The sequence below is a fragment of the Burkholderia diffusa genome (assembly GCF_902499115.1).
In the GTDB taxonomy this organism is placed as follows: domain Bacteria; phylum Pseudomonadota; class Gammaproteobacteria; order Burkholderiales; family Burkholderiaceae; genus Burkholderia; species Burkholderia diffusa.
Genome location: NZ_CABVPN010000018.1, coordinates 115,344 through 169,360, shown reverse-complemented (window position 1 = coordinate 169,360; position 54,017 = coordinate 115,344). Strand labels below are relative to the sequence as shown.

General features: G+C 65.6%; 49 protein-coding genes, 3 tRNA genes and 1 pseudogene (1 of these 53 only partly in view). 17 read left to right on the top strand and 36 right to left on the bottom strand.

What is annotated here, in order from left to right; genetic code table 11:
* The 3 genes from BTE28158_RS19715 to gltX form a co-directional block, all read right to left on the bottom strand.
* Positions 1 to 76, bottom strand: a tRNA-Glu gene (locus tag BTE28158_RS19715).
* A gap of 143 nt (positions 77 to 219) precedes the next feature.
* Positions 220 to 295 (bottom strand) — tRNA-Ala (locus BTE28158_RS19710).
* A 127-nt stretch (positions 296 to 422) separates the two neighbouring features.
* The gene (gene gltX, locus BTE28158_RS19705) at positions 423 to 1,832 is read right to left on the bottom strand and encodes a glutamate--tRNA ligase (RefSeq protein WP_151050173.1); all 1,410 of its coding nucleotides are present in this window, start codon (positions 1,830 to 1,832) and stop codon (positions 423 to 425) included.
* A 280-nt stretch (positions 1,833 to 2,112) separates the two neighbouring features.
* Here gltX and BTE28158_RS19700 point away from each other — a divergent pair, with 280 nt between their 5' ends.
* Positions 2,113 to 3,039 (top strand): patatin-like phospholipase family protein, encoded by a 927-nt coding sequence (locus BTE28158_RS19700; RefSeq protein WP_124903427.1) that lies wholly within the window; start codon positions 2,113 to 2,115, stop codon positions 3,037 to 3,039.
* Positions 3,040 to 3,182: 143 nt separating this feature from the next.
* On the opposite strand, the gene BTE28158_RS19695 is transcribed toward BTE28158_RS19700, so the two are convergent.
* From BTE28158_RS19695 to BTE28158_RS19670, 6 genes are all read right to left on the bottom strand, one after another.
* Positions 3,183 to 3,857 carry a C40 family peptidase gene (locus BTE28158_RS19695; protein ID WP_124622394.1) on the bottom strand — a complete coding sequence of 225 codons (675 nt, stop codon included), beginning with the start codon at positions 3,855 to 3,857 and terminating at the stop codon, positions 3,183 to 3,185.
* Positions 3,858 to 3,985: 128 nt separating this feature from the next.
* Complete coding sequence (locus tag BTE28158_RS19690) at positions 3,986 to 5,608, bottom strand: ABC transporter ATP-binding protein (RefSeq protein WP_151050171.1); 1,623 nt, start codon at positions 5,606 to 5,608, stop codon at positions 3,986 to 3,988.
* The gene (locus BTE28158_RS19685) at positions 5,605 to 6,702 is read right to left on the bottom strand and encodes an ABC transporter permease (protein WP_059599480.1); all 1,098 of its coding nucleotides are present in this window, start codon (positions 6,700 to 6,702) and stop codon (positions 5,605 to 5,607) included. Before BTE28158_RS19685 ends, BTE28158_RS19690 begins: the two co-directional genes overlap by 4 nt.
* A 75-nt stretch (positions 6,703 to 6,777) precedes the next feature.
* Positions 6,778 to 7,821, bottom strand: coding sequence for a microcin C ABC transporter permease YejB (locus tag BTE28158_RS19680; protein WP_124622392.1), 1,044 nt, complete (start codon positions 7,819 to 7,821; stop codon positions 6,778 to 6,780).
* A gap of 52 nt (positions 7,822 to 7,873) precedes the next feature.
* The gene (locus tag BTE28158_RS19675; RefSeq protein ID WP_151050170.1) at positions 7,874 to 9,757 is read right to left on the bottom strand and encodes an extracellular solute-binding protein; all 1,884 of its coding nucleotides are present in this window, start codon (positions 9,755 to 9,757) and stop codon (positions 7,874 to 7,876) included.
* A gap of 181 nt (positions 9,758 to 9,938) precedes the next feature.
* Complete coding sequence (locus tag BTE28158_RS19670) at positions 9,939 to 10,301, bottom strand: hypothetical protein (RefSeq protein WP_059599493.1); 363 nt, start codon at positions 10,299 to 10,301, stop codon at positions 9,939 to 9,941.
* 250 nt (positions 10,302 to 10,551) lie between these two features.
* On the opposite strand from BTE28158_RS19670, the gene BTE28158_RS19665 reads away from it, so the two are divergent.
* Positions 10,552 to 10,755 carry a hypothetical protein gene (locus tag BTE28158_RS19665; RefSeq protein WP_151050168.1) on the top strand — a complete coding sequence of 68 codons (204 nt, stop codon included), beginning with the start codon at positions 10,552 to 10,554 and terminating at the stop codon, positions 10,753 to 10,755.
* Positions 10,756 to 10,859: 104 nt separating this feature from the next.
* Here the strand turns inward: BTE28158_RS19665 and cyoD are convergent, their stop codons facing one another.
* The 8 genes from cyoD to BTE28158_RS19625 form a co-directional block, all read right to left on the bottom strand.
* Entirely contained in the window at positions 10,860 to 11,192 is a 333-nt protein-coding gene (gene cyoD / locus BTE28158_RS19660; protein ID WP_151050166.1) for a cytochrome o ubiquinol oxidase subunit IV, read from the bottom strand.
* Positions 11,193 to 11,801 (bottom strand): cytochrome o ubiquinol oxidase subunit III, encoded by a 609-nt coding sequence (gene cyoC / locus BTE28158_RS19655; protein WP_059599484.1) that lies wholly within the window; start codon positions 11,799 to 11,801, stop codon positions 11,193 to 11,195.
* Positions 11,801 to 13,807, bottom strand: coding sequence for a cytochrome o ubiquinol oxidase subunit I (gene cyoB, locus BTE28158_RS19650; protein WP_151050164.1), 2,007 nt, complete (start codon positions 13,805 to 13,807; stop codon positions 11,801 to 11,803). The genes cyoC and cyoB overlap by 1 nt, the downstream gene beginning before the upstream one ends.
* A gap of 3 nt (positions 13,808 to 13,810) precedes the next feature.
* The gene (gene cyoA / locus BTE28158_RS19645) at positions 13,811 to 14,698 is read right to left on the bottom strand and encodes a ubiquinol oxidase subunit II (protein WP_059450408.1); all 888 of its coding nucleotides are present in this window, start codon (positions 14,696 to 14,698) and stop codon (positions 13,811 to 13,813) included.
* Positions 14,699 to 14,948: 250 nt separating this feature from the next.
* Positions 14,949 to 16,475, bottom strand: a complete 1,527-nt coding sequence (locus BTE28158_RS19640; RefSeq protein WP_151050160.1) for an NADH-quinone oxidoreductase subunit M — start codon at positions 16,473 to 16,475, stop codon at positions 14,949 to 14,951.
* Positions 16,476 to 16,924: 449 nt separating this feature from the next.
* Positions 16,925 to 18,298 carry a hypothetical protein gene (locus BTE28158_RS19635; RefSeq protein WP_151050157.1) on the bottom strand — a complete coding sequence of 458 codons (1,374 nt, stop codon included), beginning with the start codon at positions 18,296 to 18,298 and terminating at the stop codon, positions 16,925 to 16,927.
* A 185-nt stretch (positions 18,299 to 18,483) separates the two neighbouring features.
* Positions 18,484 to 18,577: transfer RNA gene (locus tag BTE28158_RS19630), tRNA-Ser, on the bottom strand.
* 110 nt (positions 18,578 to 18,687) lie between these two features.
* Positions 18,688 to 19,941: an aspartate kinase gene (locus BTE28158_RS19625; protein ID WP_040144529.1), complete on the bottom strand. Its 1,254-nt coding sequence runs from the start codon at positions 19,939 to 19,941 to the stop codon at positions 18,688 to 18,690.
* Between BTE28158_RS19625 and BTE28158_RS33105 the strand changes: the two are divergent.
* Positions 19,924 to 20,161, top strand: a pseudogene (locus tag BTE28158_RS33105) (hypothetical protein); the annotation flags it as partial. The gene BTE28158_RS19625 and the pseudogene BTE28158_RS33105 overlap by 18 nt on opposite strands.
* A 122-nt stretch (positions 20,162 to 20,283) precedes the next feature.
* Here the strand turns inward: BTE28158_RS33105 and tilS are convergent.
* The 4 genes from tilS to cysS all read right to left on the bottom strand — a co-directional run bounded on the left by tilS (position 20,284) and on the right by cysS (position 25,115).
* Positions 20,284 to 21,690, bottom strand: a complete 1,407-nt coding sequence (tilS, locus tag BTE28158_RS19620; RefSeq protein WP_174920036.1) for a tRNA lysidine(34) synthetase TilS — start codon at positions 21,688 to 21,690, stop codon at positions 20,284 to 20,286.
* A 43-nt stretch (positions 21,691 to 21,733) separates the two neighbouring features.
* Positions 21,734 to 22,705: an acetyl-CoA carboxylase carboxyltransferase subunit alpha gene (locus BTE28158_RS19615; protein ID WP_059607910.1), complete on the bottom strand. Its 972-nt coding sequence runs from the start codon at positions 22,703 to 22,705 to the stop codon at positions 21,734 to 21,736.
* Positions 22,706 to 22,804: 99 nt separating this feature from the next.
* Positions 22,805 to 23,674, bottom strand: a complete 870-nt coding sequence (locus tag BTE28158_RS19610) for a DNA-3-methyladenine glycosylase family protein (protein ID WP_174920034.1) — start codon at positions 23,672 to 23,674, stop codon at positions 22,805 to 22,807.
* A gap of 43 nt (positions 23,675 to 23,717) precedes the next feature.
* Positions 23,718 to 25,115 (bottom strand): cysteine--tRNA ligase, encoded by a 1,398-nt coding sequence (gene cysS / locus BTE28158_RS19605; protein WP_151050918.1) that lies wholly within the window; start codon positions 25,113 to 25,115, stop codon positions 23,718 to 23,720.
* 234 nt (positions 25,116 to 25,349) lie between these two features.
* Between cysS and BTE28158_RS19600 the strand changes: the two genes are divergently transcribed.
* From BTE28158_RS19600 to BTE28158_RS19585, 4 genes are all read left to right on the top strand, one after another.
* Positions 25,350 to 26,072 (top strand): tetratricopeptide repeat protein, encoded by a 723-nt coding sequence (locus tag BTE28158_RS19600; protein WP_170296462.1) that lies wholly within the window; start codon positions 25,350 to 25,352, stop codon positions 26,070 to 26,072.
* Positions 26,073 to 26,111: 39 nt separating this feature from the next.
* Entirely contained in the window at positions 26,112 to 26,687 is a 576-nt protein-coding gene (locus BTE28158_RS19595; protein ID WP_012364186.1) for a peptidylprolyl isomerase, read from the top strand.
* Between the two features lie 89 nt (positions 26,688 to 26,776).
* Entirely contained in the window at positions 26,777 to 27,268 is a 492-nt protein-coding gene (locus tag BTE28158_RS19590; RefSeq protein ID WP_006483987.1) for a peptidylprolyl isomerase, read from the top strand.
* Positions 27,269 to 27,295: 27 nt separating this feature from the next.
* Positions 27,296 to 28,096, top strand: coding sequence for a UDP-2,3-diacylglucosamine diphosphatase (locus tag BTE28158_RS19585; protein ID WP_059607914.1), 801 nt, complete (start codon positions 27,296 to 27,298; stop codon positions 28,094 to 28,096).
* A 39-nt stretch (positions 28,097 to 28,135) separates the two neighbouring features.
* On the opposite strand, the gene cysE is transcribed toward BTE28158_RS19585, so the two are convergent.
* Together cysE and BTE28158_RS19575 are read right to left on the bottom strand one after the other, a co-directional pair.
* Positions 28,136 to 28,909 (bottom strand): serine O-acetyltransferase, encoded by a 774-nt coding sequence (cysE, locus tag BTE28158_RS19580; protein ID WP_151050920.1) that lies wholly within the window; start codon positions 28,907 to 28,909, stop codon positions 28,136 to 28,138.
* A gap of 311 nt (positions 28,910 to 29,220) precedes the next feature.
* On the bottom strand, positions 29,221 to 30,045 hold the full coding sequence (locus BTE28158_RS19575; protein WP_151050922.1) for an RNA methyltransferase: 825 nt from the start codon (positions 30,043 to 30,045) through the stop codon (positions 29,221 to 29,223).
* Between the two features lie 279 nt (positions 30,046 to 30,324).
* Between BTE28158_RS19575 and BTE28158_RS19570 the strand changes: the two genes are divergently transcribed.
* The 3 genes from BTE28158_RS19570 to BTE28158_RS19560 all read left to right on the top strand — a co-directional run bounded on the left by BTE28158_RS19570 (position 30,325) and on the right by BTE28158_RS19560 (position 34,004).
* Positions 30,325 to 31,128 carry an inositol monophosphatase family protein gene (locus tag BTE28158_RS19570; RefSeq protein WP_059607917.1) on the top strand — a complete coding sequence of 268 codons (804 nt, stop codon included), beginning with the start codon at positions 30,325 to 30,327 and terminating at the stop codon, positions 31,126 to 31,128.
* Between the two features lie 110 nt (positions 31,129 to 31,238).
* Complete coding sequence (locus BTE28158_RS19565) at positions 31,239 to 32,861, top strand: NAD(P)/FAD-dependent oxidoreductase (RefSeq protein WP_151050924.1); 1,623 nt, start codon at positions 31,239 to 31,241, stop codon at positions 32,859 to 32,861.
* 237 nt (positions 32,862 to 33,098) lie between these two features.
* Positions 33,099 to 34,004: a helix-turn-helix transcriptional regulator gene (locus tag BTE28158_RS19560; protein ID WP_151050926.1), complete on the top strand. Its 906-nt coding sequence runs from the start codon at positions 33,099 to 33,101 to the stop codon at positions 34,002 to 34,004.
* 116 nt (positions 34,005 to 34,120) lie between these two features.
* Here the strand turns inward: BTE28158_RS19560 and BTE28158_RS19555 are convergent, their stop codons facing one another.
* Positions 34,121 to 35,011 carry an amino acid ABC transporter substrate-binding protein gene (locus BTE28158_RS19555; protein ID WP_151050928.1) on the bottom strand — a complete coding sequence of 297 codons (891 nt, stop codon included), beginning with the start codon at positions 35,009 to 35,011 and terminating at the stop codon, positions 34,121 to 34,123.
* 613 nt (positions 35,012 to 35,624) lie between these two features.
* Positions 35,625 to 36,389 (bottom strand): SDR family NAD(P)-dependent oxidoreductase, encoded by a 765-nt coding sequence (locus BTE28158_RS19550; protein WP_124622357.1) that lies wholly within the window; start codon positions 36,387 to 36,389, stop codon positions 35,625 to 35,627.
* Between the two features lie 141 nt (positions 36,390 to 36,530).
* On the opposite strand from BTE28158_RS19550, the gene BTE28158_RS19545 reads away from it, so the two are divergent.
* The 3 genes from BTE28158_RS19545 (at position 36,531) to BTE28158_RS19535 (ending at position 41,594) form a co-directional block, all read left to right on the top strand.
* Positions 36,531 to 37,448, top strand: a complete 918-nt coding sequence (locus BTE28158_RS19545; protein WP_151050930.1) for a LysR family transcriptional regulator — start codon at positions 36,531 to 36,533, stop codon at positions 37,446 to 37,448.
* Between the two features lie 236 nt (positions 37,449 to 37,684).
* Entirely contained in the window at positions 37,685 to 40,342 is a 2,658-nt protein-coding gene (gene mutS, locus BTE28158_RS19540; RefSeq protein ID WP_151050932.1) for a DNA mismatch repair protein MutS, read from the top strand.
* Positions 40,323 to 41,594 carry a hypothetical protein gene (locus tag BTE28158_RS19535; RefSeq protein WP_174920032.1) on the top strand — a complete coding sequence of 424 codons (1,272 nt, stop codon included), beginning with the start codon at positions 40,323 to 40,325 and terminating at the stop codon, positions 41,592 to 41,594. The genes mutS and BTE28158_RS19535 overlap by 20 nt, the downstream gene beginning before the upstream one ends.
* Here BTE28158_RS19535 and BTE28158_RS19530 read toward each other — a convergent pair.
* Positions 41,574 to 42,122: an FKBP-type peptidyl-prolyl cis-trans isomerase gene (locus BTE28158_RS19530; protein WP_124903469.1), complete on the bottom strand. Its 549-nt coding sequence runs from the start codon at positions 42,120 to 42,122 to the stop codon at positions 41,574 to 41,576. The genes BTE28158_RS19535 and BTE28158_RS19530 overlap by 21 nt on opposite strands.
* 32 nt (positions 42,123 to 42,154) lie before the next feature.
* On the opposite strand from BTE28158_RS19530, the gene BTE28158_RS19525 reads away from it, so the two are divergent.
* Both BTE28158_RS19525 and BTE28158_RS33100 read left to right on the top strand, forming a co-directional pair.
* Entirely contained in the window at positions 42,155 to 43,375 is a 1,221-nt protein-coding gene (locus tag BTE28158_RS19525; RefSeq protein WP_151051600.1) for a cupin domain-containing protein, read from the top strand.
* Positions 43,376 to 43,429: 54 nt separating this feature from the next.
* Positions 43,430 to 43,675, top strand: coding sequence for a hypothetical protein (locus tag BTE28158_RS33100; RefSeq protein ID WP_011657350.1), 246 nt, complete (start codon positions 43,430 to 43,432; stop codon positions 43,673 to 43,675).
* Between the two features lie 319 nt (positions 43,676 to 43,994).
* Here BTE28158_RS33100 and BTE28158_RS19520 read toward each other — a convergent pair whose 3' ends face one another.
* The 10 genes from BTE28158_RS19520 to BTE28158_RS19475 form a co-directional block, all read right to left on the bottom strand.
* Complete coding sequence (locus tag BTE28158_RS19520) at positions 43,995 to 44,771, bottom strand: MBL fold metallo-hydrolase (RefSeq protein ID WP_059608383.1); 777 nt, start codon at positions 44,769 to 44,771, stop codon at positions 43,995 to 43,997.
* A 4-nt stretch (positions 44,772 to 44,775) separates the two neighbouring features.
* Positions 44,776 to 45,921: an NlpB/DapX family lipoprotein gene (gene bamC, locus BTE28158_RS19515; RefSeq protein WP_151051602.1), complete on the bottom strand. Its 1,146-nt coding sequence runs from the start codon at positions 45,919 to 45,921 to the stop codon at positions 44,776 to 44,778.
* 111 nt (positions 45,922 to 46,032) lie between these two features.
* A complete protein-coding gene (gene dapA, locus BTE28158_RS19510) occupies positions 46,033 to 46,935 on the bottom strand; it encodes a 4-hydroxy-tetrahydrodipicolinate synthase (protein ID WP_151051603.1) in 903 nt (300 codons plus the stop codon).
* 47 nt (positions 46,936 to 46,982) lie between these two features.
* Positions 46,983 to 47,585 (bottom strand): class I SAM-dependent methyltransferase, encoded by a 603-nt coding sequence (locus BTE28158_RS19505; protein ID WP_151051605.1) that lies wholly within the window; start codon positions 47,583 to 47,585, stop codon positions 46,983 to 46,985.
* A gap of 9 nt (positions 47,586 to 47,594) precedes the next feature.
* The gene (locus BTE28158_RS19500) at positions 47,595 to 48,797 is read right to left on the bottom strand and encodes a tryptophan--tRNA ligase (protein WP_059450434.1); all 1,203 of its coding nucleotides are present in this window, start codon (positions 48,795 to 48,797) and stop codon (positions 47,595 to 47,597) included.
* Between the two features lie 8 nt (positions 48,798 to 48,805).
* Positions 48,806 to 49,468 (bottom strand): site-2 protease family protein, encoded by a 663-nt coding sequence (locus BTE28158_RS19495; protein WP_059608387.1) that lies wholly within the window; start codon positions 49,466 to 49,468, stop codon positions 48,806 to 48,808.
* A 45-nt stretch (positions 49,469 to 49,513) separates the two neighbouring features.
* Complete coding sequence (locus tag BTE28158_RS19490; RefSeq protein ID WP_059535812.1) at positions 49,514 to 50,146, bottom strand: L-threonylcarbamoyladenylate synthase; 633 nt, start codon at positions 50,144 to 50,146, stop codon at positions 49,514 to 49,516.
* Positions 50,147 to 50,218: 72 nt separating this feature from the next.
* Positions 50,219 to 51,049, bottom strand: a complete 831-nt coding sequence (locus BTE28158_RS19485; protein ID WP_059608389.1) for a 3',5'-nucleoside bisphosphate phosphatase — start codon at positions 51,047 to 51,049, stop codon at positions 50,219 to 50,221.
* 79 nt (positions 51,050 to 51,128) lie between these two features.
* Positions 51,129 to 52,019: an alpha/beta fold hydrolase gene (locus tag BTE28158_RS19480; protein WP_174920030.1), complete on the bottom strand. Its 891-nt coding sequence runs from the start codon at positions 52,017 to 52,019 to the stop codon at positions 51,129 to 51,131.
* 199 nt (positions 52,020 to 52,218) lie between these two features.
* Entirely contained in the window at positions 52,219 to 53,076 is an 858-nt protein-coding gene (locus tag BTE28158_RS19475) for a ferritin-like domain-containing protein (RefSeq protein ID WP_151051048.1), read from the bottom strand.
* A 130-nt stretch (positions 53,077 to 53,206) separates the two neighbouring features.
* Here BTE28158_RS19475 and BTE28158_RS19470 point away from each other — a divergent pair, with 130 nt between their 5' ends.
* Together BTE28158_RS19470 and hslO are read left to right on the top strand one after the other, a co-directional pair.
* Positions 53,207 to 53,731 carry a gamma carbonic anhydrase family protein gene (locus BTE28158_RS19470; RefSeq protein WP_059608392.1) on the top strand — a complete coding sequence of 175 codons (525 nt, stop codon included), beginning with the start codon at positions 53,207 to 53,209 and terminating at the stop codon, positions 53,729 to 53,731.
* A gap of 25 nt (positions 53,732 to 53,756) precedes the next feature.
* Positions 53,757 to 54,017, top strand: the start of a protein-coding gene (gene hslO, locus BTE28158_RS19465) for an Hsp33 family molecular chaperone HslO (RefSeq protein ID WP_059535822.1). Its footprint extends 690 nt past the window's final position; 261 of the gene's 951 nt are visible here — the first part of the coding sequence; it begins with the start codon at positions 53,757 to 53,759; its stop codon lies beyond the right edge, outside the window.

Below are 54,017 nucleotides of genomic sequence, written 5' to 3'. Positions count from 1 at the left end.
TGGCGTCCCCTAGGGGATTCGAACCCCTGTACTCACCGTGAAAGGGTGATGTCCTAGGCCTCTAGACGAAGGGGACATAATCTTTTCAGATCTGTCTGACTTTCGCTATTCACTCATCATCAACAGCGAAGGCCGAAATTCTAACTGCTTTAAATCATTTTGTGAAGCATTTATTACTACCACCACTGCTGCTTCGCAAATCAATCCATTCTGCTCTGATGGTGGAGGTAAGCGGGATCGAACCGCTGACCTCTTGCATGCCATGCAAGCGCTCTCCCAGCTGAGCTATACCCCCTTGCAGAACAGAAATGAGATTATATGGACCGAATTTGAACTTGTAAATACCCTTTTTGCGATCCGAGCGAATTTTTTTGCGAAGCCGCCGCGATGTCATGCACGGGCGGCTTCGCCCCGCCCCAACCTCAGGCCAGCGCGCCCTCGATGCGCGACACCACGATGTCGCGACCGAACAGTACGAGCACCGCGTCGATCGACGGCGTATGCGTCGTGCCCGCCACCAGCAGGCGCACCGGCATCGCGAGCTGCGGCATCTTCAGCTTGTGCGCGCCGAGCGTCGCCTTCAACGCGGCGGACACCGCCTCCTTCGTCCACTCGGCTGCCTTCAGCGCAGCGACGAGATCGGCCAGCGCCGGGCGCACCGCATCGGTCACGTGCTGCGCAAGCGCGTCGGCGTCCGGAGCCGGCACGCGGTAGAACATCGCGGCGCCTTCGGCGATCTCCTTGACCGTCGTCGCGCGATCCTTCATCAGGCCGACTACCGCGTCGAGCGCCGGGCCCGTCGCAATCGCCGCGTCGTCGATGCCGAGCGCCGCGAGGAACGGTTTCGCCAGCGCGGCGAGGCGCGCGTTGTCCGCTTCCTTGATGTAATGGGCGTTCAGCCAGCTCAGCTTGCTGTGATCGTATTGCGCGGGCGACTTGCCGAGATGCTCGAGGTCGAACCATTCGACGAACTGCTCGCGCGAGAAGATTTCGGCGTCGCCGTGCGACCAGCCGAGACGCGCGAGGTAGTTGACGACCGCCTCCGGCAGGAAGCCCGCGTCGCGATACGCCATCACGCTCATCGCGCCATGCCGCTTGCTCATCTTCTCGCCCTGCTCGTTCAGCACGGTCGGCAGGTGCGCATAGACGGGCGGCTCGCCGCCGAGCGCGCGCAGGATGTTGATCTGGCGCGGCGTGTTGTTCACATGGTCGTCGCCGCGGATTACGTGCGTGATGTTCATGTCCATGTCGTCCACGACCACGCAGAAGTTGTAGATCGGCGTGCCGTCCGGACGCGCGATCACGAGGTCGTCGAGCTCCTCGTTCGAGATCTCGACACGCCCCTTCACCGCGTCGTCCCACACGACCGTGCCGGTCAGCGGGTTGCGGAACCGCAGCACGGGCTTCACACCAGCCGGCGGCTCGGGCAGGACCTTGCCCGGCTCCGGACGCCACGTGCCGTCGTAGCGCGGCTTGAGGCCAGCCTCGCGCTGGCGTTCGCGCAGCGCGTCGAGTTCCTCGGCCGACATGTAGCACGGGTACGCGAGCCCCTGCTCGAGCATCTGCGCGAGCACCGCGCGATAGCGGTCCATCCGCTGCATCTGGTAGATCGGGCCTTCGTCGAAATCCAGGCCGAGCCACTGCATCCCCTCGAGGATCGCGTCGACGGCTTCCTGCGACGAACGCTCGACGTCGGTATCCTCGATACGCAGCACGAACGTGCCTTTCATCTTGCGCGCGAACGCCCACGGATAGAGCGCGGAGCGGATGTTGCCGAGGTGGATGAAGCCGGTGGGACTCGGCGCGAAGCGGGTACGGACAGGACGGGTCATAAACGGTAACTCGAACGCCTGGGGCGCATGAATGATTCGACGCGGGATCGACGGCGACAGCCCGGACAGCAATGGGGCCGGCCGCGCCCGGAACGGGAAAGAAGCCGGAATTATACTCGCGCCGGTCTTCGCGCCAAGCGCGCCGCTTGCTTTATGATGTGCGCGCCGCGGCCGCCAGCCGGCGCCGCGCCGGCCGCCCGGTTTCTGCCGCACGGCCGCTCGGAACCTATCGCCGCCGCGGGCCGCCCGGCCCGCCGCCAAGCCGCCGGAGAACCACACGATGTCGTCCCCTCGCCTGTCGCGCCGTCATTTCACGATCGCATGCGCATCCGCCAGCCTCGCCGCTTGCACGTCGTTCGGCGACAAGTCCCGCCCCGACAACGCCGCGAATCCCACGCAGTCGCGCGAGAAGCCCGTGAAGATCGGCATCGCGCTCGGCGGCGGCGCCGCCCGCGGCTTCTCGCACATCGGCGTGCTGAAGGCGCTGGAGGCGCGCGGCATCCCGGTCGAGATCGTCGCCGGCACGAGCGCGGGCTCGGTGGTCGGGGCACTGTACGCGTCGGGGATGAGCGGGCTGCAGATCAACAAGATCGCGCTCGACATGGATCAGGCGGCGATCAGCGACTGGGCGCTGCCGTTCCGCTCGCGCGGGCTGCTGCAGGGCATCGCGCTGCAGAACTTCCTGAACAAGACGCTCAACAACCGGCCGATCGAAAAGATGGCGAAGCCGCTCGGCGTCGTCGCGACCGACCTGCAGAACGGCCAGCCGATTCTGTTCCAGCAGGGCAATACGGGGCTTGCGGTGCGCGCGTCGTGCAGCGTGCCGTCGGTGTTCGAGCCCGTGAAGATCGGCAACCGCGAATACGTCGACGGCGGTCTCGTGAGCCCGGTGCCCGCGTCGTTCGCGCGCAAGATGGGCGCGAACTTCGTGATCGCGGTCGACATCTCGTCGCGACCGGACGGCGCGGCGACCAGCAACCCGATCGAGATGCTGCTGCAGACCTTCACGATCATGGGTCAGACGATCAAGACCTACGAGCTCGACAAATACGCGGACGTCGTGATTCGCCCGAACCTCGCGGCGATGGGTGGCAGCGACTTCAACCAGCGCAACGCGGCCATCCTCGCGGGCGAAGAAGCGGTCGCGCGCATCATGCCCGAGTTGCAGCGCAAGCTTGCGGCAGCCCGCGGGGCAGCAGCGGCATAAGCGGACGCATCGCGGGGCACGACGTGTAACGAGCCGCCACCGGCGCCGACGCCCCCAACCCGCCGCTTCCGCGCCCCCAAAGCAAAAAACCCTGCCGCCTTTCGGTGACAGGGTTTTTTCATCCGGCCGATCGCCGGCGTGCGTCAGTTGCTGCCGTTCGCCGCGTCGTCGCCGATCGTCGCGCGCACGCGTTGGCGCAGGTCGTCGGCCTTCATCGGGAACGCCGATTCGATCCGGCGCGCACCGGTGAAACGCTTTTCCCAGTAGCCGCTGTCGAGATCGTCGACGCGAACCGTGCTGCCCGTCGACGGCGAATGCACGAACTTGTTGTCGCCGATGTAGATGCCGACGTGCGAGAACGTCCGGCGCATCGTGTTGAAGAACACGAGGTCGCCCGGCTTCAGGTTGCTCATGCTGACCTTCTCGCCGACGCGGCTCATCTCTTCCGCGCGACGCGGCAGCGACATGCCGAGCGTGTCCTGGAACACGTAGCGCACGAAGCCACTGCAATCGAGGCCGGAATCCGGCGAGTTACCGCCCCAGCGGTAGCGCACGCCGATCATGTTCAGCGCGCCGACGACCACGTCGCCTGCCTTGCCGGCCATGCCGGCGAGGAACGACTTCGCGCCGCCGCTCGACGGCTGCGCGCTAGTCTGCTGGAGGGACGAATTCGACCCGATTTGAGTCGAATTCGTGACATTCTGGTTAAAACTGCTGACTTCGTCGGCGAACGCGACGGGAGCTGCTGCGAACAGGGCGCCGATGAACAGCCCGGCGAGGGTGCGCGCGCATGCCTGGGTCAGGGATCGATGCTGCATTGGTCGATGGAATGTGCTTAAAAATCAGCTGATTGGCGGAAAATTTCGGTCGATACTAGCCAGCGCGTAATCGTTTGTCAAAACAAATTAAAAAATACAATCGAGATAGTCAGACCATTGGACGCCTATCACGCTTTCCAGACCGCTTTCAACAGCTTTTGTGTGTAAGGATGTGACGGTTTCGTGAAGATATCGGCCACGTCCCCGGACTCGACGATCGCCCCGCCCTGCATCACCGCGACCCGATGCGCCATCGCGCCGATCACCTCCAGATCGTGGCTGATGAATACATAGCCGAGGTTGTATTTCTGTTGCAAATTCGCGAGCAGTTTCAGCACCTGCTGCTGGATCGACACGTCGAGCGCGGAAGTCGGTTCGTCGAGGATCAGGATGCGCGGCTCCAGCACGAGCGCGCGCGCGATTGCGATGCGCTGGCGCTGCCCGCCCGAGAATTCGTGCGGATAGCGATGCAGCACCGTGCGGTCGAGGCCGACTTCGCGCAGCACGGCCAGCGACTTCGCGCGGCGCGCGTCCGGCGTCAGCTCCGGGCGATGCAGTTCGAGCCCCTCGCCTACGATCCGCTCGATCGTGTGACGCGGCGACAGCGAGCTGAATGGATCCTGAAAGACGACCTGCATGTTCGAGCGCAGCGCGGTCTGTTCGCGGCCACGGTAGGTCGACAGCGCGCGCCCCTGGAATTCGATCTCGCCGTGCGCCGTCCGTTGCAGCCCGAGCAGCGCCATCGCGAGCGTCGACTTCCCTGAACCGGACTCGCCGACGATCCCGAGCGTCTCGCCCTGCCGCACCGACACGGACACGTCCGCGACCGCCGTCACGGGCGTCGTGCCGAACCAGCCCGCGAAGCCCGGCCGCTTGCGCGCGAACTGCACGCTGACGTGGCGCGCTTCGAGCACGACGGGCGCGATCGGCAGCACCGACGCGACCGTGCGCTGCGGCCGGCTATTCAGCAGCCGCCGGGTATACGGATGCTCCGGCTCCGCGAAGATCCGCTCGACCGACCCGCTTTCGACCAGCTTGCCGCGCTCCATCACCGCGACCCGCTCGGCGAAGTGCCGCACGAGGTTAAGGTCGTGCGTGATCAGCAGGATCGCCATCCCGCGTTTTTCCGCCTCCTCGCGCTGCAACTCGAGCAGCAGATCGACGATCTGCGCGCGGATCGTCACGTCGAGCGCCGTGGTCGGCTCGTCCGCGAGCAAGAGGCGCGGCCGGCACGCGAGCGCCATCGCGATCATCGCGCGCTGCCGCTGGCCACCCGACAACTGATGCGGGTAACTGTCGACGCGCTTCTCCGGCTCCGCGATGCCGGTGCGCGCAAGCAGCGCGATCGCGCGCTTGCGCGCCTCCCCCGCCGTCACGCCGTCGTGCAGCACGATCGTCTCGCCGATTTGCGCGCCGATCGTGTACAGCGGGTTGAGCGCCGTCATCGGCTCCTGGAAGATCATCGCGATGGCCGAGCCGCGCAGCCCGCGCATCTCGCGCTCGCTCTTGCCGGCGAGGTCGTGCCCGGCGAAGCGGATCGTGCCGCTCACGTCGGCGTCGCGCAGCAGCCGCAGGATCGACAGCGCGGTCACGCTCTTGCCCGACCCCGACTCGCCGACGAGCGCGACGCGCTCGCCGCGGCCGATCGCGAGCGTCACGTCGTCGACGGCCACCGTGTCGCCGAAGCGCACGTGCAGGTGCTCGAGCGACAGCAGCGGTTCGCCCGCGTTCGATACGACCGTGTCGCTCATCGCTGGCCTCCTGCCGCGCGCACCGAGTCGGCGATCCGCGTGTCGAGCGCGTTGCGCAGCGCGTCGCCCATGAAGGTCAGCAACAGCAGCGTCGCGACCAGCACGCCGAACGTCGACAGCGAGATCCACCACGCGTCGAGATTGCCCTTGCCCTGCGCGAGCAGCTCGCCGAGGCTCGGCGTCGGTGGCGGCACGCCAAGCCCGAGGAAGTCGAGGCTCGTGAGCGCGAGGATCGCACCGCTCATCCGGAACGGCAGGAACGTGATCACGGGCGTCATGCTGTTCGGCAGCACGTGGCGCCAGATGATCTGCCAGTTCGTGAGCCCCATCGCGCGGGCCGCCCGCACGTAGTCCTGCGTGCGGTTGCGCAGGAACTCGGCACGCACGTAATCGGCCAGGCCGATCCAGCCGAACAGCGACAGCAGCACGATCAGCAGCAGGAAGCTCGGCTCGAAGATCGATGCGAAGATGATCAGCAGGTACAGCTCGGGCAGCGAACTCCAGATCTCGATCAGCCGTTGCCCCACGATATCGATGCGCCCGCCGAAGAAGCCCTGCACTGCGCCCGCGGCGATCCCGAGCAGCGTGCCGATCGCGGTCAGGATCAGCCCGAACTCGACCGACACGCGGAACCCGTACACGAGCCGCGCGAGCAGGTCGCGCCCCTGCGCGTCGGTGCCGAGCCAGTTCGCGCGCGACGGCGGCGCCGGGTTCGGCACGGTCGAAAAGTAATTCAGCGTGTCGTAGTAATAGCGGTTCGGCGGATAGACGACGAAGTTGCCCGGCGCCTCGAGCCGCTTGCGGACATACGGATCGAGATAGTCGGCCGGCGTCGGGAAGTCACCGCCGAAGGTCGTCTCCGGATACGCATGGAACATCGGGAAATAGGTCTGGCCGTCGTAGCGCACGACGAGCGGCTTGTCGTTCGACCATAGCGGTGCCGCGAGGCTCGCGGCGAACGCGACCGCAAAGATGACGAAGCTCCAGTAGCCGAGGCGCTGCTGGCGAAAGCGCTGCCAGACGCGGCGCGCGGGCGAAGGTGACACGCGCGCGCGCGCCGCGTCGATGCGGGACGACACGACGGCCCGGTTCATCGCGCACCTCGCCCGGCGAGCGCGGGCAGGCGGACAGGCGCGCCGACGAACGGCGTGCTGGCGGACGGTTTCATGTCAGCGCTCCAGATTGTCGAATTGAATGCGCGGGTCGACCCACACGTAGCAGAGGTCGGAGATCAGCTTGGTCGCGAGCCCGATCAGCGTGAACAGGTACAGCGTGCCGAGCACGACCGGATAGTCGCGCCGCACGACCGACTCGTACGACAGCAGCCCGAGGCCGTCGAGCGAGAATAGCGTCTCGATCAGCAGGCTGCCCGTGAAGAATGCGCCGATGAACGCGGCTGGAAACCCGACGATCAGCGGCAGCATCGCGTTGCGGAACACGTGCTTCCACAGCACGGTGCGCTCGGCGAGCCCTTTCGCGCGCGCGGTCAGCACATACTGCTTGCGGATTTCGTCGAGGAACGCGTTCTTCGTGAGCATCGTGATGACCGCGAAACTGCCGACGACCGATGCGGTGATCGGCAGCGCGATGTGCCACAGATAGTCGAGCACCTTGCCGGCGAGCGACAGCTGGGAAAAGTTGTCCGATGTCAGCCCGCGCAGCGGGAACAACTGCCAGAACGACCCGCCACCGAACAGCACGAGCAGCAGCACGCCGAGCACGAAGCCCGGAATCGCATAGCCGACCAGCACGATGAGGCTCGTCGCGACATCGAACGGCGAACCGTTGCGCACGGCCTTCGCGATGCCGAGCGGCACGGAGATCAGATAGGTGACGAAGAACGTCCACAACCCGATGCTGATCGACACCGGCAGCTTCTGCACGATCAGCGACCACACGCTCTGGTGGCGGAAGTAGCTATCGCCGAGATCGAAGCGCGCGAAGCGCTTCAGCATCAGCCAGTAACGCTCGAGCGGCGGCTTGTCGAAGCCGTACAGCGCCTTGAGCTGTGCGAGCTGCTGCGCGTCGACGCCGGTATGCGCACGCATCCCGAACGGCGCCGCGCCCTGTTCCGTCGCGCCCTTGCGCAGTTCCTGCACGGCCTGTTCGACCGGGCCGCCCGGCACGAACTGGATCACCGCGAACGTGAGCGTGAGCACGCCGACGAGCGTCGGGATCATCAGCAGCAGGCGTTTGAGGATGTAGCTCCACATAGGGCGTCGACTCGCGATCGATAGGCTGGGTTGAACGAAGGGCCGGCAGGCTTCAGTGATCGGGCTTGGCCCACCAGGTCGACACGACCCAGCCCTCGGCCGAATAGTACAGCGGCAGCGTCTGTGGATAGCCGAGCGTGCGCTTGTAGGCGATCCGGTGCGTGGTGCTGTACCACTGCGGAACCGCGTAATAGCCATGCATCAGCACGCGATCGAGCGCATGCGTCGCGTCGAGCAGGTCGTCGCGCGTCTGCGCGGCGCCGAGCGCATGCAGCAGCGTGTCGACGGCCGGCGACTTCAGGCCGATGATATTGTCGGAGCCCGGCTCGTCGGCGAACTTGCTGGCGTAGCGCGAGAACTGCTCCGCGCCCGGCACCTGCACGCCCGGCAGGCGAACCGTCGTCATGTCGTAGTCGAACGCGTCGAGCCGCTTCTGCAGCAGCGCGTAATCGGCCGTGCGAAAGCGCGCGTCGATGCCGAGCTTCGCGAGATTGCGCTGGTAGGCGGTCACGACGCCTTCCATCGCCGCGCCCGAATCGTCGAGAATCTCGAACGTGAACGGCTCGCCCTGCGCGTTGCGCAACGCGCCGTCGCGGTAGGTCCAGCCGGCCTGCGCGAGCAGCGAGCGCGCCTTCAGCAGATTCGCGCGCAGCGAGCCCGGCGGGTTTGTGTTCGGCTGCGTGACCATCGGCCCGAACACGGCCGGGTCGAGCCGCGCGCGCAACGGCTCCAGCAGTTTCAGCTCGCCCGGGCCCGGCGTACCGGTCGCCTGCAGGTCGGTATCGGCGAAATAGCTGTCGAGGCGCGTGTACGCGCTATAGAACAGCTGGCGGTTCAGCCATTCGAAGTCGAACGCGAGATCGAGCGCCTGGCGCACGCGCACGTCGCGAAACTGCGGGCGGCGCAGGTTCATGAAGAAGCCCTGCATGCCCGCGCCGTTGTGCTGGCGGAATTCGCGCTTGACGAGCTCGCCGCTGTCGAAGCGCTTGCCGACGTCGCGTCGCGTCCAGTTGCGCGCGATGTATTCGACCAGCACGTCGTACTCGCCGGCCTTGAACGCCTCGAGCCGCGCGACGCCGTCGCCGTACAGCTTGTAGACGATCCGCTCGAAGTTGTCGGTGCCGATCCGCACCGGCAGATCGGCGCCCCAGTACGCGGGATTGCGCCGGTACGTAATGGTGCGGCCGTTGTCGTAGCGCTCGATCAGGTACGGGCCGCTGCCGATCGGCTGTTCGAACGCGAGCTGGTCGAACGGAATCCGCGAACCGTCCGCGCGCAGCCCCCACTTGCGCGAGAACACCGGCACGCCGCCGGCGATCAGCGGCAGCTCGCGGTTCGCGCTGCGGAATTCGAAGCGCACGGTCGCGGGGTCAACCACCACGGCCTTCGCGATTTCGGCGAAATATGCGCCGAACTGCGGTGCGGCCAGCTTGCTCTTGAGCGTGTCGAACGAGAACCGGACGTCCTCGGCCGTTACCGGATCGCCGTTCGAGAAGCGCGCGCGGGGATTCAGGTGGAACGTGACCGAGCGGCGGTCCGGCGCGATCGCGATGTCGTCGGCGAGCAGCCCGTAGGCGGATGACGGTTCGTCCATGCTGCCGGTCGCCAGGCTCTCGAACAACATGTCGATGCCCGGCGCAGGGTTGCCGCGCATCGTGAACGGATTGAACTTGTCGAACGACGTCAGCCGGTTCGGGTTCGCGAGCACGAGCGTGCCGCCCTTGGGCGCGTCCGGGTTCACGTAGTCGAAATGCTTGAAGCCCGGCGGATATTTCGGCTCGCCGTACTGCGCGATCGCATGGGCCGCGTGCGCGGCCGTCGCGGCGAGTACCGCCTGTATTGCCCATGCTGCCGCCGTGCGGCCGGCGGCACGTACTGCACGCGCGGCGCCGAAGCGGGTGCGCGCGGCGGCGGCCCGGGGCGAACCCTTCGTCATAGAGGCCCTGTCGGTCGATTGAGGGATGGAACGTGGGTCGATTCTACCCATTCAATTCGACGTCGAGCCAGCGTGCGGCTTTTCGCGCGTGGCGCCAACGCATCGCGACCGCCGCGCGCGGCACGCGCAGGCAAAAGAAAACCGCCTCGCGGGCGGTCTTCATCTCATGCGCGCATGTCGATCAACGCCAGCCGTTGTGGCGGCCGTTATCCCAATGACCGTGACCGCGATCGCCGCCCCAGCCGCGGCCATGATGGCGATACCACTCGTCGCGGCCCCAGTAGCGGCGGCCGTCCCAGTAACGATCGCCGTGCCAGCCGATCACGATCGCCGGTGCCGGCGCGTAGACGGGCGCCGGTGCATACACGGGCGCCGGCTGGTAGACGACCGGCGGAGGCGGCGGCGCATACACGGGCGCGGGCGCGACGTAGACCGGAGCCGGCACGCCGACGTTGATCCCGACATTGACTCCCGCCATTGCTGCGCCCGACACGAGCAAGGCCGTCATACCGGTCAAGAGCGAGGCAATACGCAAAGTCTTCATGGATTCCTCTTCGAGTTGTTTCATGTGTGATTCGACTATAGCGACAAGCGCCGTCCCGGCATATTTCAAGTTTGTAAGAACTGATGCGCAGCGTCGCAACGGGAAGCGCCCGCTAACGTCTTGTAACAATTGGCGCCCGGCCGTCGCGCCCGCCTGCCCGGCCCGCCTTGCCGTGCCGGCCGAGGGCCCGTTCCGCCCTTCCTGGAACATCTTTCATCCTGGCCCGCGCCCGGCGTCAAGCGGCGCAGCTTTGACGCTCGGCGGACCCGCGCTCGCGGTCGGCATTCTCGTCGACGATGCGACCGTCACTATCGAGAACGCAAACTGGCACCTCGAACAGGCCAAGGGCGTCCGCGGCGCGATCCTCGACGGCGCGAAGCATCGGCTCGCCGCGGAGTACCGCACGGACTGCTCGCCTGCGCTGACGGCTGACGCGGGCACGAGCACGCACTGACGACCGGTGCGTATTGCGCGGCCGAAATGAGAAAAAGGCGGCACTCGCGTGCCGCCTTTTTTGCATGAAGCGCATGGAGATCGTCCGCTGCGCCGCGATGCCGTTCAGCGTGACATCATGTTCATGCTGACGTTTTGCATCACCCACAGCGTGCCGACGATCAGGATCGCCGCCGTCAGCACGGTGTAGCTGAACGCCATCACGTTCCAGCGCTGGCCGGACGAACCGTTCATGTGCAGGAAGTACACGAGGTGCACGACGATCTGCACGAATGAGAGCGCGGCCAGCGCGATCAGCGACGCGTGCGGCGACAGCACGCCGCCCATCACGAGGCCGAACGACGCGGCAGTGAGCAGAACCGACAGGATGAAGCCGGCGACATAGCCGCCGACACTGCCGTGCCCTTCTTCTAGTTGAGACGAATGCGAATGAGCCATTTAGATCACGCTCGCGAGATAGACAAAGGAAAACACGCAGATCCACACGATGTCGAGGAAGTGCCAGAAGAGGCTCAGGCACGTCAGGCGCCGCAGGTCGCGATCGGTCAGGTCGCCGCCGCGCAGTACGATCTGCCCGGCGAGCACGATCATCCACAGCAGGCCGGCCGTCACGTGCAGCCCGTGCGTGCCGACCAGCGTGAAGAACGCCGACAGGAACGCGCTGCGCTGCGGACCCGCACCGTCCGCGATCAGGTGCGAGAACTCACGTAGTTCCATCGCGAGGAACGCCGCGCCGAGCACGAACGTCACCGCGAGCCACGCGAGCAGCGCGCCGCGCCGCTGCTTGTACGCGGCCAGCATCGCGAAACCGTAGGTGATGCTCGACAGCAGCAGCGCGGCGGTTTCGACCGCGACGCCCGGAATGTCGAACAGGTCCTTCGCGGTCGGACCGCCCGCATACTGGTTGCCGAGCACCGCGAACGTCGCGAACAGCGCCGCGAAGATCACGCAGTCGGTCATCAGGTACAGCCAGAAGCCGAACACCGAGTGCGACGGCGGATGGTCGTCGTGCTCGAGCAAGGTTGCGCTCAAGGTTTTCTGCAACATCAGTTGGCCTCCAGTTCCACGTCGTCGACATGCGTGGCCACGCGTGCCGCAGGTTGCTTCTCTTCGATCCTGCGCACCTTCGATGCCGGGATGTAGTAGCCATCGTTGTCACGCGAGCTGTAGATCACCAGCGTCGCGACGATGCCGACCAGGCCGCCGATGGCCATCCACCAGATGTGCCACACGAGCGCGAAGCCCAGCAACAGGCTGAAAATCGCGACCACGAGGCCCGCACACGTATTCGACGGCATGTGGATGTCGCGGATCGTCGCCGGGTTCGGCCGGCCGTCGCCGCGTGCCTTCATGTCGGCATACGCGTCGAGCGTGCGCACTTGCGGGATCACCGCGAAGTTGTATTCGGCTGGCGGCGACGAGGTCGCCCATTCCAGCGTGCGGCCGCCCCACGGATCGCCCGTGGTGTCGCGGTAAGCCGGCAGGTTGCGGTTGCGGATGCTGACGACCAGTTGCAGCAGTTGGCATGCGATGCCGATCGCGATCAGCACGGCGCCGAACGCGGCGACCAGCAGCCACGGATGCCACGCCGGGTTGTCGTAGTGGTTCAGACGGCGCGTCATGCCCATGAAGCCGAGCACGTAGAGCGGCACGAACGCGACGTAGAAGCCGACCTGCCAGAACCAGAACGCGGCCTTGCCGAGCTTCTCGTTCAGCTTGAAGCCGAACGCCTTCGGGAACCAGTAGTTGAAGCCAGCGAGGTACCCGAACAGCACGCCGCCGATGATCACGTTGTGGAAGTGCGCGATCAGGAACAGGCTGTTGTGCAGCACGAAGTCCGCGCCCGGAATCGCCATCATCACACCGGTCATGCCGCCGAGCGTGAACGTGACCATGAAGCCGATCGTCCACAGCACGGGCGTCGTGAATTCGATCCGGCCGCGGTACATCGTAAACAGCCAGTTGAACACCTTCACGCCGGTCGGGATCGCGATGATCATCGTCATGATGCCGAAGAACGCATTCACGTTCGCACCCGAGCCCATCGTGAAGAAGTGATGCAGCCACACGAGGAACGACAGCACCATGATCGCGCAGGTCGCGTACACCATCGTCTTGTAGCCGAACAGCGGCTTCTTCGAGAACGTCGCGATGACTTCCGAGAAGATGCCGAAAGCCGGCAGGATCAGGATGTACACCTCCGGATGGCCCCACGCCCAGATCAGGTTCAGGTACAGCATCGCGTTGCCGCCGGCTTCGTTCGTGAAGAAGTGCATGCCGAGGTAACGGTCGAGACCGAGCAACGCGAGCGTCGCGGTCAGGATCGGGAACGACGCCATGATCAGCACGTTCGTGCAGAGGACCGTCCACGTGAACACCGGCATCTTCATCAGCGTCATGCCGGGCGCGCGCATCTTGATGATCGTCACGAAGAAGTTCACGCCGGTCAGCAGCGTGCCGACACCCGAGATCTGCAGCGCCCACAGGTAGTAGTCGACCCCTACCCCCGGACTGAACTGCAGCTCCGACAGCGGCGGATACGCGAGCCAGCCCGTCTGCGCGAACTCGCCGATCACGAGCGACACGTTGATCAGGATCGCGCTGACCGCGGTCATCCAGAAGGACAGCGAGTTGATGAACGGAAACGCGACGTCGCGCGCGCCGATCTGCAGCGGCACGATCAGGTTCATCAGGCCGACCATGAACACCATCGCCATGAAGAAGATCATGATCACGCCGTGTGCCGTGAAGATCTGGTCATAGTGATGCGGCGGCAGGTATCCGGGCGCGTTGTAAGCGAGCGCGAGCTGCATGCGCATCATGATCGCGTCGGCGAAGCCGCGCAGCAGCATGATCAGTGCGACGATGATGTACATCACGCCGAGTTTCTTGTGGTCGACGGTCGTCAGCCACTCCGTCCACAGCCACTTCCAGCGGCCGGTGATCGTCAGCGCGGCGAGAATGCCCAGCACGGCCAGCCCCATGAAGGCGCCGGCCACCATGATGATGGGCTGATCGAACGGGATCGCCGATAGTGTGAGTTTGCCGAACATGCGTTACCCCTTCGTGCCGCAGGCGGCGTCCTTCAGGTCGAGGACGTGGCCATCGTTGTATTTCGCGATGATGTTGTGGAAGAGCCGCGGATCGACCGACGAGAAGTAGCGCACGGGCGCCTTCTCGCTTGGCTGCGCGACGGTGCCGTACACGGTCGCGTCGAGCCGGTCGGGCGAAGCCTTCACCTTCTGCACCCAGGCGTCGAACTGCTCGCGCGGCTCGGCGAGCGTGCGGAACTTCATGTCGGAGAAACCGCGGCCGCTGAAGTTGGCGGACGTGCCCGCATAGTCGCCGGCTTCGTCGGCGATCAGATGCAGACGCGTCTGCATGCCGGCCATCGCGTACACCTGGCCACCGAGCTGCGGAATGAAGAACGAGTTCATCACCGAATCCGACGTGATGCGGAAGTTCACCGGAGTGCCGACCGGAATCGCGAGCTGGTTCACCGACGCGATGCCGAGTTCCGGATAGATGAACAGCCACTTCCAGTCGAGCGCGACGACCTCGACGTCGATCGGCTTCACCGACGACTCGAGCGGCTTGTACGGATCGAGTTCATGCGTGGTTTTCCACGTGAGCACGCCGAGAAACAGGATGATCAGCGTCGGCACCGTCCAGATCACGACCTCGATCGCGGTCGAGTGCGACCAGTTCGGCGCGTAGGCGGCGTTGCGGTTCGATGCGCGGTAACGCCACGCGAACCACAACGTGAGCAGGATCACCGGCACGACGACGATCAGCATCGCCCATGTCGACGTCGCGATCAGCGCCTTTTCCGCGGCGCCGACGCTTCCTTTCGGATTTAGTACATCTAAATTACAGCCTGACAGGCTCAGCGCCGCGCCGATCGATATCAGCGCCGTCCAGCCTCTTGAAGCTTTTCTTTTCATCACACAGCCCGAGGGTCATTGAATCCGTTGCGTATGCCCGATGCGCATTCGATCCACGAAAGTGGCCGAATCATACGTCGCGCGGGTGCGACGAAAAACCGGTGGATGCGGCAAATCATCATTGCAAAATCTGCCGTGAGACAGATTGTCGCGGGGCAATTTCACGCGGCCGGACGGCGAGCGCGAGCCGGCCGGACGCCGCCCGCGCCAGCCCGTATGGATGTGCGCACAACGACTGCGCGTCAGGCAATTAGCCGTGCCTCGCTGCCATGTACGCCTGCGCAGGCGCGCCACCGTCCCCGGCCGGCAGCTTCGAATGGCTGGCGTCGTCGATCAGCCGCGCAACGGTCGGATCGATCGCGTCGGTGAACGGCTTCGGATCGACGCCGACCATCAGCACGATCAGCGCGAGCGACGCGAACATCACGATCTCGCGGCGGCTGAGGTCGGCGAGCTTCGCGATGCGCGCGCTCGCGATCTTGCCGAACACGACGCGCTTGACCATCCACAGCGTGTACGACGCGCTGAGGATCAGCGTGAGCGCCGCGATCGCGCCGATCCAGAAGTTGACGCGAATCGCGCCCATGATGACCATGAACTCGCCGACGAAGCCCGACGTGCCCGGCAGGCCGACGTTGGCCATCGCGAACAGCAGCGCGAACGTCGCGAAGCGCGGCATGACACCCGCCACGCCGCCATACGCGGCGATCTCGCGCTGGTTCGTGCGATCGACCAGCACGCTCACGCACAGCAGCATCGCGCCCGCGACGAAGCCGTACGACACGAGCTGCACGATCGCACCCTCGACGCCGATCTGGTTGAACAGAAACAGCCCGAGCGTGACGATCCCCATGTGCGCGACCGTCGAATATGCGAGAAGCTTGCCGAGATCAGTCTGCGCGAGCGCGATCAGGCTCGCGTAGACGATCGCGAACAGCGACAGCGCGATCACGGCCGGCGCGAAGAAGTGGCTCGCGTCCGGCGTGATCGGCAGCGCGAAGCGCAGGAAGCCATAGCCGCCGAGCTTGAGCATCGCGAGCATCAGCGCCGCGCCCGTCGGGCCGTCCGTGTAGACGTCGCGCAGCCACGTATGCACCGGCCACATCGGCACCTTGACCGCGAACGCGGCGAAGAATCCGAGGAACACCAGCAACTGCGGTGCGAAGCCGAGCTGCAGCGTGCGCCATGCGTTCATGTCGAACGTATGCGACTTCGCGTACAGGTACAGCATCGCCATCAACAGCAGCAGCGAACCCGCGAACGAGATGAAGAAGAACTTCACGGCCGCGTAGACGCGGTGCTCCCTGCCCCACGTACCGATCAGCAGGTACAGCGGAATCAGCGTCGCCTCGAAGAAGATGAAGAACAGCAGCCCGTCCTGCGCGACGAACACGCCGACCATCAGCCCCGACAGGATCAGGAACGACGCGTAGTACTGCGCGACGCGCACCGTCACCGACTCCCACGACGCGATCACGACGACGAGCGTCGTGAAGGCGGTCAGCACGACGAGCCACAGCGATGCGCCATCGATCCCGACGCGCCAGCCGGCGTTGAAGGCCGCCAGCCAGTTGCGGGTTTCGGCGAACTGCATCGCGGCCGACTGCGAATCGAAACCGGCGACAAGCGGCACGACGGCGGCCAGCCCCGCCAACGCGCCGACGAGCGCGATCAGTCTCGTGCGCTGCAGATGACGGTCGGAACCCGCACGCAGCAGGCACGCGCCGAACAGGATCGGAACCCAGATCGCCAGGCTCAGAAAGGGGAAATCAAGCATGTCAACAGGCCTTGAGAAGGTCGCGCACTGCATTGGGAACAGGCGCGACGAAGGGAACGAAATCAAATCGACAGATAGATTTCGTGGATCGCCATTGTTGGCAAAATGTAAAGCGGAATCAGCGCAAAGGTTGACGCCGCTCAAGCGCAATCGGGTTAACCAGCATAAGGCGATTGATTATTTTTTGCATCGCAGCAAAGCTTCGTTTCACGATGCCCGGATACGCCGCTGATTTTTATGAGTAATTTTTTGTAATGCGACGCAGCGTCGATCGTGTGAATCGGTGCGATGCCGCATTTTTGTCTGAAGACCGATTCTTCGGGGTGCAGGCGGTGAATGCGGGGAAGGATGAATGAGACCGATTCAATCCTTACATCGATACTTTCATTTTCACTTCAATGACGGCCGATCGGCGCGATCCGGAACACCGGAAGTCGCGGTGCATTCCGTTAGCGCTGATGGCTCAGCCTGTCCCACACGCGCATCGTCACCGCTCGATAGTGGTTGTGTTGCGCGGGGAAATGGACGAAACGGCTGTCGCGCGTCGCATAGACCGGCGACGACGCGAGCGACATCGCATCGACGATGTAGCGCGCGTCGATCATGCCCGCCTCCAACAGTTCGACATAGATCGCCTGCTGATCGCCGCCGCTCGCATAGACCGACGACCGATCGCCGATATTCTCGATGCGCGCGCATATGCGCTCGACCAGTTCGCGCATCGGCGCGACGTTGCGCACGCCGATCATGCACGAGTTGATCGCCCAGGCCGTGTGATCGGTGCCGATCACGAAATCGCGGCCGTCGATCACGCTGTCGACCGTCTGCCGCTGGTCGATCGCGAGGATGTCGGCGTCGACCCAGAACACGAACGCGTGATCCGGCAGATGTTCGCGAATCAGGTGCAGCTTCGCCCAGTTCGCATCGACCCCGGCCGGCAGGAACGCGGGCGGTTCGCGATACGCGTGGTACGCATAGCCGTGTCGCGCGCAATAGCGAACGAAGTTCTCTTCGTGGAGATCGCCGTAACCCGCGATGTGCGACGTGTGCAGACTCACGAACGCGATGTCTGCATGCGGGTTCAGGTGCCGCGCCGGCTCGCGCGTTCGTTGCTGCGCGGCGCGCCAGTCATCCATCGCGCGCGGCTGCTCGCCCCGCTGAACGCGCGCCGCATCGTCGACGAGCGCGAGCACGTAGCGAAAGTCGTAGTCGGGCGTCGGCGCCCATACGCCATCGATCTGCTGCCATTCCGGCGCGTGGTGCGCCACGAGCGGATGCGCACCGACGACGCCGTCGATTGCAAGCCCTTCGCCCCACACTGTCTGGGCCGACGCGAAATAGCCGGTCGCGAGCGGCTGATCGAACGGCAGCGGCGGGAAGTGCTCGGCAAGCAGCGTCGCCTCGCATGCATTTTGCCGCTCGGGCAGGCGCATCGCCCACTTGCCGAGCTCGACCACCAGCTTGCGCAAGCGCTCGCGCACGTCGGGCACGTTGCGAAAGATCATGCCGCTTGCGGCGGGCAACGGCGACTTCGACGTCTGCGTCGTGACGATCGCGTCATAACCGTCCGCGACATCCGGCAACGCATGCTGCCCGAACACTACCGAGAACGGATCGAGCACGAGCAGCAACGCACCCTGCTCCATCGCGACGAGCTGCGCGATGATCGCGTGGTACTTGTGGAGCACCTGCTGACGCTCGCCGTATACGTGCGTGCCGTCGACGATCGCGTGCCGGTAGCCGCGGCCTCGCGCGTAACGTCCGTGATTGTCGACAAGCCCGTCGACGGGTCGATGCGAAAGGATGGTCAGTACGGAATGCATGCGTGCCGGAACTCCGGATTGAGCCGCGCGAGGCGATACGCCTATTTAGCGCATGAGCGCTGCTCAAGTCGAGCATTGATTGGCTATCCGGACGACAGCGTGGCGACGAGCGGCGAGCCCGTCAGCGCAGCGGAAAAGAAAAAGCCCCGCAAGTCCGAGAACTTGCGGGGCTTTGTCACCGCTTTTGGCGGAGACGGAGGGATTCGAACCCTCGATCCAGGTTTTGGCCCAGATGCTCCCTTAGCAGGGGAGTGCCTTCGACCTCTCGGCCACGTCTCCCAAACCTTCGCTCGCACCAGGGAGGCAGTGCGACGAGAACAAGATCATATAGGGTTTGGAGCCGTTGGTCAATTTCCATGATGCATTTTCTTCAATGCATCACAAAAAATTCACGCGGCCTGATCAAGTTCGAATGCCTTGTGCAGCGCGCGAACAGCCAGCTCCATGTATTTCTCGTCGATCAGCACCGAAATCTTGATTTCGGACGTCGAGATCATCTGGATGTTGATGCCCTCTTCCGACAGCGTGCGGAACATCTTGCTCGCGACGCCCACGTGCGAACGCATGCCGACGCCGACGACCGACACTTTCGACACCTTCGGGTCGCCCTGCACGCGCTCTGCGCTCACATGGCCCTGCACCTGGTTGGTGAGGATGTCCATTGCCTTCTGGTAGTCGCCGCGGCCGACCGTGAACGTGAAGTCCGTCTTGCCTTCGACGCTCTGGTTCTGGATGATCATGTCGACGTCGACGTTCGCGTCGGCAACCGGGCCGAGGATCTGATACGCGATGCCCGGCTTGTCGGGCACGCCCATCACCGCAATGCGTGCTTCGTCGCGCTGGAACGCGATGCCGGAAATGACTGCCTTTTCCATGGTCTCGTCTTCTTCAAAAGTAATCAGGGTGCCCGAGCGCATTTCTTCGTCGAGCGCAATCAGCGGATCGGTCAGGCTCGACAGCACGCGCGTCTTCACCTGGTATTTGCCGGCGAATTCGACCGAGCGGATCTGCAGGACCTTCGAGCCGAGGCTGGCCATTTCCAGCATTTCCTCGAACGTCACGCGATCAAGGCGTCGCGCCTCTTCGACCACGCGCGGGTCGGTCGTGTAGACGCCGTCGACGTCCGTATAGATCAGGCACTCTTCGGCATCCAGCGCGGCCGCGACCGCCACCGCCGACGTGTCCGAGCCGCCGCGGCCCAGCGTCGTGATGTGGCCATCCGGATCGACGCCCTGGAAGCCCGTGATGATCACGACCTTGCCGGCGTTCAGATCGGCCTTCACGCGCTCGTCGTCGATCGAGTGGATACGCGCCTTCGTGAACGCGCTGTCGGTCTTGATCGGCACTTGCCAGCCGGCATAGCTCACGGCCTCGACGCCGATTTCCTGCAGGGCGATCGACAGCAGGCCGACGCTGACCTGCTCGCCGGTCGACGCGATCATGTCGAGCTCACGAGGGCTCGGCTGGCTCGAAATCTCTTTCGCGAGCCCGAGCAGACGGTTGGTTTCGCCGGACATCGCGGACGGCACGACCACCATCTGGTGCCCGGCCTGATGCCATTTTGCGACGCGTTTCGCGACGTTCTTGATGCGCTCGACCGAGCCCATCGAAGTGCCGCCGTATTTGTGTACGATGAGTGCCATTGTCGTTCTGAACAGAAGGAGAAGCCGCACGGGCGCGCTGGGCAGGCCGCGTTGCCGTTCGGTCACGCGGCTTGTGGCTGTGGACGGACGGCGAGGGGGACGGCTGGGACGCAACACGCAAGCGTGACGGATTTTGCCCGGAAGGCCGATCAGGCCGCGCAAACCGGGTACGTCACGCGGAAAACCTGCACAAATCGCTCAAAAATCGAGCCGAGCAAACGACCGAGCGTACCCGATAGAGGCCCGCTTGACAAGCCGCCCGCCGGTTTGGCAAGCGTTCCGGCGCTGTTTACCAAATGGTGAAAACCGGCGCGCGATCGCGCGGCCGGAAGTGTGCGGGCGCTACGCGATCAGCAGGTCGGGACGCCACTCGATCCGGCGCCACCCGCCGTCGCCGGACAGCCCGTCGCCATGATTCACGCCGAGCCGCGGCACGTAGACGAGCCGGTCGCCCGCGAACAGCAGCGGCACGTCACGCTGCCAGGCCGGCACACCGCGCTCCTGGAACAGGTTCTTCAGCGTGCGGCCCGGGCCGCCGGGCGACGTACGCAGCCGCTCGCCGCCCGCGCGGGCGCGCGCGGTGAGCGCGGCGCTTCGCAGCAGCGCCTCCGGCACCGCGCCGTCGCTGCCGGCTTCGGCCGGCGCGAATACGAACGTGCCGCGCCATGCCGGTACGTGCCAGACTTCCTGGCCGTCCCACGCAAGCGATGATTCGGGGTGCGGCGTTCCGGCACCGTCGTCGGCCGGCTCGGCGCTGTCGCCCGCCTCCCAGTACACGGTGTCGCGATAGAGTCGCAGACACTGCCCCGCGTGATCGATCCGCAGCGCATGCGAGTCGTGCGCGGCGCGCAGTTGCCGCATCATGTTCGCGAGCCGCCCTGCCGATGCGCCGGGCAAGCCGAGCCGGCGCATCCAGAAACGCAGCAGGTTCGCGCCGCGCGTGTCGTCAAACGCGACCAGCGCATCGCGCGACAGCGCGTGGCCCTCGTCGCGCGCGGCGCCGGCGAAATCCAGTTCGGCGAGATCGTCGAGCAGCCGTTGCGCGGCGGCCGCATGCTGGGCCGCACGGCCCAGCGCATCGCGAAAGCCCGGGAAATGCACGGCGAGCGACGGCAGCACGTCAAGGCGCAGCGCATTGCGCGCATAGCGCGTATCGCCGTTCGATTCGTCGTCGATCCACGTCAGCTCGCGCTGCGCCGCGTAGCGCTCCAGTTGCGCGCGCAACAATCGCAGCAGCGGTCGCACGCGTTCGACGCTCGTACCGTCAGGGCGATAGCGCGGCGCCATCGCGGCCAGGCCCGCAATCCCCGCGCCGCGCAGCAACTGCAGCAGCACGGTCTCGGCCTGGTCGTCGGCATGCTGCGCGACCCAGAGCGCGGCCACGCCATGACGTTCGCACATCGCGTCGAGCGCCGCGTAGCGGCGCTCGCGCGCGGTCGCCTCGACACCGAGGCCGCTGTCGCGCGGCACGTCGACACGTTCCGATTCGAACGCGACGCCGAGTCGCTCGGCCGTCTCCTGCGTATGCGCGACCCATGCGTCGGCGTTCGCACTCAGGCCGTGATGCACGTGCAACGCGACGCAGCGCGATGCGCCCGCCACGCGCACGGCCGCGTCGAGCAGCACGGTCGAGTCGAGGCCGCCGCTGTACGCGATCGCGATGCGCGCATTGGCCGGCAGATCGGCAAGCGCAACGCCGACCGCGTCGAGAACGACGCGGTCGGCGGAGAATTCGGTCGAGGGGATCACGAGACGGACGCGCGCCGGACGGCGCGCGATGCGAACACGCCGGTCATGCGCCGGGCGTGGTTTCCTTGAACTTGCCGTAGGCCATCAGGCGCTCGAAGCGGCGCTCGCGCAGCGCATCGATGCTCATGCCCTGGAACTGGCGCAGCGAATCGGCGAGCGCACGGCGCAGCAGCGCGGCCATGCCCTTCGGATCGCGATGCGCGCCGCCGAGCGGCTCGTTGATGATCTTGTCGATCAGGCCGAGCGCCTTCAGGCGATGCGCGGTCAGGCCCAGCGCTTCCGCAGCCTCGGGCGCCTTCGCGGCGCTCTTCCACAGGATCGATGCGCAGCCTTCCGGCGAGATCACCGAGTAGGTCGAGAACTGCAGCATCATCACGGTGTCGGCCACGGCGATCGCGAGCGCGCCGCCCGAACCGCCCTCGCCGATCACGGTCGTGATGATCGGCGTCTTCAGTTCGGCCATCACGTACAGGTTGCGACCGATCGCCTCCGACTGGCCGCGCTCTTCCGCGCCGATGCCCGGATACGCGCCCGGCGTGTCGACGAACGTGAAGATCGGCAACCCGAACTTCTCGGCAAGACGCATCAGGCGTTCGGCCTTGCGATAGCCTTCCGGACGGGGCATCCCGAAGTTGCGCGCGGCGCGTTCCTTCGTGTCGCGGCCCTTCTGATGGCCGATCACCATGCACGGATGGCCGCCGAAGCGCGCGAGACCGCCGACGATCGAAATATCGTCCGCGAATGCGCGGTCGCCATGCAGTTCGTGAAAATCGGTAAACAGTTCCGCAACGTAATCGAGCGTGTACGGACGCTGCGGATGCCGCGCGATCTGCGAGACCTGCCACGGCGACAGATTCGCGTAGAGGTCCTTCGTCAGTTGCTGGCTCTTCTTCGACAGCCGCTCGATTTCTTCCGAAATATCGACAGCCGAGTCGTCCTGCACGAATCGCAGCTCTTCGATCTTGGCCTCGAGTTCGGCGATCGGCTGTTCGAAATCCAGAAACGTGGTCTTCATGTGTTCGAATCCTTGGGTCTTGCAGCAGCGCGTATTCTACCCGCGCGGGCGACGTGCAAGACCGGCTCTCAACTATTGATGTTTAAAACCCGATAGCCGTCAATCGGCGCCGGCGTCCGGCGTGTCGAGACTGCGCCACATGTACCAGGTCGCGACGGTACGCCACGGCTCCCAGTTGGCGGCCACTTCACGCGCCTCGCTGCGCGTGACGGGCTCCCCGCTGAAATAATTGACGCTGATCGCGCGGATCAGGCCCGGATCGTCGAGCGGCAGCACGTCCGGCCGCGACAGGTTGAAGATCAGGAACATCTCGGCCGTCCAGCGACTGATGCCGCGGATCTGCGTGAGTTCGGCGATCACGTCCTCGTCGTCCATCGACGTCCATTTGTCGACGTGCAGCGCGCCGGACACGAAGTGTTGCGCGAGATCGAGAATATATTCCGTCTTGCGCTTCGACAATCCGCACGCGATCAGCTTGTCCGCGCCGAGCCGGATGACCGGCTGCGGTGCGAGTTTCGGACACGCATCCTCGATGCGCGCCCACAGCGCCTGTGCGGACGGCACCGAGATCTGTTGGCCGACGACCGAACGCGCGAGCGTGACGAACGGGTCGCCGCGCTTCACGAGGTGTGCGGGGCCGAACTTCGGGATCAGCTTCTTCAGGATGCGGTCGCGCTTGACGAGATCGGCGCACGCCTTGTCCCAGTATGCGGGACGCACGGCACCGTCGGCGCCGTCGACTGCCGCATCGGCTGCACGCACCTTGCGGGCCGCGTCAGCGGCCGCCATCGCGACCTCCGGCTGCGCCGCATCCGCGCCCTTCCCGCGCGCTGGCCTCGCATGACCGTTGAGCGCGCCGTTCGGCACGGCGCGCGTCGCGTCCGCCCTGGCCGCTGGCGCGCGCTTGGCCGCCGGACGCGCGGCGAGCGGAGTCGCGCGCCTGACCGGCGCTTTTCTGGCCGTTGCCATCTTGCCTCCTACCTGACGGATCGGTCAGTGGAACGCACCGCGCTCATACGCGACGCCATTCGGTCGATCCGCCCGGTTTGTCTTCAAGTGCGATGCCGGCGTCGAGCAGTTCCGCCCGAATCCGGTCCGCTTCGGCATAGTCCTTCGCTTGCTTCGCCGCGACGCGCGCGGCGATCTTCGCTTCGATTTCGTCGGCTGCGACCCCGCCTGCCTGTGCGGCACCAGTGCCCTGCTGCAGGAACACGCGCGGTTCGCGGCCCAGCAGGCCCAGCAGGCCCGCCAGCTGTTTCAGTTGCCGCGCGAGCGAGGCATCGCGCGTGCGGTTGACTTCGCCCGCCAGCTCGAACAGCGTCGCCACCGCGACCGGCGTGTTGATGTCGTCGTTCATCGCGGCCGCGAAACGCTGCGCATGCGGCTCGTTCCAGTCGAGCGCGAGCGCGTCCGGCTCGACATCCTTCAGCGCCGTATACAGGCGCGTGAGCGACGCACGCGCATCGTCGAGATGCACGTCGCTGTAGTTGAGCGGCGACCGGTAGTGCGTGCGCACGATGAAGAAGCGCATGACCTCGGCGTCGTAGCGCTCGAGCACTTCGCGGATCGTGAAGAAGTTGCCGAGCGACTTCGACATCTTCTCGTTGTCGACCTGCACGAAGCCGTTGTGCATCCAGTAGTTGACGAACGTCTCGCCGGTCGCGCCTTCGCTCTGCGCGATCTCGTTCTCGTGGTGCGGGAATTGCAGATCCTGCCCGCCGCCGTGGATGTCGAAATGGTTGCCGAGCAGCGAGCAACCCATCGCCGAGCACTCGATGTGCCAGCCCGGGCGGCCCGTCCCGTACTTCGACGCCCACGACGCACCCTCCGGCTCGTCGTCCTTCGCGCGCTTCCACAGCACGAAATCGAGCGGATCCTGCTTCGCGTCGTTCGCGGCGACGCGTTCGCCCGCGCGGAGGTCGTCGAGCGACTTGCCCGACAGCTTCCCGTAGTTAGCGAACTTGCGCACCGAGTAATTGACGTCGCCGTCGGTCGCCTGGTACGCGTAGCCGTTCGCCTCGAGCGCCTCGATCATGCCGAGCATCTGCGGGATGAACTGCGTCGCGCGCGGCTCGACGTCGGGCCGCTGGATGCCGAGCGCGGCTTCATCCTCGTGCATCGCGTCGATGAACCGGTCGGTCAGCGACTTGATCGTCTCGCCGTTCTCGACCGCGCGGCGGATGATCTTGTCCTCGATGTCGGTGATGTTGCGCACGTACGTGACCCGATAGCCGATCGCACGCAGCCAGCGCTGGACGAGGTCGAACACGACCAGCATGCGCGCGTGGCCCACGTGACAATAGTCGTAGACGGTGATTCCGCATACGTACATCCGCACTTCGCCGGGCTGGCGCGGCACGAAAACTTGCTTGTCACGCGCGAGCGTGTTGTAGATGCGCAGTGATTCCATAGAGATGAACCGTGAGCCGAAGGAAACCGCCCTGGCGAAGCTCGCCCAGCATGCGAAACGGACGGACCATCTGCCGCGGCACCAGGCCGCGCGTCCTCGATATCACATGGGGCGGTCAGGCTGCAAGCACAGCGGTGACGGCCACGAGAGGCTAAGAAAGACTGTCTGCCGCTCGCCGGAACGCGCAGACGTTTTGTTAGAATGGCTCGGAGTATAACATTCCGATTTACGCCTATGAAACCTCATCGCGGCCGCGCGCCGAGCGCTGCGACCCTCGTCGCGACCACCGTCATGAGCGTCGCGCTGACGCTTTTCGCGGCTCCCGCGGCGCATGCGCAGAAGGCCCCTGCGGTCGCCGACGGCACCCCCGAAATCGACGCGTCGATCGCCGGCAAGCAGTGGAAGCAGGCGCTCGCGCAGCTCGACGCGCGCATCGCGTCGAACCCGCACGACGTGCAGGCGCAGTTCAAGCGCGGCACCGTGCTCGCCCGCCTGAACCGCGACGACGACGCGATCCAGCAGTTCGTCGCGATCACGCAGGCCTACCCCGAACTGCCCGAACCGTACAACAACCTCGCCGCGCTCTACGCGAAGCACGGCCGCTACGACGAAGCGCGCAGCGCACTCGTCACCGCGACGCAATCGAACCCGAGCTACTCGCTCGCGTACGAGAACCTCGGCGACCTTTATCTGCGCCTCGCGGCCGAATCGTACAAGCGCGCGCAATCGCTCGGCCGCACGAGCGGCGCGACTGCGCAACGCCTCGCCGACCTGCAGAAGATCGTGTCGCCGCCGAAGGCGGCAGCGAACGCGCGCGCCGTCACGCCCGCCACGCGCGCGTACACCGATCGCGCCGCCGCGAACGTGAGCACCACTACGCTGCCGATGTCGCCGACGTTCCAGTTCAATGGTCCGTCCGGTGCGCTGACAGCGCCGTACGTCGCGCCGTCGCAGTAAGCGGCGCAACCTTCCTTCCCTCCCAATCTGAGGATCGCAATGAAACGTCTGTTGCTGGCGCTTGGCGGCGCCGCCCTTCTCGCGACCGCGCCCGCGTTCGCGCAATCGGCCACCGCGCACCCCGTCGTGCAGCTGAAGACCTCGCAGGGCGACATCCGCGTCGAGCTCTATCCGGAGAAGGCGCCGAAGACGGTCGCCAACTTCCTCGATTACGTGAAGGCCGGCCAGTACAACGGCACGATCTTCCATCGCGTGATCAAGGGCTTCATGATCCAGGGCGGCGGCTACAAGACCAACTTCGAGGAGAAGCCGACCCGCGCACCGATCCCGCTGGAAAGCCGCAATGGTCTGAAGAACCTGACGGGCACGATCGCGATGGCGCGTACCAGCGATCCGAATTCGGCCACCGCGCAGTTCTTCATCAACACGGTCGACAACAGCGGCCTCGACTACCCGAACCCGGACGGCAACGGCTATGCGGTGTTCGGCAAGGTCGTGTCGGGCCTCGACGTCGTGAAGAAGATCGAAGGCGTGGCGACGACCTCGCGCGGCCCGATGCAGGACGTGCCGGCCCAGCCGGTCCTGATCGAGTCGGCCAGCATCGTCTCGAAATAAGCACCTGCCGGCACGTCCGGCGCCACACGCGGCCGCGTCGCACGACCGGCCGCGTGCCATTTAAACCGCCTTACCGAAGGGAATTCATCATGGTTGAACTGCACACGAACCACGGCGTGATCAAGCTCGAGCTGGACGCCGCCAAGGCACCGAAGACGGTCGAGAACTTCCTCAACTACGTGAAGAAGGGTCACTATGACGGCACGGTGTTCCACCGCGTGATCAACGGCTTCATGATTCAAGGCGGCGGCTTCGAGCCGGGCCTGAAGCAGAAGCCGACCGACGCGCCGATCGACAACGAAGCGAACAACGGCCTGAAGAACGACAACTACACGATCGCGATGGCGCGCACGAACGATCCGCACTCGGCGACCGCCCAGTTCTTCATCAACGTGAATGACAACGACTTCCTGAACCACTCGTCGCCGACGCCGCAGGGCTGGGGTTACGCCGTGTTCGGCAAGGTCGTCGAAGGCCAGGACGTGGTCGACAAGATCAAGGGTGTCAAGACGGGCAACGCGGGCTTCCACCAGGACGTCCCGACCGACGACGTCGTGATCGAAAAGGCCGTGGTGGTCTGACGCATAGTCCGTTACGGAGGCACTTCGATGTTGCAGGAGAGTCCGCCGCGAAGCGTCTCCGCGGGCGTGCCGGGCGAGCGCGAATACGCGCAAGCCGCACGCCCGTTCCTGTTTCTCTCCGATCTGCACTTGAGCGAGGCGATTCCGAAGACGGTCGCCGCGTTCGAGCATTTCGTGAAATACACGGCCGACAGCGCCGACTCGGTATTCATCCTCGGCGACCTGTTCGAATACTGGATCGGCGACGACGTGCTCGACCACGATCCGTTCGCGGCGCGCATGGCCGCGCTGATGCATACGTTCTCGGAACGCGGGATCGCGCTCTACGTGATGCACGGCAATCGCGATTTCCTGCTCGGCCGGCGCTTCATGAAGGCGGCCGGCGCGATGCTGCTGCCGGACCCGGCGCTGATCACGTCGTTCGGCCAGCGCATCGTGCTCGCGCACGGCGACGCGCAATGCACGGCCGATCGCGGCTACCAGATATTTCGGCGGTTTGCCCGCAATGGCATCGCGCAAGCACTGTTTCTCGCCTGGCCGTTCCGCTGGCGTTGCGCGCTCGCGCAACGGATGCGCTCGAACAGCGAAGCGGGACGGATGCGCCCCGCTTCGCCGCGCTACGACGTCACGCGTGAAGGCATCGCCGCGCTGTTCCGGAAGAGCCGCGCGAGCGTAATCATTCACGGCCACACGCATCGCCCCGCAAGTCACGCCGAACCGGGCGGGATTCGCTGGGTACTGCCGGACTGGGATCTCGACCACGGCAAGCCACGCGGCGGCTATCTGCGCGTCGACGCCGAAGGCATCCACGCGATGCCGCTCGACTGACGCGATCGGCGCTGCCGGTGGCCGCCGGCGTGCACCGCGTTACGACTGGCGCTCGAGCGCCTTGCCTTCCAGCACCGCCGACAGCCTGCGCAGATCGAGACGCGCTGCATCCACGCCCTGCATCGTTTCCAGATGCGCGCCGAGTTGCTCGAGCGCCGCGACGATCTCGTCCACGCGCCGGCTTTCCTTCGCCGCGTGGTCGATCAGGCCGTGAATCGCGAGTGACATCGGGTCGTCCGCGTTCGGCGTGATCCCGTACGCGCAGAATGCGGCGCGCTCGGGCTGCGGCTTCGATTGCGCCGGCATCACGATGCGCGCCGGATTGCCGACCGCGGTGCCACCTGCCGGCACCGGCTTCACGACGACCGCGTTCGAACCGATCTTCGCGCCCGCGCCGACCGTGAAACCGCCGAGCACCTTCGCGCCCGCGCCGACGATCACGCCGGCCTCGAGCGTCGGGTGGCGCTTCGCGCCACGCGTGAGCGAGGTGCCGCCGAGCGTCACGCCCTGATAGATCGTGCAGTCGTCACCGACGATCGCGGTTTCGCCGATCACGACACCCATCCCGTGATCGATGAACACGCGCCGGCCGATCGTCGCGCCCGGGTGAATCTCGATACCCGTCAGGAAGCGCCCGGCCTGCGACGCGAAGCGTGCAAGCCAGTAGCGTTTCGCGCGCCAGCATGCATGCGCGAAGCGATGCAGCACGAGCGCGTGCAGCCCCGGGTAACAGGTCAGCACTTCCCAGGCACTGCGAGCGGCGGGATCCCGCTCGCGAATCGTCGCAACGTCTTCGCGCAGTCTAGTGAACATGATCTGATCTGGGCTGGGAAAAGGCCGGCGTGCCCCGCCGGCAATGGCCGGCCGTTATCGCACCGGGTAATTTGCTTATGACGTCCGCCGATTGTAGGGCCACTCGCGCGCGGCCGCACGGCGTCGCGCGTTCACCCCGCCAGCGGCACGGGTATTCGTGCGGAACGCCCGTCGCAGCTTGTCGACGAGGCCATCCGGTGGATCGGCGCCAACCAGGCCACCGACATCGAGCGGCCGATGCAATGCGGCGTTCGCGGCGGGAACGCAGCCGCCCGGCGCGCGAGCGCCCGGCAGCCGGCGTGCCGGACTGCTTACGCGTCGCCGTCGGGCGTGCCGGATTTCAGCAGGATGTGCTTCGCGATGCCGCGCAGGATGTTGACTTCCTCGCGCTCGAGACCGGTGCGTGCGAACAGGCGCCGCAGCCGCGGCATCAGCTTCTTCGGGTTGCGCGGATCGAGAAAATCGAGCGCGATCAGCGCGTTCTCGAGGTGCGCGTACATCCGCTCGATCTCATCGCTCTGCGCGAGCGTGCCGGCTTCCGCCGGCGCCTGGTGCGACGGCTCGCTCCCCTGCTCCAGGAGCGCGACGCGCAGTTCATACGCGAGCACCTGCACGGCCTGCGCGAGGTTCAGCGAGCTGTAAGCCGGATTCGCCGGGATGTGCGCGAGCGCGCTGCACTGTTCGACGTGCTCGTTCGCGAGACCCGTGCGCTCGTTGCCGAACACGAACGCGACGTCGCCGGTGCCGACCTGCGTGCACGCCTGTTCGGCGGCCGCGCGCGGCGCAAGGCGCGGCGGCCCGTATTCGCGCGTGCGGGCAGTCAGCGCGATCGACCAGTGGACGCCGGACAGTGCGTCGCCGAGCGTGGGCACGACATGCGCCGACGCGAGGACGTCATCCGCGCCGCTCGCCATCGCGATCGCTTCGGGGTCGCTCTGCACATGCGGCACGCGCGGCGCAACCAGTACGAGCCTGGAGAAACCCATCGTCTTCAGCGCGCGGGCGGCCGCCCCGACATTGCCGGGATGGCTCGGCTCGACGAGCACGAAACGGGTGGACGTGAAGCCGCCGGACGGCGGCAGGGGCGAGGCCGTGCCCGATTCGGACGGCGCGGCGGGGTTCTGCGGGGTTTCCACTACATACGACTCGGTTCATCAGAATGGCAGTATGGTATCGCCATCGCCCCGGCAAACCCACTCGTCCGGACGGCCAGTGGGGTTTCCCCGCATTCCGGCCACCTGAAACTCTCGAAAATCGGGTAAAATCATGCGTTTACGTGTCGCATCCCGTGCGACACGGGTCGTACCCTGCTCTTTGTCAATTCGCGTCTCATCTCGTCCGGCACGTTTGCGCCGTTCCGGGCGGTGTGTTCCACTTCGTGGCGGCCCGTGCCGCCGGCTACAGGATCCAGGCTCATGCATCCCATGCTCAACATCGCTGTCAAGGCTGCGCGCCGCGCCGGACAGATCATCAACCGTGCCTCCCTCGACCTCGACCTGATCGAGATCCGCAAGAAGCAACAGAATGACTTCGTCACCGAAGTGGACAAGGCCGCCGAAGAGGCGATCATCGAGACGCTGAAGACCGCCTACCCCGACCACGCGATCCTCGCGGAGGAATCGGGCGAATCCGAGAACGAATCCGAATTCAAGTGGATCATCGATCCGCTCGACGGCACGACCAACTTCATCCACGGCTTCCCGTACTACTGCGTGTCGATCGCGCTCGAGCACAAGGGCGTCGTCACGCAGGCCGTCATCTACGATCCGAACAAGAACGATCTGTTCACGGCCACCCGCGGCCGCGGCGCGTACCTGAACGACCGCCGCATCCGCGTCGGCCGTCGCGACCGCCTGGCGGACGCGCTGGTGGGGACCGGCTTCCCGTTCCGCGAAAAGGACGGCCTCGACGCATATGCGCGCCTGTTCACCGAAATGACGCAGGCGTGCACGGGGCTGCGCCGTCCGGGCGCGGCCGCGCTCGACCTCGCGAACGTCGCGGCCGGCCGTCTCGATGCGTTCTTCGAGCAGGGCATCAACGTGTGGGACATGGCGGCGGGCAGCCTGCTGATCACCGAAGCCGGCGGCCTCGTCGGCAACTACACGGGCGACGCCGACTTCCTGCATCGTCATGAGATCGTCGCGGCGAACCCGAAGATCTACGCGCAGATGATCCCGATCCTGAACCGCTACAGCCGCGTGCATCCGGCAGCGGAGTAAATCCGGGCCGCGCCCGCGCGGCGCGGCTGACGCAGCACCGCTGCCGCCGGCACGCCGCCCCGCCCGTCTCAACACCGCCACGACTTCGTGGCGACCGTATCCGAATACTCATGTTACGGCTAAGCGAACTTAAACTCCCGCTCGACCACCCCGAGAGCGCCCTCGAGGCCGCGATCCGTGCGCGCCTCGCGGAGCTTGGCGTGCCGGCAGACGGGCTCCTCCGTTACACGGTGTTCCGCCGTGCGCACGATGCGCGCAAGCGCGCCGACATCAAGCTCACGTATATCGTCGACGTCGAAGTCAAGGACGAAGCGGCCGTGCTTCCGCGACTCGCCGGCACGCCGCATTGCGGCGTGACGCCCGACATGGCGTACCACTTCGTCACGAAGGCGCCCGAGCACGCCAACTTCCTGCGCCCGGTCGTCATCGGCATGGGGCCGTGCGGCCTGTTTGCCGGCCTGATCCTCGCGCAGATGGGTTTCCGCCCCATCATCCTCGAGCGCGGCAAGGCCGTGCGCGAGCGCACCAAGGACACCTTCGGCCTGTGGCGCAAGAGCATCCTCAATCCCGAGTCCAACGTGCAGTTTGGCGAAGGCGGGGCCGGGACGTTTTCCGACGGCAAGCTTTACAGCCAGATCAAGGATCCCCACCACTACGGCCGCAAGGTGCTCGACGAATTCGTCAAGGCCGGCGCGCCGGAAGACATCCTGTACCTGAGCCGGCCGCACATCGGCACGTTCCGCCTCGTCAGCATGGTGGAAAAGATGCGCGCGACCATCCACGAACTGGGCGGTGAAGTGCGCTTCGAAACCCGGGTCGAGGACATCGAAATCGACCAGGGCAAGGTGCGCTCGCTGACGCTGTCGAACGGCGAAACGCTCCGGTGCGATCACGTGGTGCTGGCCGTGGGCCACAGCGCGCGAGACACGTTCCAGATGCTGCACGAGCGCGGCGTGTACGTCGAAGCGAAGCCGTTCTCGCTGGGTTTCCGGATCGAACATCCGCAGGGGCTGATCGATCGCAGCCGCTTCGGCAAGTTCGCGGGTCACAAGCAACTCGGCGCGGCCGACTACAAGGTCGTCCATCACTGCAGCAACGGACGCGCGGTCTACAGCTTCTGCATGTGCCCCGGCGGCACGGTGGTCGCGGCGACCTCCGAGCCGGGCCGCGTGGTCACCAACGGCATGAGCCAGTATTCCCGCGCCGAGCGCAACGCGAATGCGGGCATCGTCGTCGGCATCACGCCGGAAGACTATCCGGGCGGACCGCTTGCGGGCATCGCGTTCCAGCGCAAATGGGAAGAACGCGCGTTCGAGCTCGGTGGCGGCGATTACAGCGCGCCGGGCCAGCTGGTCGGCGATTTCATCGCGGGCCGGCCGTCGACGTCGCTCGGCTCCGTGGTGCCGTCGTACAAACCGGGCGTGCGCCCGACCGATCTCAGCACCGCGCTGCCCGACTACGTGATCGAAGCCATTCGTGAAGCGCTGCCGCAAATCGACAAGAAGATCGCCGGCTTCGCGATGCACGATGCGGTGCTCACCGGCGTGGAGACGCGCACGTCGTCCCCGATCCGGATCCGGCGCAAGGACGATTACCAGAGCGTGAACGTCGAAGGCTTGTATCCGGCCGGCGAAGGCGCAGGGTATGCGGGCGGCATCTATTCGGCAGCGATCGACGGTATCGAAGTCGCGCAGGCGGTGGCGCTCGATCTGATGTCGGCGCACACGTCCTGATATTGCAGGCCGGACTCGGCGCACGTATGCCCATGCGCCGAGTCAAGCCTGCATTTTCAATGCTTGCCCGGGGCGAGCTCCAATCGCCACATCGGGCCGACGGTCTCCGACCGCGATCTCCGGCCTTTGCGATGCGCCGCGGCCATTTAGAGGCCGATATGCCGAACACGACTGACGCCGGGCCTGATTTCGCTTTGGTACACTTGGCGCCCAGGTTCTCTACGTTTCCACGCATCCATGGCCGCTGCACAGTCAGACAACGCGTCATCTGATTTCATGCCGGCTGACCTCAGGCAAAGCGTGATTACGCAGACGTTGCCGCATTCCCAGGTCGGCATCAGCCGACTGAAGACATCTCGTAGAAACATTGGCCGAACTGCGCCATATGAACTTGAAGACGCCGATCTCATCGTGTTGCAATTGCGCGCGTTCGGCGAACAGGAATTGTGGCTTGACGGACGCGTTGCCCGCTTTGTCCCCTATGACGCAGGGACCGTCACGATTCATGACCTCGATCGCAGATGGGTTTCCGACCTGAAGGGGGCGTTCGACTGCATCCATTTTCACCTCCCTCGCCGAACGCTGGAGGAGACGGTCGATGAAATCGGAGGCAGGCAGCGACCACAGCTTTACTTGCCGCCGCATTTGAGTGCGACGGATCCGATCATCCATCGGCTGGGCCACGCTCTGCTCCCCGCTTTAGCGCAGCCCGAGCATGCATCTCAGCTTTTTATCGACCATGTCGCGCTCGCCTTCCAGGCGCATGTCGCGCGCCTGTATGGCGGCGTCAGCGAGCGCCGGGAGAAGTCGACCTGCAAACTCACTGCGTGGCAGGAGCGAATGGCGAAAGGACTTCTTCTCGAACACCTTACCGGGAACATATCGATTGCCGATGTGGCGAAAGCATGCGGCCTGTCTCGCGGCCATTTCGTCAAAGCCTTTCATCAGACCACCGGGTTGCCGCCCCATCGCTGGCTGATCAATCAGCGCATCGAGCAAGCAATGATGTACATGCGCACGTCGTCCATGCCCCTGCAAATGATCTCGGATGCATGCGGCTTCGCCGACCAGAGCCACTTCACGAGAACATTTACGCGCGTCACCGGCGTTACACCGCGTCGTTGGCGCACGGACAACGTTTGAGGGCCGCATGAGCGACGCCTCGCTTTCGCAAGCGGGCATCTCTTTCTTGTCCGGCATGATCCGACAAGTCTTGGCGCACAAAGCTACGCCAAGACCTGCGCCACGTCGATCGATCGTCACTGCGCAGGTCGATCGCTGCGCGTGACCAGATTTCCCTTTAGTGCCGCGCTCATCGGCATGTCAAGATTCGCACCATGTGGCGGAATAGGTGATTCAAACCATTTTGCGTACAGGCGAGTGAATTCGCCACTCTTCATGAGCCGAGTGAGCGTGCCATCGACGAGTCGCTTGAACGCCGGATCGTCTTTGCGCACCATGCATGCGTATGGCTCCACCTGCAACGCGTCTCCCGTCACGGCCCACGTACCCGGGTCGTCCGCGTTGGCCCTGAGCCCATAAAGCAGAACGTCATCGAGGGCGAGCGCTGCCGCTTTGTCGTCCGCGACGATCTTTAGTGCGTCCGCGTAGTCCTTCGTCAGCACGACTTCGGCATCGATGTGCTGCGCTTCGAGTTGGCGTCGCAGCGTTTTTTCGTTCGTACTCCCGCTGACTGTCACGACGGCCTTATGCGTGAGGTCGGCATAGTCGCCAATGCGCGACGCCCGTTTTGCCATCAGCCGCGTGCCGGCATAAAAATAATTGATCGAAAACGCGACGTCCTTGCCGCGCGCCGAGGTGTTTGTCGTCGACCCGCACTCCAGATCGTAGGTGCCATTGACGAGCAGCGGAATTCGATTTTGACCGGTGACCGGCACGTAAGCGACCTTCAGATCCGGTCTGCGAAGCGCCTTGCGAACGTCGTCGACGATTGCTTCCGTTACGTCCATCGAAAAGCCGACGGCTTTATGCGGTGTCAGCAGGTAGCTGAACGGCACGGCGGCTTCCCTGTACGAAACAACGATTTGATTGGAGCGGGAGATTTTGTCCAACGTCTGCGCATTGGCGGTCATCGACGCGGCACACCCCGCGAATAATGCGGCAAGCATGGCAAAGGATGGGGATCTCATGATGCCTCTTTCACGACGCCTTCCCTGCAGAAGCTCGATTTGCCGAGCCGGCTCCGTCAGTAGCGGACCGCACGTCGTATCCCTTGCCGCGCGTCCATCAATTCCGACGTGAATTCACTTTAAGCGGAGTCGATCGCCCCCGATTGACTCAGGTCAACGGCGCAGCGGCCTCCTAACAAGTGCCGGGACTGAGTTTCAGCACGACGCCGCAACCCGTATCGAGATCCGATTGGTCGACAGGCCACCTGCCCGCCTTGGCTGATCGATAAGCGTCATGCCGGCAAGACGAGCACCGGCGCTATCCCTTGGGACCATCCGACCGGCCAAGCCGCACGAGCCAGAATTGTTGCCGGACACGGAGTCGTATCGCGCGATCAGCTGGCCTATCGGCCAACTTCGACCGTATTCGTCAAAGCCGCTGGCAAACTTGGGCAACTCAAGCAATAACTTGATGCCGGATCTATGACCACGCTGTCGCCCGAGGCCTTTGAAGGCCACACGCCAATGATGCAGCAGTATCTGCGCCTTACCTGATAAGGCTCGGCGCACGAACCTACGCTGGCTCTTTCGAGGATCGACCGTTACCCACCGGTCACAGACATCCAGCAGGCGCTTAGATCTGCTGCTGCCCGCCATCGACGAACAGCTCGATGCCGTTCACGAAGCTCGCGTCGTCCGACGCAAGGAACAACGCAGCGCTTGCGATCTCTCCGGGCTCGCCGAGGCGCCCCATCGGGATCTGGGCAGCCAGGTAATCGGCAAGACCCTGGCGTTGGACTGCATCGTCACCGGCGAGGTCGAGCAAGCCGGGCGTGCGCGTCGCACCCGGGCTGATTGTATTAACCCGGACGCGGCGATCCTTCAGATCGAGAATCCAGCTGCGTACGAAGGCGCGCACCGCGGCTTTCGAAGCCGAATACACGCTGAATGCAGCCGTGCCCGCGCTGCCTGCCGTTGAACCGGTAAGAATCACCGACGCCCCCTCGGCGAGCAGCGGCAACGCTTTTTGCACCGTGAAGAGCACGCCCTTCACATTGCGATCGAAGGTGTCGTCGTAGTGTTCTTCGGTGATGCTGCCAAGCGGCAGCATCGAACCGCCGCCGGCGTTGGCGAACAGCACGTCGAGATGCCCCTGTTCTTCCTTGATCTGCGCATACAGCGCGTCGAGCTCACCCAGCTTTGTGGAATCGACTCGTACCCCCGTCGCGTTGCCGCCCGCTTCGCGGATGCCCTTCACTGCGGCATCTAGTTCAGCCTGACGGCGGCCGGTGAGGTAGACGTGCGCGCCTTCTGCCGCGAAACGCTGTGCGGTGGCGAGGCCGATGCCGCTGGTTGCGCCGGTAACGAGTGCAATCTTGTTGTCGAGCTTGCGTGCCATGGTGCTTCTCCGTTCGTTCGGTAAGTGGATGACTGCGTTCGGTGTTTCGTGCTGCGATGTGAGGAGAATATCGACGTCCAAGGCTTATCGAAATAGAATTGATTGCAATCAAACGTTGCAAAAATGAAAAGATGAGGGGAAATGGCGAAGCTGCCTGATTTCGAAGGACTTGCTATGTTCGCGAAGGTCGCGGAGGAAGGATCGTTCGCGGCCGCGGCGCGCGCGATGGGCGTGTCGGTGGCGACGGTCTCGCGGGGCGTCGCCCGTCTCGAAGACCGGTTGGGCGCGCGGCTCTTCAACCGCACGTCGCGCCAACTCTCGCTCACCGAGTTCGGCCGGACGATCTGCGATAAGGCCGGAGAGATCTACCGTCAGGCCGAAGAAGCAGAAAGCGCCGCGCGCGAAATGTCGGTGCAGCCGCGCGGACTGGTGCGCCTGGCTGTACCGATGTCGTTCGGGCTGCGCTGGGTCGCGCCGCTGCTGCCCGCGTTTTTTCGCGCGTATCCGGAGGTGTCGATCGACCTGCATCTTTCGGATGCGTCAGTCGATCTGGTTGCCGATGGGTTTGACGCCGCACTGCGCATTGCCGCGCTGCCTGATTCGTCGCTGGTGGCACGACGCCTGTGCCCGGTCACACAATTCGTGGTGGCGTCGCCCGCGTACCTGAAGCGCGAAGGGCGGCCCGCGCATCCGCGCGAGCTGGCGGACCGGCCATGCCTTTCATACGCGTATCGCGCGCGCAGCGATTTGTGGCGCTTCACGAACGCTGCAGGCGAGGAGGAGCCGGTCAAGCCGACCGGCCCGTTGCGCGTGACGAATTCCGATGCGCTGCTGCCCACGCTGCTCGACGGCCTCGCAATTGCCGAGTTGCCCGAATTCGTCGCCAGCGAATATCTGACCGATGGCCGCCTTGAGGCGATCCTCACCGACTGGTCGCTGACGAAGGGCGGTCTTTACTTCGTCACGCCATCGGCGCGTGCACGTCCGGCGAAGGTGGCGGTGCTGTCCGACTATTTTGCGGAGCATCTCTCGGAGCCGTCATGGCGATGGCCGAAGTAACGCAGTGGCGAGGATGAGCCCACACTCTGGATGGCCGAGCATCATTGCATTGCCGCAATGATGGATCTCAAGCAAATCCATTTCGCAAATATCGCGCACACCGTATCGTCCTTCCCACTCACTGGACGACACCGTGTCAAAGGTTATCGGCGACAACTGGCCGAATGGCGAACTTCGAGGTGTCCGGTTCGGGCCGCTGGTAAACTTGGGCAACCAAAGCAACTTTTCCCGATCACATGAGCACGCCACCCACGGCCGCACCTGCAACCGTCACGCCAATGATGCAGCAGTACCTGCGCATCAAGGCCGATCACCCCGACACGCTCGTCTTCTACCGGATGGGCGACTTCTACGAACTGTTCTTCGAGGATGCGGCGAAAGCGGCGCGTCTGCTCGATCTAACCCTCACGCAGCGCGGCGCATCGGCCGGCACGCCGATCAAGATGGCCGGCGTCCCGCATCACGCGGTCGAACAGTATCTGGCGAAGCTCGTGAAGATGGGCGAATCGGTCGCGATCTGCGAGCAGATCGGCGACCCTGCGACGTCGAAGGGGCCAGTCGAGCGCAAGGTCGTGCGCGTCGTCACGCCCGGCACGCTGACCGACGCGGCGCTGCTGTCCGACAAGAACGACGTCTACCTGCTCGCGATGTGCGCGGGCCACAACAAGCGTGGCGTGGCGGTCAACATCGGCCTCGCGTGGCTGAACCTCGCAAGCGGCGCGCTACGGCTCGCCGAAATCGAACCCGAGCAGCTCGGCGCCGCGCTCGAACGCATCCGGCCGGCCGAGATCCTCACGGCGGACGGCACGACCGACGCCGTGCCCGCCGGCGCCGGTGCGATCAAGCGCGTGCCGGCATGGCATTTCGATATCGCGTCGGGCACGCAGCGCCTGTGCGACCAGCTCGACGTCGCGGGCCTCGACGGCTTCGGCGCGCATTCGCTGACGAGCGCATGCGGAGCTGCCGGCGCACTGCTGCTGTACGCGGCCGCCACGCAGGGTCAGCAGCTGCGTCACGTGCGCAGCCTGAAGGTCGAGAACGAAACCGAATACATCGGGCTCGATCCGGCAACGCGCCGCAACCTCGAACTGACCGAAACGCTGCGCGGCACCGAATCGCCAACGCTGTACTCGCTGCTCGACACATGCTGCACGACGATGGGCAGCCGCCTGCTGCGTCACTGGCTGCATCACCCGACGCGCGCGTCCGTCGCCGCACAGTCACGCCAGCAAGCGATCGGCGCACTGCTCGAAGCGCCCGTGAACGCGAGCCTCGACGCCCTGCGAACCGCACTGCGCCAGATTGCGGACGTCGAACGGATCACCGGGCGTCTCGCGCTGATGTCCGCGCGCCCGCGCGATCTGTCGAGCCTGCGCGACACGTTCGCCGCGCTGCCCGCGCTGCGCGAACGCATCGGCGCGATCGTCGCGAACGCGGATGCGCTCACGCGCATCGACGCGGCGCTCGAGCCGCCCGCCGAATGTCTCGACCTGCTGACGAGCGCGATCGCCCCAGAGCCTGCCGCAATGGTGCGCGACGGCGGCGTGATCGCGCGCGGCTACGATGCGGACCTCGACGAGCTGCGCGACATCTCCGAGAACTGCGGGCAGTTCCTGATCGATCTCGAGGCGCGTGAGCGTACCCGCACGGGCATCGCGAACCTGCGCGTCGAATACAACAAGGTGCACGGCTTCTACATCGAGGTCACGCGCGGCCAGACCGACAAGGTGCCCGACGACTATCGCCGCCGCCAGACGCTGAAGAATGCCGAGCGCTACATCACGCCCGAACTGAAGACTTTCGAGGACAAGGCGCTGTCCGCGCAGGAACGCGCGCTGGCCCGCGAGCGCGCGCTGTACGACGGCGTACTGCAGGCTCTGCTGCCGTTCATTGCCGAGTGTCAGCGCGTCGCGTCGGCGCTCGCGGAGCTCGACGTGCTCGCCGCGTTCGCCGAGCGCGCCCGCACGCTCGACTGGGTCGCACCCGCCTTCACCGACGAAATCGGCATCGAAATCGAACAGGGGCGTCACCCCGTCGTCGAAGCGCAGGTCGAGCAGTTCATCGCGAACGACTGCCGGTTCGGCGCCGAGCGCAAACTGCTGCTGATCACCGGCCCGAACATGGGCGGTAAGTCGACCTTCATGCGGCAGACGGCGCTGATCGCGCTGATGGCATACGTCGGCAGCTACGTGCCGGCGAAGTCGGCCTGCTTCGGCCCGATCGACCGGATATTCACGCGAATCGGCGCGGCCGACGACCTCGCCGGCGGCCGCTCGACCTTCATGGTCGAGATGACCGAAGCGGCTGCGATCCTGAACGACGCGACACCGCAGAGCCTCGTGCTGATGGACGAAATCGGCCGCGGCACGTCGACGTTCGACGGCCTCGCGCTCGCATGGGCCATCGCGCGTCATCTGCTGGCGCAAAACGGCTGCTACACGCTGTTCGCGACGCATTACTTCGAGTTGACGCAACTGCCCGCCGAATTCCCCCAAGCGGCCAACGTCCACCTGTCGGCCGTGGAGCACGGTCACGGCATCGTGTTCCTGCACGCGGTCAACGAAGGCCCGGCGAACCAGAGCTACGGGCTGCAGGTTGCACAACTCGCGGGCGTGCCGGCACCGGTGATCCGCGCCGCGCGCAAGCATCTCGCGTATCTCGAACAACAGTCGGCCACGCAGCATACGCCGCAGCTCGACCTGTTCAGCGCGCCGCCCGCCGTGACCGACGAACTCGAATGCGCGGATGCGCCTCCACCGTCCAACATCCCGCATCCGGCACTCGAAAGGCTGCGCGACATCGATCCCGACGACCTCAAGCCGCGCGACGCGCTCGACCTGCTGTACGAACTGCGCACGCTCGTCCGCTCGCACGATGCCGACGGGCACGCATAAGCGCACCCCGTCGGGTTGGCCGGCCCGCGCCACGGCGGCGCTGGCCGCGGCGGTGCTCGCGCTGGCGCAGGCCGGCGCGCTGGCCGCGCCGCCCAAACGTGCCGCCGCCCCCTACTCGTTCGCGGTCGTGTCGGGCGTCATCGATACGCCGGCCGACGAGCCAGCCGCGCAACGGCTGTTCGAATCGATCGCGCGCGAGCGCAATCTGGCCTTCGTCGTCTATGCGGGCAACATCAAGGGCGCGAAGGAAGCGTGCCGCGACTCGCTGTATACGCAGCGCGGCGCGATCCTCGACGCATCTCGCGTGCCACTCGTGTTCCTTCCCGGCCACGACGACTGGGTAACGTGCAACACGGCGGCCGGCGGCAACTACGACCCGGTCGAACGTCTGGACTTCCTGCGTCAGACGCTGCTGGCCGACGCGGCGCTGCCCGACCCCGGCGCGCTGCAGATCACGCGCGAAAGTGAGGTCGCCCGGTTCCGGCCCTATCGCGAAAACGCGCGCTGGCTGCATGACGATGTCGTCTACGTCGCGCTGAACGCACCGGCACCGAACAACCACTATCTGACGGCCGGCGGGCGGAACGGCGAATTCGAGGACCGCATCATCGCGAACGGCTTCTGGATCGACCACGCGGCCGAATATGCGAAGCGGCACGAAGCGCGCGCGATCGTGGTGATTTTCGAAGGCGATCCGCAGTTCGATCGCTATGAGCGTGCCGAACGCTTTGCGTGGTTGCGTTTCAACCGGCCGCGCGTCCGCGACGGTTTTCGTGAACTGAAACGAACACTGGTGAAGGCGGCGGCGGTATTCCGCGGCCCGATCCTGGTGGTGCACGCGAGCAGCGAGCCGCTTGCGAACGGCTTCCTGATCGATCGCCCGCTGCATGCGGACGACGGCGTGCTGGTGGGAAATGTGACGCGTGTCGCGATCGGACCGCGTCATCCGGCGAATCAGTGGGTGAAGGTCAACGTGTCACCGGCACGGCAGACGATCTTCAACGTGAGCGTGCAGGACGTCCCGAAGAATCTGCCGACCCCGCCCGCGCTGCCGGTCGTGCCGCGCGATAACGTCCCGCTGCCGCAGATGCCGGAGATCCCGGCCTTGCCGGCATTGCCCGACTCGTCGTCGGTCGCGCCGCCGCTTCAAGGCGACGGCACGACACCGGACGGCGCTTCGTGGCCCGCGCCGCGCCCTGCTTCAGGGCCGGCGCCCGGCCTGCCTGCCAGCTCAGTGCAGGGTACGCCCTGACGGTGCGTCGCCTTCCTCGTCCTCGTCTTCGTCCTCGTCGACGATTTCGAGGCCTTCCGCGCCATGCGCGTGCTCATGCTCGATCTCGTCTTCGGTCGCTTCGCGAACGTCCTTGACCGTCAGTGCGAATCGCAGCGCCATGCCCGCAAGCGGGTGGTTGCCGTCGAGCACGACCTTGTCCTCGGCGATGTCCGTGACCGTGTAGATCAGCGAATCCACTTCCTCGTCGCCGTCTTCCGGCGTGCCTTCGAACTGCATGCCCACTTCGATCGGCTCGGGAAAACGATCGCGCGGCTCGATCTTCACGAGTTCGGGATCGTAGTCGCCGAACGCGTCCTGCGGCTCGAGCTGAACCTGCGCCTGGTAACCGGGCTCCTGGCCGTCGAGCTGTTCCTCGATCTTGGGGAACGTGCCATCATAGCCGCCGTGCAGATAAACCATCGGCTCGTCGCTTTCCTCGATCAGATTGCCTTGCGCATCCGACAGCTTGTAAGCGACCGACACGACGGTGTTTTTTGCGATTTTCATCCAATTCTCCCAAATACAAGTCTCATTATACGATGCGCAACCGGTCTCAAGCCGAACCGCGGGATGCCGCTGCCGCCCCGCTCGGCGCGCCGCCTTCCGATCTTCCCACACCGCTGCTCGGCGGCCTCTCGCCGGCGCAATTCATGCGCCGCTACTGGCAGAAGAAGCCGCTGCTGATCCGCCAGGCGGTCCCCGGCGTGAAGCCGCCGGTGACGCGCGACGCACTGTTCGAGCTGGCAGCCGACTATGACGCCGAATCGCGACTGATCACCCATTTTCGTAACAAGTGGCAACTGGCCCACGGTCCCTTCGAGCCGGGCGCGCTGCCTGCCGTTTCGCGAAAGTCCTGGTCCTTGCTCGTGCAGGGGCTCGACCTGCACGTGGACGCGGCACGCGCGCTGCTCGACCGCTTCCGCTTCATCCCGGACGCACGCCTCGACGACCTGATGATTTCGTACGCGACCGACGGAGGCGGCGTCGGCCCGCACTTCGACTCGTACGACGTATTCCTGCTACAGGTCGAGGGCCGGCGCCGTTGGCGCATCGGTGCGCAGAAGGACCTGTCGCTGCAGCCGGACGTCCCGTTGAAGATCCTCGAGCATTTTGAGCCGAGCGACGAGTGGGTGCTGGAGCCGGGCGACATGCTGTACCTGCCGCCGCACATCGCGCACGACGGCGTGGCCGAAGGCGAATGCATGACCTGCTCGATCGGCTTTCGGGCGCCGTCCGCCGGGGAGCTGGGCGCGCAATTCCTGTATTACCTCGCGGAGCGCGGCGGCCTGCGCGACGAGCGTGGCGACGCGCTTTACCGCGACCCGAAGCAGCCGGCGGTCGACACCCCGGCGCAACTGCCGCCGGCGATGGTCGAGCGCGTCGCCGAGATCGTCGATGCGATCCGCTGGCGCAAGCGTGACGTCGCCGAATTCCTCGGTTGCTACCTGAGCGAACCCAAATCGAACGTCGTATTCGAGCCGCCGGCGCGCCCGCTGTCCGAGGCCGCGTTCGTCGCGCAGGCGTCGCGCCGGGGCGTGTATCTCGACAGACGGGCCGCATTGATGTATAACGCGCGCTCGTACTTCATTAATGGCGAGGAAGAACCGCTCGAGCACGCCGGCGAATGGCTGCCCGAACTGGCCAATCTGCGCCACATGGAGGCGAAACGGTTTGTAACACTATCCCGGGTTCCCTCAATGACAGCCTTGCTGCACGAGTGGTATTGTGCGGGCTGGATACGGGTCGGAAACCGGATTTAGTGAGCCGCCCCGTATGCCCGTGCAGATCAAATTCTGTATGGGAAAGACAACGTATTGACCCCGCATTTGTCGACGGTCGATAGGAAAGTGCATATAATTTCCGCCCAAGCCGTAGGGAAGATTCACGCTCTAGAAGTGCGTCTCCACCAGCGGCCCAGGTCGGTGTTGGAGCACATTACCGGTATTGTTTCGCGCTGTTGCTTACCTTTAACCATAAAAGGACGTGATCATGAAGAAATCCCTCCTCGTAGCTTCCCTGTTGGCTGCTGTTGCACTGGCTGCTTGCAACAAGAGCGCTGATCAAGCTGCTTCGTCGGCTGCTAGCGACGCATCGGCTGCTGCTTCGTCGGCTGCTTCGGCAGTTGCTGGTGCTGCGAGCGACGCAGCTGCTGCTGCTTCGTCGGCTACGGCTGCTGCGAGCGACGCAGCTGCTGCTGTGGCGTCGGCTGCTTCGGCAGCGACGGCTGCTCCGGCTTCGGGCGCAAGCCAGTAAGCCTCAGCATCAGCTGAAAAAAAACCGGCCCTTCGGGCCGGTTTTTTTACGTCTGTCGGTTGCGCGCATCGTATCCGGCGGCAGGACCGGCCAAGAGCCGTCCCGGACGTCCGATCCTTCGCCTGCTCAGCCGAGCGTCAGCCAGTCGAAGCCCGCGTCCTGCGTGGCCACGACCACTTCCTCCCCGTCCGTTCCCAGCACGCCGGCCAATGCCTGGCGGGCCAGCTCGGGCCGGTTGTTCTGCTGGCTCAGGTGCGCCGCGACGAGGTGCTGGAGGCGGCTGCGTTCGAGCGATGCGAGGATGCCCGCGGCGGCGGCGTTGCTCAGGTGGCCGTGATTGCCACCGATCCGCGCCTTCAGCGACTGCGGATAGCGGCTCCCGGCGAGCATCTCGGTATCGTGGTTGGATTCGAGCACCAGCGCGTCACAACCGCTCAGAACGGCCGTGATATGCGGCGTGGCCATCCCGACGTCGGTCAGCACGCCGAGCCGGCGGCAACCGTCCATGAAGACGAACTGGAGCGGTTCCCGCGCGTCATGGGGCACCGTATATGGCATCACGGCCAGATCGCGAATCGCGGCTGTCTCGTCGCCCCACAACACGTGGAGATCGACATCGGCTTCGTCCGCGCCCACCGCGCGTGCCGTGCCCCAGCTCATGTAGAGCGGCAGCGACCCGCGCCGCGCGAGCGTCAGCGCGCTACCGACGTGGTCACTGTGTTCGTGGGTGATGAGGATCGCATCGAGATCGTCGATGCCGAGATTCAGGCGGCCGAGGCGGCGCTCGACCTCCTTCGCTGAAAAACCGCAGTCGAGCAGCACGCGGGTGGTCGTCGTGCCGCTCGCGACCTCGACGACCAGCGCGTTGCCTTCGCTGCCGCTACCGAGGCTGGCGAAGCGCACGCGATCAGTTCAACTGGGCGTGCAGCAGCGAAATGATCCGCTGCGCGTCCGACGAGTTGTCGACCTTGCCGGTCGCGTCGACCACCGCGACCTGCGTGCCGCCACTGCCCTGCGCGCGCACATTGACCAGGTATTCCTTGCCCGGCTTGGCCGCCGACGGGCCGCCGTAGAACAGCTTGCCGAACAGCCCGTCGCGCTTGAGCTCTTCCATCGTGTTCGCGTAACGGACCGTGTACAGGCCCTTCTCGCGGTCGCGATTGTCGACCGCGAAGTTGGTGCGGTCGAGCGCGAGACCGACGCGCAGCCACGCACGGTCGAACGATTCCGCCAGTTGCAGCGTCGCGGCACCGCTGCTCGTATCGCTCACCTGCGCCGGCGCCGTCGCGGGACGCGCATCGGTCAGCAGTTGCTTCGCCTGCGCGTCGCTCAGGCCGAACTTCTGCATCAGCTTCGTCAGGAACACAGCCTCGAGCACCGGATTGCGCGGACGCTCTTCCCAGCGCGACGACGTGCCGCCCTGCGGGCCGACCATCATTTCCTCCATCGCGCTGTGCGTGATCGAGATGTCGGTGTTGCCGTCCGGCGTGCGGTTCACGAGCGTGCGGAAACGGTCGCGCGTGCCCGACGAGTACGCGAAGTCGATGACCTTGCCGATCGTGCGGCGGAACCAGTCATCGGGAATGTTCGCGCGGTTCTCGGCCCAGTCGGTGGCCATGATGCCGGTCGACGGCGCGTCGGTCTTCAGCGAAAACCCATTCTCCTGCCAGAATTCCTTCAGGATCGGCCACAGCTGCTCGGGCGTGCGCCCGTCCACGACGAGCCAGCGGCGGTCGCCGTCGCGCTCGATATGCATGCCGAGCGGATCCTGCGCGCTCGGGACACCGTCGGTCGCGTTGCCGGCGGCCGTCGTCGCCCGCGGCGGCAGCGTGCCGAGACCAGCGTTGCTCGGCGGCGCGACGAACTGCTGGGTCGTCGGCACCGGCTTCAGGTCGCTCGGCACCGCGAGCGGCGGCGCCGAACCCGTGTTCTTGTAGTTGACCCGGTCAGGAGCCAGATAATCGTTCAGCGTATCGCAGCCGGCGAGCGCGCCCAGCGCCAGCGCCACCACCGAAACCTGGATGGCGCGAGAGGAAAAGGCGAAACGTTTCATGAAATCCTTCGTCTTGCTAGAACGCTCGTCAGGAGCGGCGCCGGACGGAGCCGGCCGGTGCGGGTTGATGAGGGGTCGAGCCGGCGGCCGCAGGACGCGGCCGCCTGAGCATCAGAGGACGCCGGCCTCGACGAGGGCCGAACGCACGACGTCGTGACAGCGCTCGTCGAGCGGCGTGAGCGGCAGGCGGATGCCGCCCTGCATCTTGCCCATCGCCTGCAGCGCCCACTTCACCGGAATCGGGTTCGCCTCGACAAACAGGTTCTTGTGCAGCGACAGCAGCTTCATGTGCAGCTCGCGCGCCGTTGCGACGTCGCCGGCCAGCGCCGCGCGGCACAGGTCGCTCATCGCGCGCGGCGCGACGTTCGCCGTCACCGAGATGTTGCCGTGGCCGCCGAGCAGCATCAGCGCGATCGCGGTCGGATCGTCGCCGCTGTAGATCGCGAAATGCTTCGGCGCGGCCTTGATCAGGTGCGCGGCGCGATCGATGTTGCCGGTCGCGTCCTTCAAACCGATGACGCCCGGCACCTGCGCGAGGCGCAGCGTCGTCTCGTGCGCCATGTCCGCGACCGTACGGCCGGGCACGTTGTACAGAATCACCGGCAGGTCGACCGCCTCGGCGATCGCCTTGAAGTGCCGGTACATCCCTTCCTGCGTCGGCTTGTTGTAGTACGGCACGACCTGCAGCGTCGCGTCGGCGCCGACGGCCTTCGCATGCTTCGTCAGTTCGATCGCTTCGGCGGTCGAGTTGCCGCCCGCGCCCGCGATGATCGGGATGCGCTTCGCCGCATGCTCGACCGCCGTGCGGATCATCAGGATGTGCTCTTCAACGTTGAGCGTTGCCGACTCGCCGCTCGTGCCGACCACGACGAGTGCGTCGGTGCCTTCCGCGATGTGCCAGTCGATCAGTTTGCGAAACGCCGGCAGGTCAAGACTGCCGTCTTCGAGCATCGGGGTGACGATCGCGGGGATGCTGCCGCGGATTTGAATGCCGTCTTGGGTGCCGTTAGCCATGAAACGCGATTGATTGTTGTACCGGTAAACGTTGAGATTGTAGCGGATTAGCCGGGCAGTTCGTAACGTGGAATTCCCGCCCCCGCTGTCGGGGTCGCGCCCTCGCGTACCGCGCAGATGCGCTGCACGAACGCCTCGCGCGGCGCGGCGACGAATCCGTCCTCGTACGCAACCACCCGCAGGCGGCCGCGCACCGCGTCCAGCAACTCGCCCGGGGCGAGCAGGAACGCAGGATTGGACGGCTTGCCGACCGTTTCGTTTCCTTGCGCGAAGGTTTCGTAGATCAGCACGCCGCCCGGCGCCACCGCATCGAGCAGTCGGGGCCAGAGCGGGCGATGCAGATAATGGGTGACGATCACCGCCGCGAACGACGCACCGGCCGGCAGCGGCCAGGGCGCACCCTCGAGATCGGCGTCGCGCACATCGACACCGGGAATCGTGCGCAAAGCGGCCAGCGCGGCCGCATCGCGGTCGAGCGCGACGACTGGATGCCCGTGCGACGCAAACCAGCGTGCATGGCGACCACCGCCCGCGGCGACGTCGAGCACCGTGCCGCTCGCCGGGACGAGCCGCGACCAGCGGGCGACCCAGCGCGACGGTTCGGTCTGGGCCACGTGGCCGCCCGCGGCGGCAATGACAGGTTCGCGCATGCCGTCAGGTCAGGTGTACGACAGGCCCATCGCCTCGCGCACGTCGCGCATCGTCTCGACCGCGTGCTTGCGCGCCTTGTCGCAGCCGTCCGCGACGATCGCGCGCAGCAGCGACGGATCGTCCATGTACTTCTGTGCGCGCTCGAGCATCGGCTGCTGTTCGCGCAGGATCCCTTCGACGACCGGCTGCTTGCAGTCGAGGCAGCCGATGCCCGCCGAGCGGCAGCCGCTCTGCACCCACTGGTGCGTCGTTTCGTCCGTATAGACCTGATGCAGCTGCCACACCGGGCACTTGTCCGGATCGCCCGGATCGGTGCGGCGCACGCGTGCCGGATCGGTCGGCATCGTGCGGACCTTCTTCGTGATCGTCTCGGCGTCCTCGCGCAGGCCGATCGTATTGCCGTACGACTTCGACATCTTCTGGCCGTCGAGGCCCGGCATCCGGGACGCTTCGGTCAAAAGCGCCTGCGGCTCGACCAGGATGATCTTGCGCGCGCCTTCGAGATAGCCGAACAGGCGCTCGCGGTCGCTCATCGACAGGCTCTGCGATTCCTGCAGCATCGCGCGCGCCTGTTCGAGCGCCTCGTCGTCGCCTTCCTGCTGGTACGCGTTGCGCAGCTCGTGATAAAGCTTCGCGCGCTTGCCGCCGAGCTTCTTCGCGGCTTCGAGCGCCTTCTCCTCGAAGCCCGGCTCGCGGCCGTACAAGTAGTTGAAGCGGCGCGCGATCTCGCGCGTCATCTCGACGTGCGGCACCTGGTCCTCGCCGACCGGCACGAGCGAGCCGCGGTACAGCAGGATGTCGGCCGCCATCAGCACCGGGTAGCCGAGGAAGCCGTAGGTCGACAGGTCCTTGTCCTTCAGCTTCTCCATCTGCTCCTTGTAGGTCGGCACGCGTTCGAGCCAGCCGAGCGGCGTGCTCATGCCGAGCAGCAACGCGAGTTCCGCATGTTCGGGCACCTTGCTCTGGATGAACAGCGTCGCCTGCGCCGGATCGATACCGGACGCGAGCCAGTCGATCAGCACGTCCCACACGTTCTTCTCGATGACCTCGGGTGTTTCGTAGTGCGTCGTCAGCGCATGCCAGTCAACCACGCAGAAGAAGCACGGGTACTCGGACTGCAGCTTCACCCAGTTTTTCAGCACGCCGTGGTAGTGGCCGAGGTGCAGCGACCCGGTGGGTCGCATGCCGGAGAAAATACGATCTGGGAACATGATTGTCGTTAGAAAAGCGAGGCGAAGGGAGACAGGATGGCGCTCAGCACGCCGGCCGCGGCATTCACGAGCGGCCGCAGCCAGAAGTTCGTCAGCACGCCCGTCGAGACCAGCACGAGGACGATGATGAAACCGTACGGCTCGATTCGCGACAGCGCGATCGATTGCTTCGGCGGCAGCAGCGCCGCCAGGATGCGGCCGCCGTCGAGCGGCGGCAGCGGAAACAGGTTCAGCACGCCGAGCACCAGGTTCGCGCTGACGCCTGCGTAGGCCATCCGCGTGAAGAACGGCTCGTCGATGCCGGCAGCGGGCAGTACGATGGTCAGCACGCCCCAGATCAGTGCCTGCACGAAGTTGCAGGCCGGGCCAGCCAGCGACACCCATAGGCTGCCCCAGCGCGGATCGCGCAGGTTGCCGAACGATACCGGCACCGGTTTCGCATAGCCAAACAGGAACGCGCCGCCCGTCAGGAAATACATCGCGAGCGGGATCGCGATCGTGCCGAGCGGATCGATGTGGCGCATCGGGTTGAACGACACGCGCCCCATCATGTAGGCGGTGTTGTCGCCGAGCAGGCGCGCGGCATAGCCGTGCGCAGCCTCGTGCAACGTGATCGCGAAGATCACGGGCAGCGCGTAGACGGCGATGGTCTGTATCAGGGAAGCGTCCATATCGCGTTATTGTAACAAGCGCACTCGCGCAAAAATGAATGGCGCTTACGCGGCCGAAAGCCCGAACGGTTCGAGCGCACCGCGCCCGGCACGCACGAGCTGCGGCTCGTCGCCCGTCAGGTCGATCACCGTCGACGGTTCGCGCGGACACGCACCACCGTCGATCACGAGATCGACCTGCTTCTCGAGCCGCGCGCGGATATCGTCGGGATCGTTCAGCGGCTCGTCGTCCGGCGGCAGGATCAGCGTCGTGCCAAGCAGCGGCTGGCCGAGCGATTCGAGCAGCGCGAGCGTAATCGCGTGATCGGGCACGCGCAGCCCGATCGTCTTGCGCGACGGGTGCGACAGACGACGCGGCACTTCCTTCGTCGCCTGCAGGATGAACACGTACGGGCCCGGCGTCACCGACTTGATCTGCCGGTACTGACGATTGTCCACCATCGCGAAGTTGGCCAGTTCCGACAGGTCGCGCACGAGCAGCGACAGGTGCTGCTTCTCGTCGAGGCCGCGGATGCGGCGCACGCGCTCGACTGCATCCTTGTCATCGAGGTGGCACGCGAGCGCGTAGCTCGAATCGGTCGGCATCGCGATCACACCGCCCTTGCTGACGATGTCCGCGGCCTGCTTGATCAGGCGCGGCTGCGGATTATCCGGATGAATCCTGAAGAACTGGGACATGGGGACACGTAAAGAGGGAGAAGTCGGATGCGCACCTCGGCGGCAGCGCCAGCGGCAAGCGGCCGCGGTACGTCAGAGCCAGCGCTCCCAGAGCGGTTTCAGGTCGGGCGGCAAAGGCGGCAGGCTGCCGAGCTCGATGCGACCCTCGCCCGGCGCATGGAAATCCGAGCCGCGCGACACCTCGAAGCCGAAGCGGCGCGCGACGTCCGCGTATTCGCGGTACTGGTCGGGCGTGTGGCTGCCCGTAATGACCTCGATCGCGCGGCCGCCGAGATCGATGAATTCACCGAAAAACGCATCGAATTCGACCGGCGTGTAGCGGTAGCGGCCCGGGTGCGCGACCACGGCCTCGCCGCCCGCCGCGCGAATCCATGCAACGGCGTCGGACAACGTCGCCCAGCGGTGCGGGACGAACCCGGGCTTGCCGTCGCCGAGCAGGCGGTCGAACACATCGGAGGTCGATTCGGCATGGCCGTTCTCGACCAGGAAGCGCGCGAAGTGGGTGCGCGAGATCAGGTCGGGATTCGATACGTACTTCAGCGCGCCTTCGTACGCGCCGGGAATGCCGAGCGTCTCGAGCTGCGCGGCAATCGCCCGCGCACGCGCGGCGCGGCCGTGGCGCGTGCGGTAGAGGCCGTCGACGAGCGTCGGGTTCGACGGATCGATGTTCAGCCCGACGATGTGCACGGTGCGCGACGCCCACGTGACCGAAATCTCGACGCCGCTCAGGTAGCGCATCCCCAGCGCCTCCGCCTCGCTGCGTGCCGCCGCCTGGCCGCCGATCTCGTCGTGGTCGGTCAGCGCCCACAGGGTCACGCCGCCGGCATGGGCGCGGCGCGCGACGTCGGCAGGCGACAGCAACCCGTCGGAAACATTCGAATGGCAGTGGAGATCAGCGTTCATTGTCGATATGGCAGGTGAAGCTTCATTCTACTGCAATGCGGCAATTGCGCCGCCCGCCTGCCCCGCCGCCGCCACACGCCTACGCGCAGAACGCCTCGATCAGCGCCGCGATCTGCTCCGGCTGGTCGTGATGAACCATGTGGCCGGCATCCTCGACGAGCTTTTCGCGCCAGTCGGGGAACGCGCCGAAGCGCGCCTTGAACTCCGGCAGCGGGATGTCGCCGGCGAGATACGCGAGCGTCGGCGAATTGACGGCCTCGACGTGCAGCACCTTCGCGCGCACCTGCTTCCAGACGGCCATCACCTCGTCGAGCCGGTACAGCTGCGGGCCCGCCATCTTGTGCGCGGGGTCCGCCAGCAGGTGGTAGAGGCCGTCATCGCCACGCTTCGACCAGTGCGCGGCGAGGAACGCGGCGCGGTGCGGATCGAGCCGCGGATTGGTCTTGATCAGCCGGGCCGCCACGTCGTCGAGCGACGCATACGGGCGCAACACCGGCGGCTCGCGCAGCTCGTCGAGCCAGCCGCGCAGCCGGCGCGGCGCCTGCTCGGCCCGCGCGGGGGCGAGCCCGAACCCTTCGAGGTCGACCACGCGCCGCACGCGCTCCGGGCGCGCGCCCGCGTACAGGCACACGACGTTGGCCCCCATGCTGTGCCCGACCAGATTGACTTCGCCGGTGGGTGCATAGTGATCGACGAGCGCATCGAGGTCGCCCAGGTACTCGTGGAACCAGTAATGACCGCCGCCCTGCCTCGCGACCGGCCAGTCGGACAGGCCGAAGCCGCGTGCATCCGGCGCGATCACCTGCCAGTCGCCCGCGAGCGCGTCGACGACGAACTGGAACGATGCCGCGACGTCCATCCAGCCATGCAGCATGAACAGCGTCGGCGCATCGGGCCGGCCCCAGCGCCGCACATGCAGCTTGACGCCGCGCACCGTGACGAAATCGGAAACAGAACTCGAGGCACTCATTGCAGCCGCCAAAAAAGAATGATCGTTCGATTATAGCGATGACGCCTCCATTCCGGCGCCTGGCAGTCGAGGCAGCTCTCTAGCGACGGCGCGCGGAATCGGCCTGTCGGACGCCGCGGACATGCCGCCGGACGCTGAGCGAGGCTGACGCAGCGACAGCCTTCGCCCGCCCGCCGGGAGCCGGCGGCGCCCGGACGTGCTAGCCCGCCGCGTTGCCGTCCGCCGCGTCCTGCGCGGCGAGCTCGTCCAGCTCCGCCTGCTCGAATCCCGCGGTGCGGCGCGCGTCGAAATTGAACGGGCCGCGCAGCCGCGGCGCATGGTACTGCTCGGCGAGCTCGCGGTAGGCCGGCACCGGATCGCGGCCGGCCTCGTCGCACAGGTACCGGAACCAGCGATTCCCGATCGCGACGTGGCCGATCTCGTCGCGCAGGATCACGTCGAGGATCGCCGCGGACGCATCGTCGCCCGCCTGCACGAGCCGCGCCCGGATCGGCGGCGACGCGTCGAGTCCGCGCGCCTCGAGCGTGCGCGGCACGAGCGCCATCCGCGCCAGCGGATCGGCCTTGGTCCGCTCGCACATCTCCCACAGCCCGTTGTGCGCGGGAAAATCCCCGTACGCATGCCCGAACTCGGCGAGCCGCCCGGACAACAGCGTGAAGTGATGAGCCTCCTCGGCCGCGACCTTCAGCCAGTCCGCATAGAATGCGTCGGGCATCCCGGCGAAGCGCCACACGGCGTCGAGCGCGAGGTTGATCGCGTTGAATTCGATATGCGCGAGGGCGTGCAGCAGCACCGCGCGCCCCGCGGGCGAGCGCATGCTGCGGCGCTCGAGCTCGCGCGGCTCGACGAGCGGCGGGCGCGCCGGACGGCCGGGCAGGTCGGTCGGTTCGTCCAGATCGAGCGTCGGTGCGATCGTGGCCTGCCCGGCCAGCAGCGCGTCATGCAGCGCGCGGACCCGAGCGGCCTTCGCGGCCGGCTCGGACATCCGCAGGGCGTCCAGCGCGGCGCGGCGCACGCAGTGTGGCGCAGCCATGAAAGAAGAAGGCTCCATGTTCATCAAACCGGGCACCGCCAGTGCGCATGCACGCGACGGTTTACAATGTACGTTTGTGCCGTCACGCAATGCGCCCGGCACGCCAGACGCGCCATTCTACCGGCGCCCATCATCGAAGAGACCAGGAGACTCCGTGACGATCTACAAACTGGGCGAGACGGCCCCGACGATCCACGAAAGCGTATTCGTCGCCGATACGGCGGCCATCATCGGCAAGGTCGTGCTCGAGGAAAACGCGAGCGTATGGTTCGGTGCGACGATTCGCGGCGACAACGAGACGATCTCGGTCGGTGCCGGCAGCAACGTCCAGGAAGGCGCGGTCCTGCATACGGACCCCGGATTTCCTCTGACGATTGCCGAAAACGTGACGATCGGGCACCAGGCGATGCTGCACGGATGCACGATCGGGGAAGGTTCGCTGATCGGGATTCAGGCGGTGGTCTTGAATGGAGCGGTCATCGGCCGCAACTGTCTGGTTGGTGCCGGCGCGGTCGTGACAGAAGGCAAGACGTTCCCGGACAACTCGCTGATTCTCGGCGCCCCGGCGAAAGTCGTGCGCGAGCTGTCGGCAGACGACATCGCGCGGCTGCGCGCAAATGCGAAGACGTACGTCGAACGACGCGCGCATTTCAAGGAGCAACTCGTGCGGATCGGCTGATTCGCGCGGATTTCAAGGAAGAAGAGTGAGCGACCAGTTACAGAAATTCATGTTCAATTCGGCACCCGTGCGCGGCGAGATCGTGTCGCTGCGCAACACGTGGCAAGAGGTGCTTTCCCGCCGTGACTACCCTGCCCCGGTGCGCACGGTGCTCGGCGAGATGATGGCTGCGTGTGCGCTGCTGTCCGCGAACCTGAAATTTCACGGCACCCTGATCATGCAGATCTTCGGCGACGGGCCGGTCCAGATGCTGGTCGTCCAGTGCGGCTCGGACCTGTCGATGCGC

Coding starts and splice junctions, on each gene's coding strand:
- BTE28158_RS19495 (WP_059608387.1), bottom strand. CDS start 49,468: ATGGACGCTTCCCTGATACAGACCATCGCCGTCTACGCGCTGCCCGTG.
- BTE28158_RS19680 (WP_124622392.1), bottom strand. CDS start 7,821: ATGTGGAGCTACATCCTCAAACGCCTGCTGCTGATGATCCCGACGCTC.
- BTE28158_RS19695 (WP_124622394.1), bottom strand. CDS start 3,857: ATGCAGCATCGATCCCTGACCCAGGCATGCGCGCGCACCCTCGCCGGG.
- BTE28158_RS19595 (WP_012364186.1), top strand. CDS start 26,112: ATGAAACGTCTGTTGCTGGCGCTTGGCGGCGCCGCCCTTCTCGCGACC.
- BTE28158_RS19480 (WP_174920030.1), bottom strand. CDS start 52,019: ATGAGTGCCTCGAGTTCTGTTTCCGATTTCGTCACGGTGCGCGGCGTC.
- BTE28158_RS19590 (WP_006483987.1), top strand. CDS start 26,777: ATGGTTGAACTGCACACGAACCACGGCGTGATCAAGCTCGAGCTGGAC.
- bamC (WP_151051602.1), bottom strand. CDS start 45,921: ATGAAACGTTTCGCCTTTTCCTCTCGCGCCATCCAGGTTTCGGTGGTG.
- BTE28158_RS19570 (WP_059607917.1), top strand. CDS start 30,325: ATGCATCCCATGCTCAACATCGCTGTCAAGGCTGCGCGCCGCGCCGGA.
- BTE28158_RS19610 (WP_174920034.1), bottom strand. CDS start 23,674: ATGGCAACGGCCAGAAAAGCGCCGGTCAGGCGCGCGACTCCGCTCGCC.
- cyoB (WP_151050164.1), bottom strand. CDS start 13,807: ATGTTCGGCAAACTCACACTATCGGCGATCCCGTTCGATCAGCCCATC.
- BTE28158_RS19675 (WP_151050170.1), bottom strand. CDS start 9,757: ATGACGAAGGGTTCGCCCCGGGCCGCCGCCGCGCGCACCCGCTTCGGC.
- cyoD (WP_151050166.1), bottom strand. CDS start 11,192: ATGGCTCATTCGCATTCGTCTCAACTAGAAGAAGGGCACGGCAGTGTC.
- BTE28158_RS19560 (WP_151050926.1), top strand. CDS start 33,099: ATGGCCGCTGCACAGTCAGACAACGCGTCATCTGATTTCATGCCGGCT.
- BTE28158_RS19485 (WP_059608389.1), bottom strand. CDS start 51,049: ATGAACGCTGATCTCCACTGCCATTCGAATGTTTCCGACGGGTTGCTG.
- BTE28158_RS19505 (WP_151051605.1), bottom strand. CDS start 47,585: ATGCGCGAACCTGTCATTGCCGCCGCGGGCGGCCACGTGGCCCAGACC.
- BTE28158_RS19640 (WP_151050160.1), bottom strand. CDS start 16,475: ATGCTTGATTTCCCCTTTCTGAGCCTGGCGATCTGGGTTCCGATCCTG.
- cysS (WP_151050918.1), bottom strand. CDS start 25,115: ATGGAATCACTGCGCATCTACAACACGCTCGCGCGTGACAAGCAAGTT.
- BTE28158_RS19625 (WP_040144529.1), bottom strand. CDS start 19,941: ATGGCACTCATCGTACACAAATACGGCGGCACTTCGATGGGCTCGGTC.
- BTE28158_RS19535 (WP_174920032.1), top strand. CDS start 40,323: ATGCCGACGGGCACGCATAAGCGCACCCCGTCGGGTTGGCCGGCCCGC.
- gltX (WP_151050173.1), bottom strand. CDS start 1,832: ATGACCCGTCCTGTCCGTACCCGCTTCGCGCCGAGTCCCACCGGCTTC.
- BTE28158_RS19555 (WP_151050928.1), bottom strand. CDS start 35,011: ATGAGATCCCCATCCTTTGCCATGCTTGCCGCATTATTCGCGGGGTGT.
- BTE28158_RS19700 (WP_124903427.1), top strand. CDS start 2,113: ATGTCGTCCCCTCGCCTGTCGCGCCGTCATTTCACGATCGCATGCGCA.
- BTE28158_RS19530 (WP_124903469.1), bottom strand. CDS start 42,122: ATGAAAATCGCAAAAAACACCGTCGTGTCGGTCGCTTACAAGCTGTCG.
- BTE28158_RS19635 (WP_151050157.1), bottom strand. CDS start 18,298: ATGCATTCCGTACTGACCATCCTTTCGCATCGACCCGTCGACGGGCTT.
- BTE28158_RS19670 (WP_059599493.1), bottom strand. CDS start 10,301: ATGAAGACTTTGCGTATTGCCTCGCTCTTGACCGGTATGACGGCCTTG.
- BTE28158_RS19525 (WP_151051600.1), top strand. CDS start 42,155: ATGCGCAACCGGTCTCAAGCCGAACCGCGGGATGCCGCTGCCGCCCCG.
- BTE28158_RS19685 (WP_059599480.1), bottom strand. CDS start 6,702: ATGAACCGGGCCGTCGTGTCGTCCCGCATCGACGCGGCGCGCGCGCGC.
- BTE28158_RS19600 (WP_170296462.1), top strand. CDS start 25,350: ATGAAACCTCATCGCGGCCGCGCGCCGAGCGCTGCGACCCTCGTCGCG.
- cyoA (WP_059450408.1), bottom strand. CDS start 14,698: ATGAAAAGAAAAGCTTCAAGAGGCTGGACGGCGCTGATATCGATCGGC.
- BTE28158_RS19475 (WP_151051048.1), bottom strand. CDS start 53,076: ATGAACATGGAGCCTTCTTCTTTCATGGCTGCGCCACACTGCGTGCGC.
- BTE28158_RS19490 (WP_059535812.1), bottom strand. CDS start 50,146: ATGTCCCAGTTCTTCAGGATTCATCCGGATAATCCGCAGCCGCGCCTG.
- mutS (WP_151050932.1), top strand. CDS start 37,685: ATGAGCACGCCACCCACGGCCGCACCTGCAACCGTCACGCCAATGATG.
- BTE28158_RS19550 (WP_124622357.1), bottom strand. CDS start 36,389: ATGGCACGCAAGCTCGACAACAAGATTGCACTCGTTACCGGCGCAACC.
- BTE28158_RS19545 (WP_151050930.1), top strand. CDS start 36,531: ATGGCGAAGCTGCCTGATTTCGAAGGACTTGCTATGTTCGCGAAGGTC.
- BTE28158_RS19690 (WP_151050171.1), bottom strand. CDS start 5,608: ATGAGCGACACGGTCGTATCGAACGCGGGCGAACCGCTGCTGTCGCTC.
- cyoC (WP_059599484.1), bottom strand. CDS start 11,801: ATGTTGCAGAAAACCTTGAGCGCAACCTTGCTCGAGCACGACGACCAT.
- cysE (WP_151050920.1), bottom strand. CDS start 28,909: ATGTTCACTAGACTGCGCGAAGACGTTGCGACGATTCGCGAGCGGGAT.
- BTE28158_RS19615 (WP_059607910.1), bottom strand. CDS start 22,705: ATGAAGACCACGTTTCTGGATTTCGAACAGCCGATCGCCGAACTCGAG.
- BTE28158_RS19500 (WP_059450434.1), bottom strand. CDS start 48,797: ATGTTCCCAGATCGTATTTTCTCCGGCATGCGACCCACCGGGTCGCTG.
- dapA (WP_151051603.1), bottom strand. CDS start 46,935: ATGGCTAACGGCACCCAAGACGGCATTCAAATCCGCGGCAGCATCCCC.
- BTE28158_RS19565 (WP_151050924.1), top strand. CDS start 31,239: ATGTTACGGCTAAGCGAACTTAAACTCCCGCTCGACCACCCCGAGAGC.
- BTE28158_RS19585 (WP_059607914.1), top strand. CDS start 27,296: ATGTTGCAGGAGAGTCCGCCGCGAAGCGTCTCCGCGGGCGTGCCGGGC.